The 56,885-nt window shown below is 55.3% G+C and carries 56 protein-coding genes and 1 tRNA gene (1 of these 57 running past the window's edge); 39 read left to right on the forward strand and 18 right to left on the reverse strand.

Translation table 11 applies throughout. The features are described 5' to 3' along the window. The 5 genes from WW58_RS08550 to WW58_RS08570 form a co-directional block, all read left to right on the forward strand. A partial coding sequence (locus WW58_RS08550; RefSeq protein ID WP_046436935.1) for a hypothetical protein occupies positions 1-583 on the forward strand: 583 nt, incomplete at its 5' end. Between the two features lie 35 nt (positions 584-618). Continuing rightward, the gene (locus WW58_RS08555) at positions 619-1,029 is read left to right on the forward strand and encodes a hypothetical protein (RefSeq protein WP_012420396.1); all 411 of its coding nucleotides are present in this window, start codon (positions 619-621) and stop codon (positions 1,027-1,029) included. A 12-nt stretch (positions 1,030-1,041) separates the two neighbouring features. Next, positions 1,042-1,506, forward strand: coding sequence for a hypothetical protein (locus tag WW58_RS08560; RefSeq protein WP_012420397.1), 465 nt, complete (start codon positions 1,042-1,044; stop codon positions 1,504-1,506). Between the two features lie 4 nt (positions 1,507-1,510). Continuing rightward, a complete protein-coding gene (locus WW58_RS08565; protein ID WP_012420398.1) occupies positions 1,511-1,789 on the forward strand; it encodes a hypothetical protein in 279 nt (92 codons plus the stop codon). A 61-nt stretch (positions 1,790-1,850) separates the two neighbouring features. After that, the gene (locus tag WW58_RS08570) at positions 1,851-2,432 is read left to right on the forward strand and encodes a putative peptidoglycan-binding domain-containing protein (RefSeq protein WP_233420545.1); all 582 of its coding nucleotides are present in this window, start codon (positions 1,851-1,853) and stop codon (positions 2,430-2,432) included. A gap of 66 nt (positions 2,433-2,498) precedes the next feature. Here the strand turns inward: WW58_RS08570 and WW58_RS13360 are convergent, their stop codons facing one another. The 5 genes from WW58_RS13360 to WW58_RS08595 all read right to left on the reverse strand — a co-directional run bounded on the left by WW58_RS13360 (position 2,499) and on the right by WW58_RS08595 (position 5,702). Further along, positions 2,499-2,942, reverse strand: coding sequence for a helix-turn-helix domain-containing protein (locus tag WW58_RS13360; RefSeq protein ID WP_012420400.1), 444 nt, complete (start codon positions 2,940-2,942; stop codon positions 2,499-2,501). Positions 2,943-2,971: 29 nt separating this feature from the next. Further along, a complete protein-coding gene (locus WW58_RS13365; protein ID WP_012420401.1) occupies positions 2,972-3,181 on the reverse strand; it encodes a type II toxin-antitoxin system HicA family toxin in 210 nt (69 codons plus the stop codon). A gap of 220 nt (positions 3,182-3,401) precedes the next feature. Then, complete coding sequence (locus WW58_RS08590) at positions 3,402-3,998, reverse strand: hypothetical protein (protein WP_012420402.1); 597 nt, start codon at positions 3,996-3,998, stop codon at positions 3,402-3,404. A 100-nt stretch (positions 3,999-4,098) separates the two neighbouring features. Continuing rightward, the gene (locus tag WW58_RS13370) at positions 4,099-4,659 is read right to left on the reverse strand and encodes a DUF4339 domain-containing protein (RefSeq protein WP_157738260.1); all 561 of its coding nucleotides are present in this window, start codon (positions 4,657-4,659) and stop codon (positions 4,099-4,101) included. Between the two features lie 284 nt (positions 4,660-4,943). Further along, positions 4,944-5,702, reverse strand: coding sequence for a hypothetical protein (locus tag WW58_RS08595; RefSeq protein WP_012420404.1), 759 nt, complete (start codon positions 5,700-5,702; stop codon positions 4,944-4,946). A gap of 115 nt (positions 5,703-5,817) precedes the next feature. Between WW58_RS08595 and WW58_RS13375 the strand changes: the two genes are divergently transcribed. Together WW58_RS13375 and WW58_RS08600 are read left to right on the forward strand one after the other, a co-directional pair. After that, positions 5,818-6,030 carry a hypothetical protein gene (locus WW58_RS13375; RefSeq protein WP_012420405.1) on the forward strand — a complete coding sequence of 71 codons (213 nt, stop codon included), beginning with the start codon at positions 5,818-5,820 and terminating at the stop codon, positions 6,028-6,030. A gap of 104 nt (positions 6,031-6,134) precedes the next feature. Continuing rightward, positions 6,135-6,977, forward strand: coding sequence for a phage antirepressor (locus WW58_RS08600; RefSeq protein WP_167525142.1), 843 nt, complete (start codon positions 6,135-6,137; stop codon positions 6,975-6,977). A gap of 159 nt (positions 6,978-7,136) precedes the next feature. Here WW58_RS08600 and WW58_RS08605 read toward each other — a convergent pair whose 3' ends face one another. Then, positions 7,137-7,484 (reverse strand): type II toxin -antitoxin system TacA 1-like antitoxin, encoded by a 348-nt coding sequence (locus tag WW58_RS08605; RefSeq protein ID WP_012420407.1) that lies wholly within the window; start codon positions 7,482-7,484, stop codon positions 7,137-7,139. Between the two features lie 101 nt (positions 7,485-7,585). Here WW58_RS08605 and WW58_RS08610 point away from each other — a divergent pair, with 101 nt between their 5' ends. The 9 genes from WW58_RS08610 to WW58_RS13385 all read left to right on the forward strand — a co-directional run bounded on the left by WW58_RS08610 (position 7,586) and on the right by WW58_RS13385 (position 12,600). Continuing rightward, positions 7,586-7,771: a hypothetical protein gene (locus tag WW58_RS08610; RefSeq protein WP_042448032.1), complete on the forward strand. Its 186-nt coding sequence runs from the start codon at positions 7,586-7,588 to the stop codon at positions 7,769-7,771. Positions 7,772-8,009: 238 nt separating this feature from the next. Further along, positions 8,010-8,276 (forward strand): hypothetical protein, encoded by a 267-nt coding sequence (locus WW58_RS08615; RefSeq protein WP_046436940.1) that lies wholly within the window; start codon positions 8,010-8,012, stop codon positions 8,274-8,276. Then, positions 8,276-8,629, forward strand: a complete 354-nt coding sequence (locus tag WW58_RS08620; protein WP_012420409.1) for a hypothetical protein — start codon at positions 8,276-8,278, stop codon at positions 8,627-8,629. The genes WW58_RS08615 and WW58_RS08620 overlap by 1 nt, the downstream gene beginning before the upstream one ends. A gap of 121 nt (positions 8,630-8,750) precedes the next feature. Beyond that, a complete protein-coding gene (locus WW58_RS08625; protein ID WP_155844533.1) occupies positions 8,751-8,912 on the forward strand; it encodes a hypothetical protein in 162 nt (53 codons plus the stop codon). Positions 8,913-9,001: 89 nt separating this feature from the next. Next, on the forward strand, positions 9,002-9,682 hold the full coding sequence (locus tag WW58_RS08630) for a hypothetical protein (protein ID WP_094137904.1): 681 nt from the start codon (positions 9,002-9,004) through the stop codon (positions 9,680-9,682). After that, positions 9,679-9,918, forward strand: coding sequence for a hypothetical protein (locus WW58_RS08635; RefSeq protein ID WP_143246126.1), 240 nt, complete (start codon positions 9,679-9,681; stop codon positions 9,916-9,918). Before WW58_RS08630 ends, WW58_RS08635 begins: the two co-directional genes overlap by 4 nt. A 294-nt stretch (positions 9,919-10,212) precedes the next feature. Then, positions 10,213-10,452, forward strand: a complete 240-nt coding sequence (locus WW58_RS08645) for a hypothetical protein (RefSeq protein ID WP_012420414.1) — start codon at positions 10,213-10,215, stop codon at positions 10,450-10,452. Positions 10,453-10,455: 3 nt separating this feature from the next. Next, positions 10,456-11,265 carry a hypothetical protein gene (locus WW58_RS13380; RefSeq protein ID WP_012420415.1) on the forward strand — a complete coding sequence of 270 codons (810 nt, stop codon included), beginning with the start codon at positions 10,456-10,458 and terminating at the stop codon, positions 11,263-11,265. 21 nt (positions 11,266-11,286) lie between these two features. Beyond that, complete coding sequence (locus WW58_RS13385; protein WP_012420416.1) at positions 11,287-12,600, forward strand: replicative DNA helicase; 1,314 nt, start codon at positions 11,287-11,289, stop codon at positions 12,598-12,600. 27 nt (positions 12,601-12,627) lie between these two features. On the opposite strand, the gene WW58_RS08660 is transcribed toward WW58_RS13385, so the two are convergent. The 6 genes from WW58_RS08660 to WW58_RS08685 all read right to left on the reverse strand — a co-directional run bounded on the left by WW58_RS08660 (position 12,628) and on the right by WW58_RS08685 (position 19,256). Further along, positions 12,628-13,878: a tyrosine-type recombinase/integrase gene (locus WW58_RS08660; protein ID WP_012420417.1), complete on the reverse strand. Its 1,251-nt coding sequence runs from the start codon at positions 13,876-13,878 to the stop codon at positions 12,628-12,630. 152 nt (positions 13,879-14,030) lie between these two features. Continuing rightward, positions 14,031-14,105, reverse strand: a tRNA-Arg gene (locus tag WW58_RS08665). A 151-nt stretch (positions 14,106-14,256) separates the two neighbouring features. Further along, positions 14,257-15,369 (reverse strand): ABC transporter permease, encoded by a 1,113-nt coding sequence (locus WW58_RS08670; protein WP_046436943.1) that lies wholly within the window; start codon positions 15,367-15,369, stop codon positions 14,257-14,259. A 4-nt stretch (positions 15,370-15,373) separates the two neighbouring features. Further along, positions 15,374-16,480, reverse strand: coding sequence for an ABC transporter permease (locus WW58_RS08675; protein WP_046436945.1), 1,107 nt, complete (start codon positions 16,478-16,480; stop codon positions 15,374-15,376). Beyond that, on the reverse strand, positions 16,477-18,237 hold the full coding sequence (locus WW58_RS08680; RefSeq protein WP_102734104.1) for an ATP-binding cassette domain-containing protein: 1,761 nt from the start codon (positions 18,235-18,237) through the stop codon (positions 16,477-16,479). Before WW58_RS08680 ends, WW58_RS08675 begins: the two co-directional genes overlap by 4 nt. Continuing rightward, entirely contained in the window at positions 18,234-19,256 is a 1,023-nt protein-coding gene (locus WW58_RS08685; RefSeq protein ID WP_046436948.1) for an efflux RND transporter periplasmic adaptor subunit, read from the reverse strand. Before WW58_RS08685 ends, WW58_RS08680 begins: the two co-directional genes overlap by 4 nt. 133 nt (positions 19,257-19,389) lie before the next feature. On the opposite strand from WW58_RS08685, the gene alaS reads away from it, so the two are divergent. Further along, a complete protein-coding gene (alaS, locus tag WW58_RS08690) occupies positions 19,390-22,218 on the forward strand; it encodes an alanine--tRNA ligase (protein WP_046436951.1) in 2,829 nt (942 codons plus the stop codon). A 32-nt stretch (positions 22,219-22,250) separates the two neighbouring features. Beyond that, positions 22,251-23,075, forward strand: a complete 825-nt coding sequence (pssA, locus tag WW58_RS08695) for a CDP-diacylglycerol--serine O-phosphatidyltransferase (RefSeq protein ID WP_022198296.1) — start codon at positions 22,251-22,253, stop codon at positions 23,073-23,075. Positions 23,076-23,345: 270 nt separating this feature from the next. Here pssA and WW58_RS08700 read toward each other — a convergent pair whose 3' ends face one another. Further along, a complete protein-coding gene (locus tag WW58_RS08700) occupies positions 23,346-23,861 on the reverse strand; it encodes a hypothetical protein (protein WP_012420424.1) in 516 nt (171 codons plus the stop codon). A 64-nt stretch (positions 23,862-23,925) separates the two neighbouring features. On the opposite strand from WW58_RS08700, the gene folP reads away from it, so the two are divergent. From folP to WW58_RS08730, 5 genes are all read left to right on the forward strand, one after another. Continuing rightward, positions 23,926-24,765 (forward strand): dihydropteroate synthase, encoded by an 840-nt coding sequence (gene folP, locus WW58_RS08705; RefSeq protein ID WP_046436953.1) that lies wholly within the window; start codon positions 23,926-23,928, stop codon positions 24,763-24,765. A 7-nt stretch (positions 24,766-24,772) separates the two neighbouring features. After that, positions 24,773-27,364: a YfhO family protein gene (locus WW58_RS08710; protein ID WP_046436955.1), complete on the forward strand. Its 2,592-nt coding sequence runs from the start codon at positions 24,773-24,775 to the stop codon at positions 27,362-27,364. A 176-nt stretch (positions 27,365-27,540) separates the two neighbouring features. Beyond that, on the forward strand, positions 27,541-29,298 hold the full coding sequence (gene ispG / locus WW58_RS08715) for a (E)-4-hydroxy-3-methylbut-2-enyl-diphosphate synthase (protein WP_046436957.1): 1,758 nt from the start codon (positions 27,541-27,543) through the stop codon (positions 29,296-29,298). Positions 29,299-29,325: 27 nt separating this feature from the next. Then, positions 29,326-29,976, forward strand: coding sequence for an SDR family NAD(P)-dependent oxidoreductase (locus WW58_RS08720; RefSeq protein ID WP_022198291.1), 651 nt, complete (start codon positions 29,326-29,328; stop codon positions 29,974-29,976). Between the two features lie 300 nt (positions 29,977-30,276). Then, entirely contained in the window at positions 30,277-31,464 is a 1,188-nt protein-coding gene (locus WW58_RS08730) for an acyltransferase (protein ID WP_046436962.1), read from the forward strand. Positions 31,465-31,519: 55 nt separating this feature from the next. Here the strand turns inward: WW58_RS08730 and WW58_RS08735 are convergent, their stop codons facing one another. Next, positions 31,520-32,803 carry an alpha/beta hydrolase family protein gene (locus tag WW58_RS08735; protein WP_046437201.1) on the reverse strand — a complete coding sequence of 428 codons (1,284 nt, stop codon included), beginning with the start codon at positions 32,801-32,803 and terminating at the stop codon, positions 31,520-31,522. Between the two features lie 82 nt (positions 32,804-32,885). Between WW58_RS08735 and WW58_RS08740 the strand changes: the two genes are divergently transcribed. From WW58_RS08740 to WW58_RS08760, 5 genes are all read left to right on the forward strand, one after another. Further along, entirely contained in the window at positions 32,886-34,100 is a 1,215-nt protein-coding gene (locus WW58_RS08740) for a beta-ketoacyl synthase N-terminal-like domain-containing protein (RefSeq protein ID WP_046436964.1), read from the forward strand. Positions 34,101-34,123: 23 nt separating this feature from the next. Continuing rightward, entirely contained in the window at positions 34,124-35,287 is a 1,164-nt protein-coding gene (locus tag WW58_RS08745) for an aminotransferase class I/II-fold pyridoxal phosphate-dependent enzyme (protein ID WP_046436966.1), read from the forward strand. A gap of 252 nt (positions 35,288-35,539) precedes the next feature. Then, a complete protein-coding gene (locus WW58_RS08750; RefSeq protein ID WP_046436968.1) occupies positions 35,540-35,995 on the forward strand; it encodes a hypothetical protein in 456 nt (151 codons plus the stop codon). Positions 35,996-36,068: 73 nt separating this feature from the next. Beyond that, a complete protein-coding gene (locus WW58_RS08755; RefSeq protein WP_179219218.1) occupies positions 36,069-36,401 on the forward strand; it encodes a DUF2752 domain-containing protein in 333 nt (110 codons plus the stop codon). A 511-nt stretch (positions 36,402-36,912) separates the two neighbouring features. After that, a complete protein-coding gene (locus tag WW58_RS08760; RefSeq protein ID WP_215833409.1) occupies positions 36,913-37,464 on the forward strand; it encodes a hypothetical protein in 552 nt (183 codons plus the stop codon). A 280-nt stretch (positions 37,465-37,744) separates the two neighbouring features. Here the strand turns inward: WW58_RS08760 and aspS are convergent, their stop codons facing one another. Then, positions 37,745-39,538, reverse strand: coding sequence for an aspartate--tRNA ligase (gene aspS / locus WW58_RS08765; RefSeq protein ID WP_046436974.1), 1,794 nt, complete (start codon positions 39,536-39,538; stop codon positions 37,745-37,747). Between the two features lie 36 nt (positions 39,539-39,574). Next, positions 39,575-40,849 carry a histidine--tRNA ligase gene (gene hisS, locus WW58_RS08770; RefSeq protein WP_046436975.1) on the reverse strand — a complete coding sequence of 425 codons (1,275 nt, stop codon included), beginning with the start codon at positions 40,847-40,849 and terminating at the stop codon, positions 39,575-39,577. A gap of 548 nt (positions 40,850-41,397) precedes the next feature. Here hisS and hypB point away from each other — a divergent pair. From hypB to hypE, 5 genes are read left to right on the forward strand one after another with little or no spacing between them, the layout of a single operon-like run. Next, positions 41,398-42,081: a hydrogenase nickel incorporation protein HypB gene (gene hypB, locus WW58_RS08780; RefSeq protein WP_215836746.1), complete on the forward strand. Its 684-nt coding sequence runs from the start codon at positions 41,398-41,400 to the stop codon at positions 42,079-42,081. Further along, a complete protein-coding gene (gene hypF / locus WW58_RS08785) occupies positions 42,062-44,389 on the forward strand; it encodes a carbamoyltransferase HypF (RefSeq protein WP_046436982.1) in 2,328 nt (775 codons plus the stop codon). Before hypB ends, hypF begins: the two co-directional genes overlap by 20 nt. Positions 44,390-44,392: 3 nt before the next feature. Continuing rightward, positions 44,393-44,635, forward strand: a complete 243-nt coding sequence (locus tag WW58_RS08790; protein WP_046436984.1) for a HypC/HybG/HupF family hydrogenase formation chaperone — start codon at positions 44,393-44,395, stop codon at positions 44,633-44,635. Positions 44,636-44,668: 33 nt separating this feature from the next. Continuing rightward, positions 44,669-45,736 (forward strand): hydrogenase formation protein HypD, encoded by a 1,068-nt coding sequence (hypD, locus tag WW58_RS08795; RefSeq protein ID WP_046436986.1) that lies wholly within the window; start codon positions 44,669-44,671, stop codon positions 45,734-45,736. Positions 45,737-45,740: 4 nt separating this feature from the next. Beyond that, positions 45,741-46,775 (forward strand): hydrogenase expression/formation protein HypE, encoded by a 1,035-nt coding sequence (gene hypE, locus WW58_RS08800; RefSeq protein ID WP_046436988.1) that lies wholly within the window; start codon positions 45,741-45,743, stop codon positions 46,773-46,775. 157 nt (positions 46,776-46,932) lie between these two features. Here the strand turns inward: hypE and WW58_RS08805 are convergent, their stop codons facing one another. Then, positions 46,933-48,054: a tetratricopeptide repeat protein gene (locus tag WW58_RS08805; RefSeq protein ID WP_046436990.1), complete on the reverse strand. Its 1,122-nt coding sequence runs from the start codon at positions 48,052-48,054 to the stop codon at positions 46,933-46,935. 508 nt (positions 48,055-48,562) lie between these two features. After that, positions 48,563-48,940: a hypothetical protein gene (locus tag WW58_RS08810; protein WP_288143435.1), complete on the reverse strand. Its 378-nt coding sequence runs from the start codon at positions 48,938-48,940 to the stop codon at positions 48,563-48,565. An 11-nt stretch (positions 48,941-48,951) separates the two neighbouring features. On the opposite strand from WW58_RS08810, the gene WW58_RS13390 reads away from it, so the two are divergent. From WW58_RS13390 to WW58_RS08845, 6 genes are all read left to right on the forward strand, one after another. Then, positions 48,952-50,919, forward strand: a complete 1,968-nt coding sequence (locus tag WW58_RS13390; protein ID WP_288143436.1) for a glycosyltransferase — start codon at positions 48,952-48,954, stop codon at positions 50,917-50,919. Between the two features lie 304 nt (positions 50,920-51,223). Further along, positions 51,224-53,152 (forward strand): molecular chaperone DnaK, encoded by a 1,929-nt coding sequence (dnaK, locus tag WW58_RS08825; protein ID WP_022198274.1) that lies wholly within the window; start codon positions 51,224-51,226, stop codon positions 53,150-53,152. A 95-nt stretch (positions 53,153-53,247) separates the two neighbouring features. Further along, complete coding sequence (groES, locus tag WW58_RS08830) at positions 53,248-53,538, forward strand: co-chaperone GroES (protein ID WP_012420445.1); 291 nt, start codon at positions 53,248-53,250, stop codon at positions 53,536-53,538. Positions 53,539-53,580: 42 nt separating this feature from the next. Further along, complete coding sequence (gene groL, locus WW58_RS08835; protein ID WP_035196530.1) at positions 53,581-55,236, forward strand: chaperonin GroEL; 1,656 nt, start codon at positions 53,581-53,583, stop codon at positions 55,234-55,236. A gap of 175 nt (positions 55,237-55,411) precedes the next feature. Then, complete coding sequence (locus WW58_RS08840; protein ID WP_102739842.1) at positions 55,412-55,864, forward strand: PepSY-like domain-containing protein; 453 nt, start codon at positions 55,412-55,414, stop codon at positions 55,862-55,864. A 171-nt stretch (positions 55,865-56,035) separates the two neighbouring features. After that, a protein-coding gene (locus tag WW58_RS08845) for an inorganic phosphate transporter (RefSeq protein WP_046436994.1) crosses the window boundary here: on the forward strand, positions 56,036-56,885 show its 5' end (the start). Its footprint extends 1,382 nt past the window's final position; the window shows 850 of its 2,232 coding nt (coding positions 1-850); its start codon is at positions 56,036-56,038; its stop codon lies beyond the right edge, outside the window.

Below are 56,885 nucleotides of genomic sequence, written 5' to 3' on the forward strand. Positions count from 1 at the left end.
AACGGTCGTGCGCATGGGAAGGGACAGGGACGCATTTACGCTGGTGCCGGATCAGGCGGCGGGCGGCTACAGGATTGGGGAGATTATCGATATTACGTTTGATCATGTCCGGGACGCGGCCGCAGGGGGGTATCACATTCGTGTCCGGGAGATTTATTATTCCAATGCCGAGCAGAAATGGAAGATGAAGACGACGCAGGCCCTCGCGCCGGAGACGTCTTCCAATTCCGGTTATCCCGTCTGCGTGTACGCGGTGGTTTACGAGCAATACCAGGACGGAGGATATGATACCGAAGACAGGGGAGCGTTGTGGCTGCTGCATGGCGGGAATTCCACCCGCGGCTGCGTCAAGATCGCCACGGTGAGGGGAGTCCATTGCTTTGAGAATATTTATCCCTTTTCCGGATATTATCTTGATATGGAGAATGCCAACAGCTGGGCGTTGGCCGGAGCGTTCCTTCCGGCGACGATGCACTTGCATTGCAATAATGTCAATCCGGCGTATTACGGGTTTTCCTCCATGGAGAGCAATATCATTGTCTCCGAGGCGGTGGAGGATTTTGTTGACCCGGAAGCCGAATAAGAAACGACGGAAGAAACGACTACCGAAGATTGAGCATGAATAATTCAGAGATACAGATACAGTTTCCCCGGCCCGGCGAGTGGGGAGAATTCACCCTGACGGCCATTTATCAGGACAAGGGCGGTTATAGACCTCCGGCGCGCTATACGCAGGACGAGATACCAGCGGAACAGACCCCGGCCATGCAGGCCGTCGTTGCCTCTCTGGTGGGCATGGGTGAGGACTGGCAGGCGGTGCAGGTGTGGGCACGGCTGGGAAAAGATGTCCTGACCCTTGCGGAGGATGGTGCCTATACAATGATTGATGCGGTATCTTTGACCGTTGAGGCCGTCCATGCGGAGACCAAAGGCCGCAGGATTTTTACAGTCTCGGACTACCCGGCTTTTATCCTGACCGACCCCGCCGCCGTGGAGTTTTTTCAAGCACTTCACTACCTCTACCAATAACAACATAATCATATGACTACTAATAATCAATGCAATCATGCCGAGGCTATCGCCAGAGAAATGCACATGTACTATGCAGCCCAGGCACACAATGAGTCCAACACTCCAATCCCTCACTGGGCAGACCTGACGGAAAACGATCAACAAGGATGGATTGCCGTAGCAAATACTGCCCTCCCGATCATCGGTAAGCATGCGCTGGAAGATGTTCGGGCCTATCTCGGCCTCAAGGCTTCCGGCGCGTCCACTTGGTGGAAAAAGGCCCTATATGCAGCCGGAGCGGTTATCGCTGGCGCCATCCTTGGCGGCTTGGGAATGTCCCTCTCCGGCTGCGGTCATTCCGTGGACGTAACGCCGGGCCGCGCCGAGGTATGCAAAGACGGCTCCTGCCTCGTCATTGAGCAGGGACATATCTCCTATTCCCAGGCCCAGCCGGAAACGGACGTTCCGCCCGTTGTTCAACCTCTGAAAAAGTGAAGCCATGACCGGATCTGTTGTCAACGCGGGCCTGCTGGGGGCTAATGCCCTGTCCGTGATTGCGTCCGTCACGTCAGGCAACCCCTTTTTGGAGTACATTCAAAACGGGGCCAGCGTGGCCGCGGTCATGGGAATTTTTCTGTGGCGGGAAATGAAACGGGCGGAACGTTATGAGCGGCTCTATGACGAGGAACGCAAAAAACGCATTGATGCGGAAAATAAATGTTCCGGCTGCGAGTTCACGCGCAAGGCGCATGAAGAATTCCTGGACAACAGGGACTAGTTTCAACTGTAAAGTTTTTCTTACAAGTTCTAACCAGTTCTAACAGAAATAATTGATAACTATGAATCCTACAGAAAGAAAGATGGCTGCGGCCATCCTCCGGTTTGAAGACAGCCGCGTCACCGGGCCTGATTCCCTGCGCGTTTCCCGCCTTCCCGCCGCCGACAAGGGCGGCAAGTGGGAGATTTGCGGCATTTGCAACGGTATTGAACCGGACGTGTTTAACAGGTTGAAGGCCCTGCTGGATGCCGGAAGACGTGAAGACGCCTGGGAAGGTTGTCTTCAGTACGTCCTGGATAATACCGCCGCCGTGCGTTCCTGGCTGGGTTCTGACGCTTTTCCTGGCGTTGAATTCATCCTGCGGGACCATTTTTTCAATTCCGGGAGCAGGAATACCGGGAAGATCCTGCAACGTGCGCTGAATATTCACGGTGCCGGGCTCACGGTGGACGGGATTGTCGGCCCCAAGACCCGGCAGGAACTACAGGACCAGCTGGCCGCCACGGGTGAAGCGGTGTTCCTTATCGCTCTGCAGGAGAAGCGTCAGGCGTTTTACCGTTCGTGCAAGCAGTTCCCGACCTTCGGGCGTGGCTGGTTGAACCGCTGCGACGATGCGTTCAGCGTGGCCCAGGAGCTTGTTTAGGGTTATTTGTTTCTATCCACGCCCCCTATTTGAGGGGGCTTTTTTTGTTGCCTGGGCAAAATAACGTCAGGAATTGATCAATTCAGGATGCTTTTCAATAAGGTCAAGCAATTTTGCGGAAGGGCCGCAGGGGCGCCGCAAGCCGTGTTCCCATTTGACCAGCGTGGAAGGACTGACTCCCAGCACGGCGGCAAAATCTTTCTGACTCATTCCCTGGCTTTTCCTTAACCGCGCAATGCTTTTTTCATTGCCTGTTTCGCGGAAAGGTGACGGAGAAATAGCTATGGACCGGGGCTGGGGGAGTTCCATTCCCTTTTCCAGATAACGTTCAATATACATTTCCGCCACTTCCTGAAGGTTGCGGTTGACTTCTTCCAGGGTTTCCCCGTGGGTGCAGTCCTTTTCAAAATCAGGCAGGGAACCGATGTAGCAATTATCTTCATCGCTCCACCGGATGAAACGGCTGTATTTCCCGGCAAGCGCCTTCATGTCCTGTTCAGTCATTTTCATAGTTGTTTTTCTTGGGGTTGCAAGGGAGCTTACGCTCCCTTGCTTTTTGCCTCTTCTATCTTCTCCCTGACGTGCTTGACCAGATAGGGCTTGGCATCGTCTCCATCATGCCCGCAGATGGTCGCTACCGTACCGGAGGCCCGATGCTCATACTGACGGTGGGAACCTTTGCCGCGGCCCGTATTGTCAAAGCCCGCCTTGCGAAGATCGGCAACTAGTTGTCGTATCTTAGGAGGCATGCCTACAATATAGTTGCACAATGTGAAAATAGCAAGGATTGTTTTCACATTGTGTCATTTTTTGCTGAGGCAGAACTATTGTCTTTCTTAGGATACCCAAGAAAAATATTCTTATTTCTCTTGTCTTGGCTTGTCTTTAGACAATTCCTTGGGACAAAGGGAAGATGGGAGTTTCATTTTATCCATGGAAATAGGACGGAGATATACTGGTTTTCTGTCACTATGTGTGATTAATTCCTTGTTCGACTTTCTCGTTTGTCTGTTGTTGATTGGCTGTTCTGGCATGGCTGTTTGATATGGCTTCAAAGGAAAGATATACAGTACTTGCTAATGCGAACAAGAATAAAAGAAATGCTGCGTTGTTGCAATATTTTACTATTTTATCCATTTTATTTGCTTCTTCATCACTTTTGGCAGCTTGTTTTTCATCTCCATTTTGTTGATGAGCTATTTTGTTAGCGTACTCACGATGAAGCGTTGCGCCAGCAAGGAATGAAATCATTACACAAGAAACAACTGCTGCCCACAAAATCAGTGATATACGAAAATGTATGGTAGAAAGTATTATATTTTCTCCTTTTAGCAGATATATTAGACCAATGGCGGAGGATGAAATTGTTATAGTTGTTTTGTCCCAATTGGCTTGCGCTCGTGATGAAACTTCCAACGCACGAAGCCTTTCTTGTTGTTGTATTTTATAGTTTTCTATAGTAAGAGTATTTTCAAAATCACAGCGAATTTTTTCAGTTTCATCTATTTGTTGCTTTGGGGCTTGTTCGGGGTTATTTCCCGTTGTAAAGGATAGATGGAAATTCATAATAAATATTTGCTAGTTCAATGAATAAATATAAAATTAAGAACTTTTTCTATTTGCTTTCTCTTACTATATTTTCACATTCATTTTTATTTAATAAAGATTATTTTTTGCGTTTTTTGATGAATAAACGGATAATAGGCATCGCAAAAAGTATCGAAAAAATTAGAAATACGATGCCCAAATGTCCAAACCCCGAAAGTCTTGATGTGCTGAAGAAGCATAGTCCGCTAACTACCAGACAAAAAATACCTCCTATGTAACGACAAATAGTGCGGTCTCCTACTACATGAGCCCAATAAGCAATAAATAGGTATCCCAGAATGGCAGGGAAAAGAGACAAGATAACAGTAGATGGTTCTCCGTATTTCCTAAAACAAGGTGTGGCTATAAGAGGAAGTGAGATAATCATAAAGATAGTGCCAACTCCTGTCCATATAGTCGCTGAGATTGAAGTATCAACATTCTTTTTTCTCTGATACAGTTGAGGCGCTACTTCTACCGGAGTGGAAAAAAGAGCGCCATAAGTGACCCATGCGGGAGCCCCTTCCGGGCAAACAGGAGTCTGGTTATCAATTGTTTCTTGGGATTTTAACGCCTTCAGATATTCAACAGGATAAGGCCCTGACACTTCTCCATTCAGAGATATAAAATAATTCGGCATAGTTGGCATTTTATTATCTTTTGATCAAGATACAACAAAAAAGCCTCATGACCTGGAGGCCAAGGAGGGATCAGATGGAGACAGTTCTTGGACACAGGGTTCAAGGAGGTCAAGCCTTCTTCCACCTGTTCAGGTTTTCCCGTCTCTTTGAAGCCACTTCTTGATGTAACTCTTCGAGTGTATTCGTTAAAAATATCATACCAAAAAAGAGAAAACAAGAGAGAAGGCTTCTGGAAATGGATCAAAAAGTCCAGCAGTTGTTAAGCTTGGTTGACAGGGGAATTTTAGAATGGGATTTCGTCATCCATATTGTCCCATGGGAAGAGAGAGCCTTCTTCTTTTTTTAAAAAATTATCTAAGTCTTTATTAATACGTTCTTCTGCCCATTTTCTCAACACGCTTGCAACCCATTCGCTGAAATTTGAAAAACCATCTATTTTGGCAGCTACCCTCGCATACAGAAGTGGGAAATTATCACTTACTACAACTCCCCAATATTCATCTGTTGGAATGTCAGATAAGGCAACCATTGAGGCTTCAGCTTGCTCCATTGTAAGAATGTTAAATTTGATATTTTTCTTTTTACATTTTTCCTTCTCTTGAAGCAGTAGTTCACGAGTTTTGCTTGTAAGTATATTAGTAATTATTGATATGTGACTTCTATTAATAGTAATCTCTGATTGTGGATTATAAAAAACATTCTCTATTTCAGCATTTAATGCATATGCCATCAATGAGGCATCAGCTTCATCAACCACCGCAATATAAAATTGTTTCTTGGGAATATTATACGCCTTTGGAGATGGATCGAAATCCGGATTTATAAAATGATAGCGATTGTCTTTATGATAATTTACCTGAAGTGCATCAATACTATCAACATTCTCTTCAATAATAGGATTCCCTCCGTAAAACCAATTTTTAACTGTTCCTTCTGACTTCCCCAACCAGCTAGCTAGCCACTTCATAGAAAGACCTCGGTCTCGAAGCCAAGCTCTGACATTCTGCTTATAGATGGCTTGAGGATCTTTTTCTTCATCCATAGATTTATATAGTGTGATTATATGTGATATGTCAAGCCATGTGCGAGTAATTTTTTCACATGCTAAAATATTTTGGTGGACTTTATGTGAGATTATATGATATCACATCACACATATGAGCAACATCAGCAATCTTACTGCTACGGAACTAGCACAGTCACTCCGAGTACATAAAAACACCGTTTCTATGTGGGCTCGCATGGGGATGCCCTGCATCTACATTGGCAGAGTCACGGAACCTCGCCGCGGAGCTCGCCCTCGTTACGATCTGGAAAAGGTGAAAGCCTGGCTGGAAGAACGGAGCAAGAAAAGAACTTCCGTGGCTTGAGTAAGCCTCTCGTCCGACATGCGGCCCATGTCGAAAACAACGAAGGCCACCTGCGCCAACAGGTGACCTTTAATAACGGGCGTGAGCCCAACTAACGTAAGTAAATGATTAATAATATCATCAACCACAAAACGCAAGGCGAAAATGCCTTGATGCCGCAGAACGGTGTTGTACCGTTCCAGAACGAAACCCTGAACTGCACGGTCCGCGCCGTGGTGAAGGACGGGGAACCCTGGTTTGTCGCAAAGGATGTTTGCGATGCGCTGGAAATTGGTAATGTATCCCAAGCCGTCAGCTACTTGGATGAAGATGAAAAGAGCAACATCATTACTAATGATATTGCTCAAAACGGAGGTCGCGCACCTCTCATCATCAATGAATCCGGACTTTACTCTCTAATTCTCCGCTCCCGCAAGCCGGAGGCGAAGAAGTTCAAGAAGTGGGTGACCGCTGAGGTCCTTCCCTCCATCCGGAAGCATGGTGTGTACGCCACCGGAGAGAAGCTGGAAGAAATGCTTGCCGACCCGGATACCATGATTCTGACGCTTCAGGCATTGAAAGCTGAACGGGAGAAGAGAAAAGCTCTTGAAGCAAAAGCTGCGGAAGATGCTCCCTATGCATATTTCGGACGATGCGTGGAAGTTTCCGAGGGCTGCATCCTGATTGGAGAATTTGCCAAGATTCTCGCTCAGAATGGAATGGAGACAGGACAAAACCGTTTGTTTGAGTATCTACGCAATGAAGGCATTATGGGGAGGCACGGCAATCGTCACAATGTTCCAGCCCAAGAGTATATTGAAGCTGGGTATTTCCGTCTCACTTACCGGGTTATTCAGCGTTCCGACGGTTCACAGCAGTCCAAACCGACACCGTATTTGACACCCCGCGGTCAAATATGGTTGATGAAGCGTTTGGGATTAACCATTGAGAATATACCTGCTGCCTAAGATTTTACATCTGGTGCGTGTATTCGAATTTGGCTCAACCAGCAAAAATTTCCCCGTTTCCTTTTGGAAACGGGGACTTGACCTGAGTTCTGCTGCCTCAATCTAAATCCAAGTTATGAAGACAACAACCCTACATCACCACAGAATCCTCAATGAGGATTATTCTCCCGCGTCTTCCAGCGCAGCACTACGGATGAACTCCTCAATAGTTTGCCCGCTGATTTGTGCGGCCTTGGAAATGAGTTTTAAATCATCTTCCGAAAGAGGAACCGCTACCGCTGCAACACCATTCAATATAGGGACAGAGGATGCTGTCTTGGCCGCTTCTTCTCCTTGCCTATTTATTTCTTTCCGGATTAGCTCAAGCTTGGCCGGAGGAATTATGCCTTTAGATCGAAACCAATCATCCACGGACGCCTTTTTAACAAAGCATTTCTGAGCCAACCATTCACGGCTTTTTTTATTTTTCTTTAGCCAAGATTTGATGAGTTCCTTTTCATTCTCCATGAGGAGAGTATGAGGAAAAATCCTCATTATGCAAGTAAAATATTTGATGTCTTTCCGCAAAAATAGATTGACTAGTGATGAAAAATCCTCAATATGGAAATATGAACGCGACAGAAAAACACGAAGAACGGATTTCCCTTCCCGCATCGGTCCTCCTCTTAGAGGAGGGAATCGCCCGGGGATTGGGAATAACGATAGGAGAACGCATGAGAGCCTTGGCAATAGCGAAAGCTCAAAGAGTGCTCACCTCGAAGAAGAACGTTGAACCCAAAAAGCCCGCAGCCTAATGGAAGAAGCCCTGATTGACGAATTTATCCGGCTCGGCTGGCACGAACTTTAATCTGCACTGTGACAATGAATTCACATGAAATGTTCCACCGGACAATCAGTCACGGCCCATATGCCGGGATGGTGGAAACAATTACAAATAAAAATTGTAAATTCGCGGTCCGGTGCTGTTGGTGCAGTTACCCCTCCGAAAGGGGTAACACTTACTACTCCGTTGTTACGGACAGTCATGGAGCATTGCATAGCCTTGATTTCCTGTGCGCTTCCTGTGCCCGTGAACACATCAATGGTATTCCGGACAGGGCAGGGAAGAGCCCCTATCAGTCCCTTGATCCCCGGAAGGAACTTCGCCTCCTGCAAGCCCGCAAGAATAGAGACAGGGCACGCCGGCACCAGGCCGTGACGCATCTGCTCTTTTGGCTGGTAATCGCTTTTGCCTGTGTGGCTGTGGCGGCCTTCATCGTCTGCGCCTCTTACACAATAACAAAAATCGTCTTAGGATAATGGACGCCAATGATCAACGTTTGATAGAAGGGTTGTTTGCCCGCATTGACCGCCTGGTTGCGATCATGGAAGGGAAATACTGCCCTGAAACAAGCGGTGAAACCTGGCTGCGTGCGGAAGAGCTTCTCAAACTGCCCCAGTTCCGGCATCGCAAGGGCCGCGTATGGCTCTATGAACTGGCGAAGACGTCACCGGATATCATGAAAAAGGACTGTCTGCCGCATCAAAAGCGGGGCGCCACCCTCTGGTGCGTGGAACGTATTTCCAAGGCCATGAAAGAGAATACCGCAAAAATCCTTTCTTTTGACGGTTTATCAAAACCGTCCCGCCCTCACGGCATGAGGAAACAATAACCATTAGAAAATACATAATACAATGATTACAAGCAATATTGATACTGCATCTAAACCTGTTCAGGCAAAGCCTTTTGATACAGGCGACAGGGTAATGTTAAATTCCCAGTTAATTATCACCATGCCTAACCGTGGAAGGACTTATCGTTTTTCTCCGGAAGATGAATTTGTCGTGGTGCGGCGCAAGGACGAGAGCAATTTCTACGTCGCCTTTATCAAGGCTCCCTGGCTGGGCGTCTTTGAGTTGAATGACGAAGGCTTCTCCTTGTGCGACGAAGACTAACGATTTCTTCACGCCTCTGTCCGGGGCGCGTCGATTGAACCTGATTAAATAATAATAGTTAATTGATAATAAATAAGATTATGATCGCTATGAATACGACTACAGCACTACTGGTAAACGCAGAACCCCTCTCCCGCGGCAACGGGAAAGGGGCGGATGTTGTGAATAATGGCAAGACGGCTAATCCTATCATTGCTCACAAGCCAGTAAGTACGACAGACGGGAAGCCCTGTCAACCGGCAAAGGCTGCCAGAACGGCCAAGAAGCCCGCCGCCCCCAGGAAGAAGCGGTACGATGAAGAGGATTTGATAGCCTTCGGAGAGAATGCTTTCATGCTCCGGGGCGCTGCAGAAGCCATTTTGGACATGTTCCATGCCTTGTTCTATGCCGATGACAACCAGGAAGAGGTTGTCAATGGCGTGAAGGGAGCCTTCGATGAGGCCGCCATTCTTCTGCAAAATGCAGCGAATGCGTTTGAAGAGAAGATTCCTTTCAAGGTTTTGGACAAGAGGCGGAAGACTTTTTTTGCCCTGACGGAAATAGATGAAAAAGACAGCGATGTTCTTGCCGCGATTACTGCTATCAATTCCGGTTTTATCCAGTGGGATGAAGGAAGTGTTTACGTGAAGGCGACACGTTGCGAAATGGCAACTCTTCTGCTTAACCGCGCATTGGAAAGCGCCAAGAAGTCCTTCTACCTTGCCGAAGACTCAACATCAAACCCCGCCCTTGCCGCAACGCTTGCTTCCATGAAAGGAGGGCACAGGTGATGAAGGTTGTTACCCTGAAGATTCCCATCTCACAATCTATTTATGATACCGCCAAATTTGCGGTGGAAGAAGGGGTGGCGAGAAGCGAAGAAGAGTTCCTGGCCCGCATTGCGCTCAAAGGAATTTTCTCTGATCTTTTTGAAGACGTGCAACCGCACTTGGACGACTATTTGGACGAGATGGTTAACAACGTCTATCCCGAGGAACTTGCCGGGGAAGAAAGGAGGACTGTATGACTTCTGAAGAGGGAACAGACGTTCTTCTGAAGGTTTACGAAAGTCTTTTCTTACAAGAAAGCAATCTGGTTAAGCTTCTGGAAAATCATTCGGGAGGCCTTATTGAACGAGACCGGATAATGTCCATCATGCGGAGACTGAAACGTTTACGTGCTGATACTTACGGTTTGGTTACGCAAAGGTGGCTTAATGCAAAACTTCATGGAAAGGAGGGGGGCGATGAAGCACCTTTATATTGACCAATCAGGCCGCGGCGTCCGTGCTGGAGTTGAAAATGAGGCAGTTTGCTTTCCTATGGAAACACCAGAACAGGAAGAACGCCGCTGCATTCAGGAGCTTTGCCGCATTAAGGGGGAATTGGGGCGTACAGGCCGCTACGGCGTGTATTTTGACCTTACAGGCCCGGAAATAGAGTTTTGGGTAGAAGAGTTCGGCAAGCCGGGCTTTCTGATCTGCATCAAACACCAGGACGCCGGCACGGTGCTGGATTACGTCCGCAAGAGGTGTGATGAACTACGTTTGATTGAACCATAGAACATGCCTAATAGAATCATCAGGGAAGGGTTTCTGACATCCGACAAGGTCGATAAGCTGAGTTGGGTGGAAGAGTGCTTCTATCATCGTCTTTTACTTGCTGTAGATGACTATGGACGGTATCACGCCGACCCTCCTCTACTGATCGGAAAGATAATGCCTCGCAAAATAGGCAATGTCAGTAACCAGGACATAGAAAAGTGGCTCACCGCTTGTGTGACCGCGGGTCTTGTAAGGGTGTACGGTGTCGAAGGGAAGCGTTATCTGGAGGTCTTGCAGTTCGACCAAAGGACCAGGGCGAAGAAGAGTAAGTTTCCTGCCCCTGATGAAGAAAAAACTGACGCTTGTCAGTCAAATGACGGACATGTGTCAGACATATGTCAGTCACGTGACCGTCATCCGCTCGCCTATACGGAGACGGAGTCGAATACGAATACGTATACGAAATCGGAAACGGAGACGGAGACGGAGACGGAGACGAAGGAAGCTGCGCCTGACGGCTCGCTTGCGGCTCCTTCTCGTTCTTCACTTCCTCTTCCTTCCTCACCGGAAGAGGTGGAAGCCTACCTGAAAAACGAGGTAGCCAGATGCCGCTTGAAGCTGCTCCCCAGGGACGTTTCGGAATGCGCCCTGCAATACTGGGCGGACCGGGGCGGCTCCGGCTGGGTGGACAAGTTCTCCTGCCCCATTGCCGATTGGAAAGCCAATGCCCTGGGCTACGCCCTGCGCTGGGCAAGAAATCTTGATGCCAAAGGGCAACTACCCGGAGAGGAAAGCGACCCCTTCGATCCAAAATTTAGAAAAAATATTTAACCCTCAAAAAGAGAAACCATCATGCATTTTACAGAAACACAACTCAACGCCGAAAAGACCGTTCTTGGCAACTGCATTGACGGCGCCGACAAGGTAGCCGCCCTGATCGAGCAAGGTTTCACGAAGGCTCATTTTGTCCTTCTGGCCCATCAGAAGGTCTGGAGCGCCTTTGAGACTCTGGCCAAGACTCCAGAAAAGGTCAATATCACCGACCTGATCCAGCACCTGGAAGCCGCCGGCGAGCTTGAATCCGTAGGAGGTCACGCCGGGCTTGTCGAGCTTTCAACCAGCTTTGCCTACCATTTCCAGTTCGAGCCCTCCGTGAAGATTCTGGTGGAAGCCAAGAAGAAGCGGGATGTGGAATCCCTGTTCATTTCCGGGCTGGAAAATCTTCAAAACCCAACCCTGAGCAAAGACGAAGTGCTGGCGGAAGCCGAAAAGGTGATGTCCTCCTTACGGGAAAGTTACGGAGTGGCCCAAGTGGCGCGTATGGCTGATGGCACACAGAAGGTGGTGGAAGGGTTGGAGTTTCGCATCAAGAATCCAGGACAGACCAAGGGGCTTCCTACCGGCTACCCCTCCCTGGACAGGATGCTGGACGGCTTACAGAACACGGCTATGGTGGTCATCGGAGCCCGGCCGGCCGTGGGGAAGACTTCCTTCATGACCAACATTCTGTACAATCTGGCCGCCGAAGGGGTGCCAGTAGGCATGTTCTCCCTGGAAATGTCCAAGGAGCAGTTGCTTGAACGCACGCTTTTTGGCATGTCCAAAATCAATGCGGCCAATCTGCGCCGAGGCATCAAGCTGACCAAGTGGCAGCAGGATGCTTTCACCAACGCGGTTCGCAAGGTAAGGAGCCTGCCTTTCTTCGTGGACGACCGGGGCGCCTTGAGGATTGACCAGATCCAGGCGACCGCCCGGCGCATGGTGGCGGACCACGGCGTGAGGTGCATCGGCGTGGATTACCTGCAGCTTGCCAATCCTACCGGACGCCAGGCGTCCCGGGAACGGGAGGTGTCGGAGATTTCCGCCGGCCTCAAAGCCCTGGCCAAGGAACTGAATATTCCGGTGATCGTGTTGGCCCAGTTGAACCGGGAAGCGGAGAAACGCGCCGGGAAGGAAGCCGGGGTTCCCCGTGTGTCCGATTTGAGGGATTCAGGGTCTATCGAACAGGACGCTGATCAGATATTGTTGCTCTACAGGCCTTACGTCATGGACAAAAACGCAGATCCGGCAGAGGCGAAAATCATCGTCGGCAAGAACCGCTTCGGGGAGATTGGTTACATTGACCTGAAATGGGACGCTGCCGCCACGACTTACAGGGAGGTTTAAAACATGATATCACTATTTAAGGTAGTGCTACAATTTGGGAAGCTTTTCAAGGGCTTGTGTAAACTCCTTGGCTCCAAAGTCGATGTATCCTTCATGGACTTCCCGGGAATCGTGCCCCACAATGGCTTGCACAAGAGCAGGGGGAACACCGGCGTCATGTAACATGGTTGTTGCCGTATAGCGGAGGCTGTGGAAGGACAATTCATTGACGTGGCGCCGCGTCTCTGTGCCGTTTCCTTCCTGCTTTTTGTATTTTTTGCCTGCAGCCAGAGGGTCTTTGGCAATAAGGCCACACTGGTACAGGATGTGGCTAAAGATATTTGACAGGCGTCCGGATCCCTTGCTTTCAAAAATATTCGCGCATTCAGGATGCAGGAAGTCCCCAGGAGCTTCTTTCTTCCGTTGCTGCAGGTGTTTTTTCAGCGCCGGAAAAATCGGAATCATCAGAGGCTTTCCCTTTTTCTGCGTGGTCATCCGGATAACGCCTCGTTTCTCGTCAACCTGGGACCACCGGAGCGTTGCCACGTCTCCCAATCTTTGACCGCCCGTATAGAGGCACGTTTTCACCATGGAGCGCCATTCCGGATTGCATGCGGCCATTACCTTTTCAAGCTCTTCCAATTCGAATTTCCGCCGTTTGACGGCTTTCCCCTTGTGAGGCTTGGTAATCGCCGTAAAGGGGTTGGTTTCAATAATTTTATAATCAACTGCCGCCTGGAACGCCGCGGAAACCAGCGTAAGAGCAATATTGGCGGTAGATGGTGAGACACGGGAAAGAAGATGGTTTTTGAAATCGTCCAGCATCAGAGGAGTAATGCGATCCAGAGGCAGGTTGATACGTTCTCCCATTGAGGCGCGAAATTTGTCAAAGGCTTGTTTGTAGTTCGCTATGGATGCGGGTTTAAGCCCATTGCGCGTAATGCGCCGCATGTGGTCATCAAGCCATAATTTGACAGAGGGCATTTCCATAGATTCTCCGGTCAATTCCGTGGACAATGCGGAAATGGCCCGGCGTAATTGATAGGCCGGCAGGTTTGCCCGCGCCGTTGATTCAAGGGCGTCCGCCAGGCGTTGTGCCTTGGTCATAGCCTGTTCCCTGGTCAGGACGTTCAGCTGCTTCCCCATGGACTCTGCGGCTTCTTTTACTTCCCTTGTTACCGTGGCGGGGGTATGCTTGATTTTGGTTGACAGCCGGACCAGTTTCCAGCCTGTAGCGGTTCTCACGCGGTATTGTGCGTACCAGTAAGGGCTGTTCGGCTTTTTATAGATGGAGGCCATGATTTAGTGGTATCAATAGTGTGCTCTTTTTGCAAGTTGTATCACCATGTTTCAAGATGTTTTTGTGTTTTCTGAAATTTCGTAAGAGCTTTGTTTAGAGTGGAATAAAATCAAAAAGGCCGTCTCCGGAGAGACAGCCTTTTTCTTGAAACTGGTAGGCCCGGTAGGAATCGAACCTACATCGTCGGTACCGGAAACCGATGTCCTATCCATTGAACGACGAGCCCATGTTCCCGAGGAACGAGAGAAATAGAATAGAAAAAACGGGCCGGATGCAAGTATTTTTATGCCGGTGACGGGATTGGCATGATGAAAATATGAAACGGGGAAATTCAGGGCAGGGAGGTTTCCGGGTATTCCGGAGAGAAGGAAGGGGTGTCAGGAAATTTTGTGATGGAAAGAAAAGACGGCAGCCAGGACGGCCACCACGGTAACGGCCATGATGGCCGCGAAAAGGGGCCAGAGATCCAGGAAGCCGGCTCCTTCCAGAAAGATGCGCTGGATGAGTTCCAGCCCGTATCTCATGGGGTTGAGCAGCGTGAGGCTCTGAAAGATTTCCGGCATGCTGGAGATGGGCGTGGCGAAGCCGGAGAGCATGACCATGGGCACCAGCAGCAGGAAGGTTCCCACAATGGCCTGCTGGAGGGATTGAGCAAAGGAGGAGATGCACAGCCCGATGGCCGCCGCCGTGACGATGAAGAGCAGAAGGGCGGCGGAGAGCAGCCAGATGGAGCCTTGGAAGGGGATGCGGAACCAGAACATGGCTACCAGCACTACGAAGACGGCCTGTATGATTCCGGTGATGACGGAGGCTGTCCCTTTACCGAGCAGGATTTCTCCGGGGGTGTACGGGGCGACGAGAAGCTGGTCGAAGGTGCCTTCCTCCCGTTCGCGGGCGATGGAGAGAGCTCCGGAGAGGATGGAGTTGATGAGCACGAGCACAGCAATGAGGCCGGGAACGATGAACCAGCGGGTGATGAGGTTGGGGTTGAACCATGCGCGGGATTCTATTTTCACCGGGGAGGATCCGCCGTTTTGGGAGAGCAGATCCGCCCCGTAGGCGGAGGCGATTTGCTGGCCATAGCTGAGGGCGATGGCCGCCGTGTTCGTGTTGCGCCCGTCCGCAATGAGCTGGAGGGAGGCGGGCCTCCCCGTCTGAATGTTGCGGGAGAAGTCCGGGGGGATGGTGAGCCCCACGACGATTTCCCGGTTGTCGATCATGCGGTCAATATCCTTTTCCGTGGCCGCCGTGGCCTGCCTCTGGAAGATGCCCGTGCCTTCCAGGTCCGCGATGTACTGAGAGGCCGCTTCTCCGCCGTCCTTGTCCAGCACGGCGTACGGCACGCGGGTGACGTTCATGGTGGCGGCATAGCCGAAGATGGCTATCTGGATGATGGGCGGGATGATGAGGGCCAGCCGGCTTTTTTTGTCCCTGAGCACGGCCAGCAGTTCTTTTCTGACGAGGGAGGCTATTCTGACGAGAAAGTCCATGGCGTTATTCGAGGGATTTGGGGGCTTTCAGCCGGGCGATGCCCATGAGCGCCACGGCAAAGACGCCCAGCGTGATGCAGCAGGGGATGATGACGGAGGGGATATCCCCGGCCAGGAAGAGGGTCTGGAGCAGGGTGACGTAATAGCGGGCCGGGATGATGCAGGTGATGGCCCGGACGGCGGGGGGCATGTTGAGGATGTCATACAGGAAGCCGGAGAGCATGAGCGCCGGCATGAAGGTGCCCATGATGGCGAACTGGCAGGCCAGGAACTGGTTTTTGGCGGCGGTGGAGATGACCAGCCCCAGCCCAAGAGCCACAATCAGGAACAAGGCGGAGACCGCCAGCAGCAGCGTGAGGGAGCCGCGGATGGGGATGCCGAAGACGAAGGCGGCGAAAATCATGGAGATGGCCAGGCTGACCATGCCCAGCAGGAAGTTGGTGGCGGCCTTGGCCGCCAGGATTTCTCCGCTGCCCACGGGCGTGACGAAGAGGCTTTCCAGCGTGCCGCGTTCATATTCCCGCGCCATGACCAGGGAGGTGAGGAGCGCCCCGATCATGGTCATGATGGTGACGATGACGCCGGGAACCAGGTAGTAGTGGCTGTCGTTGGCTTCATTGAAGCGGGTGCGCGTCTGCACGTCCAGCACGGGGGCTGTCCGCCCGCCCAGGGAAGACGCCCAGGAGCCGACGACGGCCTGAAGGTAGTTGCGGATGAGGGTGGCCTGGTTGGCGTTGACTCCGTTGACGACAATCTGGACTTTCGTGGTTCCATTGTGGAGCGTGTCCGGCGCGTTGCTTTGCAGGGCGATGAAGGCGTCCGCTTCATGGGTGCGCAGTTTTTCTTCAGCCTCCCGGGTAGAGAAGACGCGCGTGGTCTGGAAATATCTGGAAAGGGTAAGCCTTGTTTCCAGGTCCGTGGACTGGCTGGAGGCGGGGACGGCCAGGTACGCGATGCGCACGTTTTTGATGTCCATGCTCATGCCGTAGCCGAAGAGGAGCAGGAGCACGGCCGGAAGGATGACCGCAATGCCCACATTGCCGGGGTCCCGGACCACCTGGTGGAGTTCCTTGACGATGAGGGCTCCTATTCTTTTGAGGGAGGCGGTCATGTTTCTCCTCCTTTTTTCATGTGTTCTTCCGTGATGGCCAGGAAGGCGTCTTCCAGAGAAGCGGGGGCTCCGTCTTCACGCGGGAGAGCGTGTTTGCGGATATCGTCCGGGGAACCTTCCGCCAGCGTGGTTCCATCCATCATGATGAGCATGTTATCGCAAAATTCCGCTTCTCCCAGGAAGTGCGTCGTGATGATGATGGTGACGCCTTTTTCCGCCAGGGCGTTGATGCGCAGCCAGAAGTCGCGCCGGGCCAGGGGGTCCGCTCCGGAAGTGGGTTCGTCCAGAAAAAGGATGTCCGGGGAGTGGAGCAGGGCGCACGCCATGCTGAGGCGTTGCTTGTAGCCGCCGGGCAGGTGCGCGGCGGGGGCGTTCATGTACGGAGTCAGGTGGAATTCTTCTTCCATGGAGCGGATGGCTTCCTGCCGCTCCTTTCCGGACATGCCGTAGGCTCCGGCGAAGAATTCCAGGTTTTGACGCGTGGTCAGCATGCCGTACATGGAAAATTTCTGGGCCACGTATCCAACTTTCCTGCGCGCTCTGGCGGCGGCGGTCCGCAGATCCGCCCCGGCCACATTGAGCGTGCCGCCGCTGGCGGGCAGCAGCCCGCAGAGCATGCGGAAAGTGGTGCTTTTCCCCGCTCCGTTGGGGCCCAGAAGGCCGAAGACCTGCCCTTTGCGGACGGAGAAGCTGACGTGGTTGACGGCAATGAAACTGCCGAATTTCCTGACGAGGTCCGTTACCCGGATGACGGTGCCGCCGTTTTCCGTCCGCTCCGGTTCCGGCGTTCCGGCAGGGGCGGGGATGTCCTGCGGGGCGAGGTCCACTTGGTCGGCAAGCAGGGTCATGAAGCCGTCAGAGAAGTCCGGCTGCGCGGGGGCGGGGTGGTATTCCTCCAGCTTTTTCCGTGCGGGGTGGCCGTGGGGAACGATGATGCGGACGGTGTTCCCCTGCGGGGTGGCGTTGATGATGCCGGGCACGGCGGCCAGCCTGCTCTGGAATTGGCGCGCATGCAGCCCCTCCGGCGTGCGCACCGTCACGCACATGCCTTCCGCCCGGGCGATGACGTCGGCGGGAGGGGCGTCCATAAGCAGGCGCCCTTCATACATGATGAGGGTTCTGTTGCAGTAGGCCGATTCGTCCATGTAGGAGGTGCTGACCAGCACCCCCACGCCTTCCTCTCCGGAGAATTGTTTCAGGATGCTCCACAGTTCCCGCCGGGAGAGCGGGTCCACGCCCACGGTGGGTTCATCCAGCAGGATGAGGGGCGGGGAGGAGACCAGGGAACAGCACAGGCCCAGCTTCTGCTTCATGCCGCCGGAGAGCTTTCCCGCAAGCCGCGTGGTGAAGCGTTCCAGGCTGGTCATGGCGAGCAGGCTGCGGAAGCGCTTTTCCCTGTCCTGGCCGTAAACGCCGTGCATGCGGGCGTAAAGCTCCATATTTTCCCGGACGGTAAGGTCTTCATAAAGCCCGAATTTCTGCGGCATGTAGCCTATGGAGGCCTGGATGGACCGGCTTTTTTTCACGGAGTCCAGATTCAGGACGGAGATAGACCCGCCATGCGGTTTCATCAATCCCGTGATGAGGCGGATCAGAGTGGTTTTTCCCGCTCCGTCCGGCCCCAGCAGCCCTACGATTTCCCCGGCGGACAGGCGGAAGGAGACGTCGTCCACCGCCGCAAATGGGACGCCGGCGGAGTCCGGAAATATTTTCCGGACGTTCCGGCAGTCAATCAGGGGCTGGGATTCCGTGGTCATGGCCTGGGCTGTTCCGGGGTCTGTGTTCCGGCGTTCTGGTCCAGGGGGATGGTGACGGTGGCGGGGGCTCCCAGGCGCAGCCGGTTGTCCGGATCGTCCACAATGATGCGCACTTCATAGACCAGTGCCGTTCTGAGATCTGGCGTTTCCACGTTTTTAGGGGTGAATTCCGCTACGGAGGAGATAAACCCCACCGTCCCTTTGAAGCCGGTGTCCGGGAAGCTGTCATTGCGCACGGTGGCGGAAAAGCCGGGCTTTACTTTGCCGAGCTGGGATTCCGTGAGGTAGGCCCGCACCCATTTGGTATGGTTCAGGGAGATGTTGTAAACGGGTTTCTGCGGGGAGGCCATGTCCCCCTTTTCCAGAATGCGGTTGCGCACCACGCCGTTGCCGGGGGCATAGAGCACGGCGTCTTTCAGGTTCTGCTCCCTGATGGTCAGGCTGGCTTTGGCCTGGTTGTACTGGGCCAGCGCCTGGGCTACGTCTTCCTCACGGGAACCGGCCAGCAGCAGTTCCAGCTGTTTTCTGGCTACGTCCAGATTGGCGGCGGCCACTTGCCGGGAGGCGACGGCGTCGTCCGCCTCCTGGCGGGAGATGGATTTTGTTGCAGCCAGCGCCTCCAGCCTTTTGCTGCGCATTCCGGCGTTGTTCAGCGTAGCTTCCGCGGCCTGAACGTTTGCCCTCGCCTGGGCTATTTCTTCCGCGCGCGGGCCGTTTTTAACGCGCAGGTAGTTTTGGCGGGCGGCTTCCGCTATCTGCCGGGCTTCGTCCGCGGCCTGCCGGAGCCGCACCGTTTCCAGCGTGGCGAGCTTCTGGCCGGGAACAACCGTGTCCCCTTCGTCCACCAGCACGGAGTCAATACGTTCGGAGATGAGGAAAGCCAGATCCACCTGGCGCAGGTCCACATTGCCGTAAAGAACGGCTTTGTCCTCGGGCCCGGACGGAGTTTTCCGGTAGATGAGCCAGACGGCCGTTCCTGCCGCCGCAAGGAGAACCAGGAGGATAACCAGCTTTTTCATAGTTTTATTTATACGTGTGTATAATTTATTGCAAGTAAAAATGGAGCCCGCATGACGGAGAAGGAATTAGCGATTTACTAACGGAGGGAGAACAGGCATAATCCGGCGTCTTTTACTTTTCCCATTATCTGTTATGATGACCGCCACCGAGATACGCCAAAGCTTTCTGGACTTTTTCCGCGAAAAACAGCACACGGTCGTGCCTTCCGCTTCTTTGATGCCCCAGAGCCCCGGTTTGTTGTTTACAAATGCCGGCATGAATCAGTTTGTCCCGTATTTCCTGGGCGTATGGACTCCCCCGTGGACGCCCGCCCGCGCTACGGATACCCAGAAGTGCATCCGCGCAGGCGGCAAGCACAATGACCTGGAGGATGTGGGGTATGACTCCTACCACCACACGTTTTTTGAAATGCTGGGGAACTGGTCCTTCGGGGATTATTTCAAGAAGGAAGCTATCCGCTGGGCCTGGGAGCTGGTCGTGGAGCGGTGGGGATTTCCGGCGGAACGCCTGTACGCCACCGTGTACGCGCCGGACAAGAGCAAGGGCGACCCCGGAGAGTTTGACCGGGAAGCCTGGGATTTCTGGGCTGAGCTGTTCCGTTCCCGAGGGCTGGACCCGGACGTGCATATCGTGCACGGGAATGTGAAGGATAATTTCTGGATGATGGGGGAAACCGGCCCCTGCGGCCCCTGTTCCGAGCTGCACGTGGACCTGACCCCGGAGGGGAATACGAAGGGAAGCCTGGTAAACAAGGATTCCGACCAGTGCATAGAGATATGGAACCTGGTGTTTATCCAATACAATGCGGAGAGCGACGGCTCCATGCGCAATCTTCCGGCATGTCATGTGGATACCGGGATGGGGTTTGAGCGCGCGTGCTCCATCATGCAGTGCACGAACGGATTCAAGGATTTTTCCCGCAAACCGTCCAATTACGCCACGGATGTATTCCGCCCCCTGTTTGACCGCCTGGAAGTTTTGAGCGGACGGAAGTACGCGGACGTGTATCCGGCGCCCGGTTCCAAAAGGGTGGATGCGGAGGACGGGACCCTTCAGGAGGCGATTGCCTTCCGCGTGATTGCCGATCATCTGCGCACGCTCAGTTTTTCCATTGCGGACGGCATTCTGCCGGGCAACAATGGCCGTAATTACGTGCTGCGCCGCATTCTGCGCCGTGCCGTGCGCTATGGGCGCCGCCTGGGCTTTACCCAGCCGTTTTTGGCGGAACTGGTGGATACGCTGGTGGAGTCCTTCGGACAGGTGTTCCCGGAACTGGCCGCCCGCGCCGCTACCGTGAAGGAGGTTTTGAACCGTGAAGAGGCCAGTTTTAATGAGACGCTGGACCGCGGCCTGGAATTGTTTGACGCGGAAACGGCTTCCGCCGGAAAGGTGAGCGGCGAGTTCGCCTTCAAGCTGTATGATACGTACGGGTTCCCCATTGACCTGACCGCCCTGCTGGCGGAGGAACGCGGCCTGGATATTGATATGGAGCGGTTCAACAGGCTGATGGAGGAACAGCGGGAACGCGCCCGGGCCGCCCGCAAGAGCGAGGTGGTGCGCGCCCTGGATTTGAAGACGGACGCCGTGACGGAATTTACGGGATACGATGTGGACGAATGCGCCGCTACGGTGCTGGAAGTGAGCCGCCAGGGGGATTCCCTGTTCATCATCACGGACAAGACTCCGTTTTACGCGGAAATGGGCGGGCAGGTATCCGATGCCGGTTTGATTGAAATCGGCGGGGAAAGCTACCATGTGATGGCCGTCCAGCAGATAGGGAATGCCCGAGCCCATGTGGTGGAGGCCCGTCCCGGGCTGGAGGTGAGGCCCGGCGACCGCGTGCATTTGAGCATTGACGCGGAACGCCGCCGCCGCATTGAGGCGCATCACACCGCCACGCATCTTCTTCACTGCGCCCTGCATCAGGTGGTCAGCCCGGATGCGGCCCAGCAGGGGTCCTTTGTTTCGGAAGACCGGCTGCGCTTTGACTTTAACAGCAGCGCCGTTTCTCCGGATCAGCTCCGCCTGATTGAAGAGAAAGTGAACGGCTGGATTGAGGAGTCTCTTCCCGTGCACTGCACGGAACGCGCCTATGCGGACGTGAAGGGCAATGCCGCGATTGCCCAGTTCTTCGGTGACAAGTACGGGGATGTGGTGCGCGTGGTCCAGGTGGGCGGATGCAGGGATGGGCTGGACGGGGTTTCCATGGAATTCTGCGGCGGAACTCATATTGCCAATACGAAGAATATCGGCCTGTTCAAGATTAAGAGCGAGGGTGCCATCGCTTCCGGCGTGCGCCGCATTGAGGCGATGACTGGGGACGCTGCTCTGGAAATGATACGGCAGCATGTTGTTGCCAAGAGCCTGGAAATCGCCAAGGCGGTGGAGAAGATCAAGGAAGTCAATTACGAGTTGGCGGACATGGGGCTGGAACAGGTGCCTGTCCCCACGATTGAAGGCAAGCCGGGGCTGACGGCCCTGGGGGCTTCCGATATCCGGACGGTAAATGATTCCCTGGCGCGTTTCGACGCCTCCGTGGAGCATTTCAAACAGACGGCTCTGGATGCGGAGAAGAAGCTTAAAAAAGCCCGCGCCGGGCAGTCCGCCGCCAAGGCAGACGCCCTGCTGAATGAGTGGCTTTCCGATGCCCCCTCTTCCCTGATCCAGGTGGCGGAGGGCGCCGGGGAATTGCTTCAGGAGCTGCTGAACGGGTTGAAAAAGCGCCAGTATGCGGGCGCCGCCTTCCTGTTGTGCGTGGACAGTTCTTCCTTGCTCCTGGGCGCTTATTGTGGCAAAGATGCCATTGCGGACGGATTGTCCGCCGGAGATATGATCCGCGAGGTTGCCGCTCTTGCCGGAGGCAAGGGAGGCGGTCGTGCGGACCAGGCCCGCGGTTCCGCTCCGCAGGATGCCGATCCTCAGGCCCTGGCTGCCGCCGCCCGCAATATTATTAACGGATAAACCCCTTACCTGGGCCCTATCGGACACCAATCATGGACAAGAAGATTTTCCCGGACGAACCTGAGATTCCCATTTTGCCTAATTTGTTTACGGCAGGGAACCTGGTGTGCGGTTTTTTCGCCATTCTGACGATTTTTGAGGGAATCAACCAGGCGGACAGCGACGCTGTGGCTGCTTTTTCCTATTATCAGAATGCCACTTTTTTAATCTTCGCGGCATGTTTGTTTGACTTGTTTGACGGTCGTATTGCCCGCATGCGCGGGCAGGACGGCCCGTTCGGGCGGGAATTCGATTCTCTGGCGGATATTGTCTCCTTCGGCATTGCCCCGGCGCTGCTGGTAGCCAAGGCCGTCCTGTTCCAGCTGTCCCCTCCGGAGGTGGGTTGGGGCATCGGCATCCTGTATCTGCTGTGCGCCGCGCTGCGCCTGGCGCGGTTTAATTGCATGGCGGCCGCTCCCCGGAAGGAAGGCCAGAGCAGCGATTTTGTGGGTCTGCCCGTTCCGATGGCGGCGGGAGCCGTGGTCTCCACCATGTACCTGGTGATGTATCTGGCGGGCAGGGCTCCGGACGGGGCCATGGACCTGGGCGTCTTCAAATACGTGATTGCGCTGGCAATGGCGGGAGTCTCCATTCTGATGATGAGCCGGGTGGTCTATCCCAGCTTCAAGCATATCAACATGCGCACGCGGGGGACGATGTACGCGATTGTGTTCATCGTGCTGGCGGTCATCTGCATTTTCAAATTCCCGTGGGTGATGCCCGCAGTCATTTTTTCCATTTATCTGCTTTACGGGCTGGTGCGGCCCTGGGTGGCCCGCCGCTGGCGGAACAGGCTGGAAGCCCGCGATGGAGAATAGGAAGACTTTTAGAAAACTGTTCCTGCCTCTTCTTTGAACAGACCATGCTGCGCCGGATTGATGCCGGGCGGCGGTGTTTCCGCGGCCCGGTTCCGGGAATGTCCCTGGGTCCGGCTTTTTTAAGGGCGGGAACGCAGCCCTCCCTTTCAGGACCGTCCGCAATTTTCCTGCGCGGAGCGTGCGCCGGAACGGCCGGGGGATAAAGATTCGGCGTCCCGAGGAAAGACGGAGAAGGAGGGAAGGGGAGGAATCGTCCCGAAGGACCGGAGCTTATTTGTTTTTCTTTTTAAAATCGTCCGCGAAGGGGTCTTTTTCCGGGGCGGTGGGCACGGCGTGCGTTTCAATGTCCTTGGTACTCTTGACCAGCGTGATGCATACGGGCTTGCTGCGGTTGCCCATGGCGTCATAAGTGTAAAGGAAGCGGCGCACGAGTTCCTTGGTGCGGGAATCGAACATTTGCTCTTCTCTCAGGTTGGCGTTGCCGTCGTAGCCGTAACGCACGAAAAAGAGTTCGTTTTTCTGCCCGTCAAAGATCAGGCAGGAGCGCAGCTCTCCAAAAGGCCCTCTTTTGTACAGGGTTACGGAAACGAGGACATTGCGGATGTTGTAAGTGGTTTTTTTCATCCCTTTTCCGTCCCCTGTTTTTTCAAAGTAGCTGCGGGAACCGTCTTCATGTTTGACCATGCGGGAAGAAGCGGTCTGGACATTGAAATCGTCCTGGCCGGCGGCCAGGGCTCCGGACGTCATGAGCAGGGGGATGAAGAGAAGCAGGGGCGTTGTTTTCATGGTGAAAAAAGAGTTTCTGACTTATTAAAGTGATGTATAGTGGCTTTGACAAGAACGTAATTAGATGAACTGGCTTGTAAGGAGAGACGTATTGGATGTGGCGCGCGGAGGCGTGCTGATGGGAATTGTGAACGTTACTCCGGATTCCTTTTCCGACGGAGGGCGTTTTTATGCGACGGAACGCGCTGTCTCCCATGCAAAAGAGCTTGAACGGCAGGGAGCCCTTATTCTGGACATAGGGGGGGAGTCCACCAGGCCGGGGGCCGCGGAGGTTGCCGCGGAGGAGGAGTTGGACAGGGTGCTGCCCGTGGTGCGGGAACTCCGTTCATGCACGGATGCCGTGATTTCCGTGGACACGCGCCATGCCGCCGTAGCGGCGGCTGTGCTGGAAGCGGGTGCGGACGTCATTAATGATATTTCCGGATTGCGGGAGGAGGGGATGGCGGAATTGTGTGCTGCGGCGCGCTGCGGCGTGGTGGCGATGCATATGCAGGGACGGCCTGAAACCATGCAGGACGCTCCTTCTTATGGGGATGTGGTGCGGGAAGTGCGCGGTTATTTTGAGGAACGTTATGATTTTCTGCTGGGGCGGGGACTGGAACCGGAGCAGATATGCTGGGATCCCGGCATCGGCTTTGGCAAAACGGCGGAACACAATCTGGCCCTGCTGTCCAACATGGACAAGCTTCAGGTGGCAGGACGCCCGGTGCTGCTGGGCCTTTCCCGCAAGCGCATGCTGGGCGCCGTCCTGGGGGATGCGGAGCAGGGCCGCGCGCCGCTGAGCACCGCCGTGATGACGGTGTGGGGGCATTTGCACGGCGCGCAGATTCACCGTGTCCATGACGTGGCGGAATGCGCCCGCGCCCTCCGGCTGATCCGGGCCGCTGAACCGTTTGTCCGCTGATTGAGCCATGGAATCCGCTTCTTCCCGTCCGGTATTGACGTCCCTGGCGTCCATTGCATTTTCCCTGGCGGTGGTGTTCCTTTTTCTGGCGGTACGGGGGATCTGGCCTTTCGGAGGCCGCTTCCTGGAGTATATGGATAACGGGCAGCTGGTTTATCCTACCTTGAAGTATTATGCCTCCGCCCTGATGTCCGGAGCGTTTGACGGAGCTTTTTTTTATGATGTCAATGGCGGCGCGGGAATCCGGGTGAGCCCTACGCTGCCGCATCAGCTGCTGATCCCCTCCACCTGGATTGCCGTGGCGATGGGGGATTCCTTCCTGTTGAAGGACATGGTCTGGGTGATGCTGGCGGATGTGGCTTGCATCTGCGTGACGGCTTCCTGGTTCCTGAGACGCGTGTTTCCCTCCCTGCCCGTATGCTGGACCGTGCTGCTGACGGCGGGTTATGCCGTGGGGGGCTTTTTCCAGACCAAGTACGGGTTCATGCAGTTCCTGGACCATGCCGCCATGTTCCCCCTGTTTGCCCTGGGCCTTTACCGGCTGGTGAACGGGGGAAGGGGCTGGCTGTATGCCGCCGGCCTCTTCCTGCTGGCTACCTCCCTGTACAGCGCGTTCATGGCCGTCGTCACCGGCTGGCTGTTCGCGTGGGCCTTTACGCTGCCCCTGAAGGGGACGCGGGAACGCCGCGTGCGCCTGGCCCGCGTGTTCTGGTACACGGCGGCGGTGACGCTGGCCACTTGTTATTACTGGCTGCCGATGGCGGAAATGAGCCGGGATTCCATGCGCTCCCTGTTTATGACGCCGCCCACGTTTTTTGAGTTGTCATGGCCGTTTGACCCTCCCAAATTCCTGGAACGCCTTTACGCCTGCCTGCCGGGGATGTCATTTGCCGCTCTGGCGGCGGTTTATTTGGCTTGCGGGAAGCAGGCGTCCCCGGCGCCGGACAGAGGGAGGCGTTTGTTTATCCTTCTTCTGACGGCGTCCGTTTTGCCCGCGTTTGTCGAGCCCATCCACCGCGCCGCCCATTTATGGAGCTACGTGGATTTTCCCGTCCGGTTCGGTTTTATTCCCAATCTGGCGGTAATGTCGTTCTGCGCCTGGATTTTGTCCGGCGGCAGGCTTCCGGGGCCGGCAGGACGGCCATGGGGGTGGGGATGGAGCCTGGGGCTTCCCATAGCGGCTTTTTTCTTTTCCCTGTTTGTCCTGAAGATGACGGCTGCGGATCTTGCGGTGCGTCTTCTGCCTTTGCTGTTTTTTGCATGCGCATGGCTGTGCTGGAGGCATGTGGAGGGCAAAAGGCTGGCGTGGTCCATCGCTTCCGTGATGATGCTGGGGCTGCCCATAGGGGCTGCCGCGTTCTGGAAGCAGGGGGAGGAGGAGAAAGCCTCCGTCCAGGCGCTCAATGCGGAATGGCTGGCGCGCGGCATGAAGGGGTATTCAGGCTTGCTGCGCGTGAAGGACAGGGATCGCCTGATGGTGGAAAACGCGGATTGCCTGGGGCCTGTCCCGGGCATTGGCAATTTCCGGCATACGACGAGCATCGGGCATTTCCGTTTTCTGAAAAACCTGGGGTACCGGGATGAATTCACGCGCACGTACGGCCAGGGAGGCACTCTGTTTTCCGATTTGCTGCTGGGCCATGGTTTTGTGCTGGCGTCCCGGTCCATGGAGGGAATGGAGTGCGTGCTTTCCCGGGAAGGCCTGTATTTATACAGGCTTCCGGGTGCCCGCTGGGGGCTGGTAGTTCCCCAGGGCGCGCTGGGGTTGCGTCTGGATGGGAACGCTGATGTGTTCAGCAATCTTAATGCCCTGCACGCCGCGCTCTGCCCATCGGCGGAAGGCCCCCTTTATGAGGCCGTAACAGTGAGGACGGAGATGAGCGGCCCCTTTTACCGCGCGGACATTCCGGAATATCCCGGCGCGGTGTACGGGTTCCCGCAGACGGATACGGCGGAACTCCGTGTCAATGGATGTGCGGTGCCCGTCATGGCGGAGGCGCAGAAGACATCCGGAGGAACGAGCCGCACCTATAACGGGGTTTTGGAATTGAAGCGTGCGGCCGTTGCCGGGGAAACCGTGGTGGAGGGGAGGATGCTGCGGACCGTGGAGACGCCCCTTCTGGCGGCTGCGGCGCGTACGCCGGAGCAGGATGTTCCGGTTCTGGGGAAAGAGCAGGATAAGTACGGAATGGAGGCGAAAGGAAGCGGTGGCCATGTGGAGGTGGCGCTGAATGCCGGGGAAGGGGAGGCTCTCATGGTGCCGGTCGTGTATGACCGGGGATGGAGAGTCCGGCGGAACGGGATGGAGGCGCCTGTGGAAAAGGTGGGGGAATTGATGGCGGTGCGCCTTCTGAAAGGGCAAAACCGGGTGGTGTTTGATTATTATCCGCCTTTATTGAAAGGTTCCCTGCTGTTTTCCTCCGGCGCGGCCGCCGTCTTCCTGCTGTATGCATGGTGGGCGCGGCGGCATCCGGAATCCTCGCTCAGGAGGATTGTTCTGGCCTGCGGATACAGGCTGTTTCAGTGCTGCGCCGCCGTGGTGCTGGCGGCTGTTTATATGGGGTCAATCGTGTTGTTTATCGTGCAGTCCGTGCTGTGAAGGAATCCCCGGAAGGCAGGGAAATAGGCCAGGGACTGAGTGCGGGGGGATGCTGGCGTGGAACAATATCCGCGGGGCGTAGCCGTTTCCTTTTTGCCGGTGGCCGGATTGGCGGGAAAAGGCTTTCCGTTTTGAAGGATGGTTGACAGGGGAATCTGGCGCGGTAGAGTGGTTTCATGCAGTCTTCCTATTGTCCGAGTCCTTATCGATATACGCGCCGCGTAACCCGTGAAGTCATGGTGGGGAATGTGGGGGTGGGCGGTTCCAATCCCATCCGGATCCAGTCCATGCTGACGTCCGATACGCGGGATACGGATGCCTGCGTGAAGGAGGCTTTGGAGCTGGCGGAGGCAGGGTGCGAGATTATCCGCCTGACCGCCCAGACCAAGGCGTATGCCGCCAATTTGGAGAATATTGCCCGGGAATTGTGCGCTGCCGGCTGCCATGTGCCTCTGGTGGCCGATATCCACTTCAAGCCGGATGCCGCGATGGAGGCTGCCAAATGGGTGGAGAAGATTCGTATTAATCCGGGCAATTTCGTTGATAAGAAGAAGTTTGAAGTGCGGGAGTATTCCGACGCCGAATACCGCGAGGAGCTGGACCGCCTGAGGGAAGAATTTACGCCCCTGGTTCTGTTTTGCCGAGAGCATGGCCGCGCGATGCGCATCGGTTCCAACCATGGCTCCCTGTCCGACCGCATTCTGAACCGCTTTGGCGATACGCCGGAGGGGATGGTGGAGAGCGCGATTGAGTTTGCCCAGATTGCCCGCGACCTGGATTACCATTCCCTGGTGTTTTCCATGAAGGCTTCCAACGTCAAGGTGATGGTGGCCGCTTACCGATTGCTGGTGGAGCGCATGAACGCCCTGGGGCCGGATTGGAATTATCCCATTCATCTGGGGGTGACGGAAGCCGGGGGCGGAGAGGACGGCCGCATCAAGAGCGCCGTGGGCATCGGCTCCCTGCTGACGGACGGCATTGGTGATACCCTGCGCGTTTCCCTGACGGAGGACGCTGTGAGGGAGGTGCCCGTGGCTTACCGCCTGTCCAATCCTTTCCAGCCGTCGGAGCGTTCCGATGACCCGGTTTCCTTCCCTGAACCGGAGTTGAGCTATGATCCCCTGAAGTTTTCCAAAAGGCAGGGTGGGCTGGCGATGTGTTATGGCGTGCGCCTGGGCTGGGAACAGCCTGTGCGCGTGGCGGTTCCTGATGCCGGGTTTTACGCCCTGCAGACGGAACGGGAGGCGATGGGGGACATGATGCCTGAATTATCCCTGGGGCAGCTGGATGCCATTGAGGTGGATCCCCGGTGCGATGCCGATCTGGAGCCGTTGAAGGAGCTGGCGGAACCGTCTATTGTCACTGTGAAGAACGGGCTGGCTATGGAGCCTGTATATGCGTTCCGCCTTCTGGCTGCCCGTATTGAGGACAGGCACCTGATCCTGCTGAAGGATACGCTGGTGCCCGGTTCCGTTTCCGGGGAAGACGTGCCGCTGACGGCTGCCCGCAATATCGGCTCCCTGCTGTGCGACGGGATTGGAGACGCCGTGCTGATTCAGGGCGAGTCGGACCCCCGTTTGGCTTCTTTCCTGGGATTCAATATTTTGCAGGCTACGGGAACGAGGCTGACGCGGGCGGATTACGTTTCCTGCCCGTCCTGCGGGCGTACCCTGTACAATATCCAGGAGGCGACGGCCCGCATCCGGAAAGCCACGGAACATCTGAAAGGGGTGAAGATTGCCGTGATGGGATGTATTGTGAATGGCCCCGGCGAGATGGCGGATGCGGATTTCGGTTATGTGGGCGGCGCGCCGAACAAGATCAACCTGTATGTGAAGCACACGCCTGTGAAGTTCAATATTCCCCAGGAGGAGGCTGTGGAACGGCTGGTGGATCTGATCAAGGAGTATGGGCGGTGGGTGGACCCCAAGTGAGGTTTTAACGTTGAGGGAACTTTTTTGATGCGGAGAGTGTTCATCAGCGGCGGTCACGGCGGTTTGGCGCGGGCCATCGTGGAATGTTTTTCCGCTGCGGGATGGGAGACGGATGCCCCCAGCCATGCCGCACTGGATGTGGGAGACCGTTCCGCCGTACGCCGCTGGTTTGATTGCCATGCCGCGTATGATTTGGCGGTTTGCGCCGCCGGAATTACTAGGGACAGGCCGTTCCTGAAGCAGACGGAGGAGGAGTGGGACGAGGTAATGAATGTGAATGTGACGGGAGCCGCCTGGTGCGGCCGATGCGCCGCCGCCGCCATGGTGCGGGAGAAGAGGGAGGGTCAGGTGGTGATGATCGGTTCTTATGCGGCGCTCCGTCCGGCTCCGTCCCAGGCGGCTTATGCCGCTTCCAAAGCTGCTCTGGCGGGCCTGGTGAAAAGCCTGGCGCGGGAATGGGGAAAGGATGGGATTCGCGTGAATCTGGTGTTGCCGGGGTTCATGCTGACGGAGATGACGGCCGTGCTGCGGGATAGCGTGAAAGAGGCGGCTTTGTCCCGGCATGTTTTGAACCGGTTGAATACGCCGGAACAGGCTGCGGCGTTTATCCTGTTTTTACAGGATGTTCTTACGGCGGCTTCCGGCCAGGTGTTCGATCTGGACAGCAGGATTGTTTAATAATGGACAGCGGATTTATTATCCGCGTTCAAGCCTTAATATTGAAGAAGAATAATTTAAGAAAAAATTTGATACACCAGGGACATCCGGTTCCCGTTGAAAACATGGAATTCCAAACACGGAAAGAGGAATCTATCCATGTTTACACACTTTCCAAAAGACCGGAAAAACCTTGTTTTTCAAGATTTCCTGTTTTCAAAATCATAGCAGGCTATCTTTTTTATTAAAAAAATGATTTTCTTGGAAATATATCATCAGCAGGGGAGAACGCGGATAATAAATCCGTAGAAATGTTTCTCCATGAGTTTGCCGCTGGCTGATGATGAAGAGAAAGGAAAGCGTTTTTCCTGTGGTTGTCCGGAATATATTTCTCCGTCCCGGAATTATGGAATAGATGCCTTGCGCATTGTCGCCATGATGATGGTTTTAATTCTTCATCTTTTGGCCTCCATTGATGTTTTGTCTTTGGAGAACCATGGGTCCGCTTCCTATAATGTCGGGTGGCTGCTGGAGATTGCCGCTTATTGCGGTGTGAATTGTTATGCGTTAATTACAGGATATGTGTGCTGCGACGGAACGTTCAGGTATGAACGTGTGGTTTCCTTATGGTTTCAGGTTGTTTTTTATACATGGGGCAGTTTGCTGCTGGCTCTGTTGTTTTTCCCCCAGGAGGTTCAGTTGAGCAATATTCTGCATTCCCTTTTTCCCGTTTTATCCGGCCAGTATTGGTATGTAACGGCGTATGTGGGGCTGTTTTTCTTCATTCCGTTTCTTAACGCCCTGGGGAACAGGCTGACCAAATTACAGTTCCAGTATCTTCTGGTTACCGTTTTCGTGCTGTTTTCCGTTATTCCCACCCTGCTTCACACGGATGTGTTCCCGGTGGAAGAAGGGTATAGCATCTGGTGGCTGGGCATCCTTTACATGCTGGGGATGTATGTTAAAAAGCATGGCTTGCTGACGGAAATGAAAACGCGTCCGTTATGGATGTTTTATGCCGGATTCGTATGTTTTGCCTGGGTTTTCAAGATGGTTCTTAACGTGGTGTCTCCATACCTGATTGGGCAGATCAAGGGCGGTGGAATGTTTATTCGCTATAATTCTCCTTTTATTGTAGGGACGGCGGTTGCCCTGTTGCTGATTTTTTCCCGGATGCATTTTTCATCCCGAAGGGCTGTCTCCTGTATTTCATGGCTGGCGGCAGCGTCGTTCAGCGTTTATGTGCTGCATTGTAATGCTTTGATAGGAAAATGGTTTTTGTGGGATGTCTTTGAGTGGGCAGCGTCTTCTTCCTCAGCCCTGATGGTTGTGAACGTGTTGGCAATAGCCGCCGTGGTTTATGCCGGATGCGCCTTGGTGGACTCCGTGCGGCGTTATTTATTTAAGCTCATGAACGTGGAAAGGGGCGCCCGGGCGGTGACGGGCTTTTGCGGAAAGCTGGGGCATGCATTCCGGAAGATGTGCCGCCGGATAGATTCGCATCCCTAAGGATGAGGGAATGTCCTGTTCCGGCGGTTCCGGGCGGTTTTTGTCTGGAGCTAGGCTAGTTTTTATTATCGCTTTTATCCAGGAGGGTTTTAAGCCAGGGAATGACCAGGTCTTTTTTGAAGAAATGGTTGCGCGGGTCCACATTGGCGAAACGGAAAAAGGCGTCCCTGTCCAGACCTGCGGGCAATTGGCTGCCGTGCCAGCGTTGGGCAGGGTCCGCAAACCGGGGCTGGTGATGGTACTGGAAATGATCCGGCGCCCCGGCCATACGGTAGGCTGCGGAGATGAGCTGGAAGTCCCTGTCCAGGCCGCCTTCCGTGCAAATGACAGGGCGCGGAGCGAGAGCCGCCACGATGTCCGGGAAGTCGAATTGTTTCCAGAAGCCCGGAATGAGGTGGCGGATGGAGTTGGGAGCGGAACGCACGCCCCTGCCGTTGGGCATGGTCATGGTTTTGGCGCGTTCCAGCGTGCGGCACAGAAAGTCGTTATACACGAAGGCAAAGATATCCGGGTTCAGGCTGCCCAGAACCATCATGGGTTCCGTTCCCAGGGAGAAGCCGCTGAGGATAATATGGTTTTTTTGCGCCCAGGGGCGTGTTTTCACCCAATCCAGAATACATTGGTCCGCGTAGGAGGTGTAGCCCAGCCAGCTCCAGTCCATTTCCAGCAGGAAGCGGGCCAGGTTTTCATAATCGTGTGAAGAACGGCCTGCGGCGCGTTCCGCGTCTCCTTCTTCACCCGTTCCGGCATTGTCTACCACAATGGCCGCCCATCCCTGCCTGACATAATGGAAAGCCATGGCGTTGTTGCCCGGCTGCTGTACGGAAGGCTGGTCCAGATCCGGTGATGTTTCCCCCGCCAGCTCTTCCTTGGTCTGGTCTGACCCGGGAATGCAGAATAGCACGGGAACCGGATTTTTGTCTGAAGCGTTGTTCGGCAGGAGCACCAGGAACGGTACGGCGGCTCCCGGGAAGGGATAGGCTTCCCATTTTTCCACCCGGTAGTGTTCTCTTGGCACGGTTTTTACCAGAACGGGGGCGGGGATATCCGCCTGGGGGGGGAATTTCATCAGTTGTTGCATGGCTTTCCGGACTTTTTCCCGCCAGGCGGGGAAATCCTTCGGAGCCATATCCGGGGAAAATTCGCATGCCGGACGCAGTTTTTCCAGCATGGTCTGGACGATGCCCCGGGAGGAAACATGCCGCTGGTCGCTCCGGGATGAATGAAGCACCGCCCAGTCTGCCGCCCGGAATTTTTCACTGGGCGGGGTAAGGGAGAAGGAGGGAAGAGAAAGGGATGCCAATAGAAGAGAGAAAAAAACGGCGGGCTGAATAGTCATGAAGCCAGATTGCCATAAAAGAAGCTTCCATTGCAAGGTTGCAGCGGTGGTCTTTTCAGGTTGTTCCTGACGCATCGGAAGCTTGAGTTTTTCCGGGCAGGGCGGTAGTCTGGCCGCCGTCATGATGGCGGGGGGTAAGAGTCTTGGAAGCCCGGAACCGCGGGTATGCGGCCTGGGCCTGGCTTCCGGCTTCGGCATGGGGGCGGCAGTCCATCTTGCCGGGGTAAGGGAAGGGCGCAGAGTGTTGAAGCCGTTGAGCGAATTGTGGGGCGAAGGTAATCCCTGGGGCGATGTATTGAGCGGATGGATTCCAGACAGGGAATTGTTATGCAGCCGCAGGAACGGCCCTGCTTCCCAGCTGGCGCTGCTGTTGGCGCGCCAGGCCGTGGAGGACGCCGGATGGGGAAGGAAGGAATTGAGGGATGCCGCCCTGATTGTGGGCAGTTCCCGCGGGAATGCTTCCGGATGGCTGAGCCCGTGGCCGGGACGGCGGCCCATGAAAATTTTGGCCGTTCCCAATTCCCTGCATAGCGAACTTGCTTCCTGCGTCAGCATCGAATTGGGAATTTGCGGGCCTTATCACGTGCTGGCGAGCGGCTGTGCCGCCGGCCTGGATGCCGTAGGCATGGCCGCCATGCTGATGCGGCAGGGAGTTGTTAAGAGAGCGCTGGCTATCGGTCTGGATTTGCCTTTGTGCCGGGAGCTGCTGGGGACGTACTGGGCCTCCGGCATGCTTTCCCGCAATGGTTTGAATGATCCCTACGGCCCTCTGGCCGACGGCATGTGCATTTCCGAGGGAGGGGCGGCCATAGCCCTGGAATTGTCTTCTGCTCCAGGTATTTATGTGAAGGATTATCTGGTGAATTCCGATGCCTATAGCCCGCTGGGCATGCCGGAGGACGGAAAGAGCATAGCCGCCCTGCTGGAGGCTGCTTTGAAAAGTCGGGATGGAGCGGTTCCTCTGACCGTTTGTCCCCATGCCAGCGGCACGGCGGGGAATAGCGTGTCCGAACGGGCTGCTTTGAAAAGGGTTTTTAAAGACGGACTGCCGGATTTGAGGATGATGAAGCCGTGGACGGGGCATGCCATTGGAGGCAGCGGAATTTTGGAACTGGCCCTGATGCTGGTCTTTGCCAGGGAGGGGGTATTGCCTCCCAATCCTCCCTGGGCCACCTTCCCGGAAGGCGGCGCCTGTTCTGCGGAGGAGCTGCCGTTGGCCGGGGGGCGGATGCTGGTCAAATCCGCCGCTTCCATGGGCGGCCATAATGTGGTGCTGAGTCTGGCTGTGGACGGTTGAATATTGTTGAATAGTGAACGCTTATGAAGAATCCTGAACAGTTTTTGTCAGAGTTGAAGTCTGCGGGGCTGCTGCGCGTCCTGCGGGATGTGGAATGCCTGCCCGGAGGAATGGCCCGTCTGGCGGATGGCCGGAAAGTGGTCAATCTGGCAAGCAACGATTATCTGGGGCTGGCCCACCATCCGTCCCTGGCGGAGGCTTTTTCCCGTGCGGTGCGGGATGAAGGGGCCGGAGCCATGGCATCCCGCCTGGTGACGGGGACGCGGCGGGAACATTCCTGTCTGGAAGAGGCCCTGGCCGCTTTGAAGGGGACTGAAGCGGCGGTCAGTTTTTCCTCCGGTTATGCTACCTCCCTGGGAGTGATTGCTTCTATTGCGGACCGGGAGGATACGGTGCTGATGGATAAGTTGTCCCATGCCAGCCTGATTGACGGGGCGCGTTTGTCCGGGGCGCGTTTGTCTACGTTTCTGCATAACGATATGGAGTCATTAAGAAAAAAACTGCAGCATTTGCGGAACGCGAATCCTTCCGGCGGGATTCTGGTAGTGACCGAATCCGTTTTCAGCATGGATGGAGACCGTGCCCCCCTTCGGGAAATTGTGCGTCTGAAGGATGAATTCGGCGCGTTGCTGCTGGTGGATGAAGCTCACGGATTCGGCGTGCTGGGAGAACACGGGGCCGGACTGGCGGAAGAACTGGGCGTTTCCTCCCGGATAGATTTTCAAATGGGGACTTTGAGCAAGGCTGCCGGGGTAAGTGGTGGATATGTGGCCTGTTCCCGCGCCTGGGCGGATGTCATGGTTAATTCCGCCCGGTCCCTGATTTATTCCACGGCTCCTCCTCCCGCTTTGGCCGCTGCCGCCCTGGCCGCGGTGGAAGTGATCCGCAGCGGGGAGGGAAAGGAATTGCGCCGCCGTGTTTCCGTGCTGGCAAATAGTTTGTCCGCCGCACTGGGGATGCCGGGAAGGCCTGTTTCTTCCATCTTCCCTGTTGTGGTGGGAGAGAACGATGCTGCCCTGGCTGCGGCGGATGCCCTGCTGGAACAGGGCTTTCTGGCTCCTGCCATCCGTTATCCTACGGTCCCCCGCGGAACGGCCCGGTTGCGCATTACGGTAACGGCTGCGCATGAATCCGGACAGGTCACGCGGCTGGGAACGGCGTTGAAGGAGCTGCTGCATGGGAAATAACGCAGGAGTTGTTTTTGGTTCTCCGCATTAGAGCCGGTTCCTGTTTTTATGCGGGGTCTGCCGGAAATGGGGTTATCCTCATTGATGCTGCCATAAAAGGGGAAGAAGGATATCTGATGCCTGGCGGAACGGAATGACATCCGGATGTCCTGAATGGCAGAGCTTGCATCTTGACAGGAAAGTTTTCTTCCAGTAAGGGGAAAGAATGAAGGTTCCCAAAGGAATTTTCACTGAACCCTATAAAATAACGTTATGATGAATACTTCTGATTCTTCTTCTCCTTCGTCCTGCTGCAGCGGTTCTCCTTCCTGCACGGCCGCTCTTGTTCTCGGCATTATCGCCCTGGTATTGGCATTGATCGGTTTTTTCCCGTGCCTGGGCTGGATTACTCTGATTCCTGCGGGGCTGCTTGCCATTATTGCTCTGATCATGAGCATTGTGGCTGTCAGTAAAGGTTCACCCAAAGGGGCTCTTGTTGTTGCCATTATCGCGTTGGTCCTGTCCGCCGTTGCGGGAATTGTCCAGGCATGGATGGCCAGCGCTACCGTGACTTACATGGAACAGCACCAGGATTATGTGGAAAAGAAGGCTCTGGAAATTCAAAAGGAGCTTCGGCAGATGGAGCTGGAAAACAGGGAGCCATTGAGGCAGTCCGGGGAGGCGGATGGAATGTCCCCCACGGATGGAACAGGCTCCCAGGATTTGTAGTTCCTGAACCTTTTTAGGAAGATCGGCGATGAATGGCGGGCGCTCTTCATGGCGTTCATGCCGTGATAGCTGGGTGGTCAGGAAAGTATGGCTGCCTGTATGGGCTGTTCTGTCCTGCCTGTTGCTGGCGCCCTCCCTCATGGCGCTGGCAATTAGCCCTGACAGGATGAATTCTCTGGCGGCTTCTGTTGCCGTGCCGCATCGTGAATGCCCGTTGTGCGGCATGACGCGAGGGTATGCGGAAATGGCCCGCGGGGATATACGAGCTGCCTGGGAATGGAACCGCGGCGCTCCGGTCTTGTTTATGGCAGGACTGCTCAATGGAGGGGCTGCCGCGGTTTATTTGGTATGGTGCTGGCGGAGAAGGGCGGGAAGCCGGGAAAAGGAAAACAGTTCTCTCGCGTAGCATGCCGCAAGGGGAGGAACCGGCTCCCCTTGTCCCTGGTAAATGACACAGCGGAAGTTTTGAAGCGGGGCCTGGGAAGTTTTTCTGCCTCCTGTTTATTCCCTGTAACGGGGCTGGCGCTTGGTGGTGGGGGGACGGAATGATGTTGAGTTTTTATTGAATGAATTCCATGCCAAATTCCTCGTAGTGCCGAAGATGAAGTTCCACTGCCCAGGTTGAGCGTTTTGCCGGAGGGAGCTGCGTTGTTCCTGAAAAGGAGAGGGGAATGCGGCGCCGGTGTTTCATGCCTTAGGATTATTTTTTGTCAGAAAGGGGAATAGCTTTTCTGGGAACGGCCGGTATTGCCGTTCATGGAAGGAGTATCCTGGGTGTGAAATATTTTGATTTTTCTTTATTTAGGTATTTTGTTGATGATGTTGTTTTATATTAAGTTGTGTAATTTTCTAACATTTTTATTCTAGGCCCGTTTGATTTTATATATATAGTTTTTGGATATTGTATGAATATTTGCATGTCCATCTATAGATCAATCGAATTGCGGAAGAATACATCCGGAAGTTATAAGGTCCGGCTGACTATCGACCGGGGAAGCAAGTTCTGCGGCGCCAGAAAATCTCTTGGTCTCGGCACCCATCGGGAGGATTGCGCCTTAAGACGTGCCTATCTGATGCGATGCCTGCTGTTTCATATGGGATGGTTTCCCGGCGGAAAGATTGCCGTCAGGAATTCAGCCGAATGCGGTATCAAGGATGTGGTTTGGGACAGCATGGAGTGTTCGGAGGACTCCGGAATGTTCAAGCTTGCCGGAAGGGGCTGCCGCATGGCTGCGGATGAAACCATGGCTATCTGGTTTCAGACGAATGGAGATGGGAGGGTTCAATGCCTTCGTTTGCTCATTTCCGGGTGGAGGAAAGATGACCGGGCAGGTGATTTGAGGGTGCTGATTCAGGGAATGCGGCATTGCGCCTCGGAACAGCGCCAGCATCCCTGCCGGATTTTGAATATTGAAATCGGCGCCGGCTCTTTCGCGGCGCCCCGGGATGAATGTGTGCTGAAAGGGTAGGAAAACGGATTGTTTCAGATACCGGTTTATTCTGGTTTTATTCGGAGGCCGCCACATTCCGGTTGGGAAATTGGGCCGAATGTCCGGCATGCCCGGCCCGGAGTTTATTTGGCCGTTATGGACGACGGGAAGGTTGCCGTATCCCGGGCGAGTTGAAGGCGCGGGAAGAAGGCCGGGAGGAATGGTGTGCTGCCTGCCGGGAAAGGGAGCCCTGTTTTTTCTGCATGAAAAAATCCCGGATGGAATGATTGCCATCCGGGGTTTTGTTTGAAGATTCCGGCTATTTTTTAGCGGGCAGTTTCACCTGAATGTGAATGTCGCGCAGTTGCCGGTTTTCCGCGGCGGCGGGGGAGTCGCTCATCAGATCCGCTCCCCGGTTGTTTTTCGGGAATGCGATGACTTCGCGAATGGATTCCGCGTTGCAAATCATCATGACCAGGCGGTCCAGTCCCAGCGCAAGGCCGCCGTGGGGCGGAGCGCCGAAGCTGAAAGCGTCCAGAATGTGGCCGAATTGTTCGCGGGCCTGTTCTTCCGTGATGCCGAGAGCCTTGAACATGGCGGACTGCAGGTCGCGTTCATGGATGCGGATGGACCCGCCTCCCAGCTCCGTGCCGTTGAGCACCACGTCGTAGGCCTGCGCGCGAAGGTCTGCGGAGAGTTCCCCGCTGAGCAGTTTTTGTTCGTCTTCCTTGACGGGGCGGGTAAAGGGGTGGTGGATGGCGACCCAGCGCTGCTCTTCCTCATCCCAGCCTACCAGCGGGAATTCAATAACCCACAGAAAGTCGCGTTCCTTGTTGTCCTTGAGCAGTTCCATGAATTCGGCGCATTGCAGGCGCACGCGGCCCAGGATATCGCAGGAGGGTTCCCATGGGCCGGCGGCAAAGAGAACGAGGTCTCCTGTTTCGATATCCAGGGCTTCCGTGAGTTTTTGCTTTTCTTCGTCAGAAAGGAATTTGGAGATGGGGCTTCTCCAGTCTTCCTCGCGCACCTTGATATAGGCCAGGCCTTTGGCTCCGGCTTCCACGGCAGTTTTCGTCAGGGCGTCAATCTGGCCAACGGAGGCGGAACCGAATCCCTTGGCGTTGATGGCCTTGACCACGCCGCCGTTGCTTACGGCTGAGGCGAATACCTTGAAACCGCTGTTTTCAAAGATGGAGGAGACGTCCGTCAGCTTCATGCCGAAGCGGCGTTCCGGCTTGTCGGAACCGTACTGATCCATCGCTTCCTTCCAGGTCATGCGGGGGAAGGGGGTGGGAATGTCCACGCCCAGGGATTCCTTGTACACGCGTTTGAGCAGGCCTTCCACCAGGTTGTAGATGTCTTCCGGAGTGATGAAAGAAGCTTCAATGTCCACCTGGGTGAATTCCGGCTGGCGGTCCGCGCGCAGGTCTTCGTCACGGAAGCAGCGGGCAATTTGGAAATAGCGTTCCATGCCGGCCACCATGAGCAGCTGCTTGTATTGCTGCGGGGCCTGGGGCAGCGCGTAGAATTTGCCGGGCGCCAGGCGGGAGGGCACCAAGAAGTCCCGTGCACCTTCCGGCGTGGATTTGGAGAGGATGGGCGTCTCAATTTCCAGAAAGCCGTGCTCGTCCAGGTAGTCGCGCGTGGTTTTGGTGACGCGGTGGCGGATCTGCATGTTGCGGGCCATGGCCGGGCGGCGCAGGTCCAGAAAGCGGTATTTGAGGCGCAGGTCTTCGTTGGAGAGGGCCCGATCCAGCTGGAAGGGGAGCACGTCAGCCTTGTTGATGACGTTCAGGGTGTCTGCGGAGACCTCGATTTCCCCGGTGGGAAGGTCCGCGTTGGTCGTGTCCACCGTATCCGTTTTCAGGCGGGCGGCCACGGTGCCGGAAATCTGGATCATGTCTTCGGAGCGGAGCTGCTGGGAGGCTTTCGCCACATCCTGATTGACTTCCGGGTGAAAGACTACCTGCGTGATGCCGGAGCGGTCGCGCAAGTCGATAAATATAACGCCGCCATGGTCCCGGACGGAATCTACCCAGCCGATGAGGGTGGTCGGCTTGCCGATGTTCGCAGCGCGCAATTCGCTGCAGGTATGAGTGCGGTATGAGTTCATCTTTATTGAAAATGGAAGAAGGGGGAAAGAAAGGCGTCAATTGCTTCCGGTGAGTGAAGCCACGGCGTCAAACAGGTCGTCCATGGCGACGGAGGATGAGGTGCGGGCTCCCAGGTCGCGAAGTTCCATGACCGGAAATTCATCTCCCACGATCAAGGCCGCGCGGGCGCCGGATTTGACGGCCTTCTGGAGCTGTCCGTTGACTTTGGTGAGCGTGAGGGGAAGGTCTACACTGTATCCCTGGTCCCGGAGGGCGGAAGCGATGGCAAGAACTTCCGCGCGGCGGCTCTCAGACGCCTGAACCATGAAGATGTCGCAGCCTGCGGAGGCCAGCGCCGCATCTTTCAGCGCTTTGGCATGGGGCGTCTGTTCAATAAGGTGGGTGATGACGGCATCCCCCATGGCAAAGCCGGTTGCCGGCATGTCCACTGCGTTATTGGAAAGGGCGCCTACCAGCGTGTCGTAACGTCCTCCGCCGGCTACGGCGCGCAGGCTGCGCTGTGTGTCAAAGATTTCAAAAACCAGACCGGTGTAGTAGGCCAGCCCTCGCACTACGGATAAGTCCAGCTTGACATAGCCGTCCAGCCCGCGGGCTGTCAGGTCTTTCATCAGGATGTCATAGCGTTCGGACGCTCCGTCGGGCGGGTTTTCAATGAAGGCCACCAGATCGCCGCGGCTGATATGGAAGGCGTCCAGCTTGCGCTGGCATTCTTCCGGGCGGTCACGTTCAAATTTGTCCACAATGCCGAGGAAAGCGGGAATATCCTGTTCCTGCACGCCGTGTTCCGAAGCAAACCTGATCCAGGCTTCCCGGTCAGAGACGCGCACGATGAAGTCGTTTTGCGTAAAGCCCAGTTCCCTCATGCAGTCGATGGCCAGGGCTATCAGTTCGGAATCCGCCCACGCAGAGGCTTCTCCCAGAATGTCCGCATTGAATTGATAAAATTCGCGCAGACGCCCTTTCTGGGGTTTTTCATAACGGAAGCATGAACCGATTTCAAACCACTTGAGCGGTTTGGTGTATTCGCGCTGGTAGGCGGCTGCGATGCGTCCCAGGGATGCGGTGAGTTCCGGGCGGATGGTGATGTCCCGGTCCCCCTGGTCCGTGAAGCGGAAGAGCTGGGTGGGCAGCTCGCCTCCGCTCTTTTTAAGATAAAGCTCCGTGGCTTCCACAGTCGGGCCCTCCCATTCCAGGAATCCGTAACGATGCGCCACCTTCTTCCATGCGTTGAAAAGATAGTTGCGCACGGCGCAGTCCGCCGGTGCAAAATCGCGGAATCCGGGAAGTGGTTGAAAGCGAGCGTCTGGCATAACCTGGAAAAAAGGATGTTGTCTGAGGACGAAACAGTTTACAGAATTCCTATGCCTTGGCAAGTCCACATGCTTATGATGAAGGAATTTCGGTGGAAACCATATGAATGACTCTATGCAGGAGGATGGGGACGGTTATTCCGGTTTTACATGAAATGAGGAAGGGCGGGAAAGGATTGATTATTGGGGACTTTATTGTTTTTTTATTATCCGAATTTTTTGCGCGGGCTGTGGGGCGTGCGGGTTTAAGTGGCTGGGGATTTGTAAACGGATGTCAAACAACAATATTGAACAGCAAGGGGAAATGATAAGAGGATGTTCCCAAAAGTTTTTCTGCGTATGGAGCATTGCATCTTTCCCTTTATATATAGAAAAATGTTTTCCTCCCGCGCTAAAAAGAAAACCGGGGCAGTTTTGTTTGATTTCATAGGAGTATGACGTGAAACGGATGAGTTTTTTTTCTCTTTGGGAATCTAATATCAGTATTGATTATGTGTAAAGAATGTGGATGCGGGGGGGAGCTCTCCCATGAAAGTCACGGCCACGGCATGGACGTCCATGTTCCGGTGTTGGATGCCAATGACCGGCTGGCAGAGCGCAACAGAGGTTTTTTTGCTGCAAAAAACCTTTTGGTTATCAATGTTTTTTCTTCTCCGGGGTCAGGAAAGACTTCCCTGTTGCAGAAGACGGCGGAGATGCTCCGCGGCCGTGTGCGCATGGGGGTTATCGTAGGGGATTTGGCGACGGATAATGATGCGGAACGCCTGATCCGAGCGGATATCCCCGTAGTGCAGATTACAACGGGCACCATGTGCCATCTGGACGCCCGCATGATTGCGGAGGCTATGAAGAAAATGCCTCTGGATGATCTCGACGTTTTGATTATTGAAAATGTGGGCAATCTGGTTTGCCCGGCTTCCTATGACCTGGGGGAAGGCGTGCGCGTGGTGCTGCTTTCCGTGACGGAGGGTGAGGACAAGCCGTTGAAATATCCTCCCATGTTCCATTCTGCGGATGTCGCCCTGGTGACCAAGTCCGATCTGGCGGATGCCGTGGATTTTAACCGTGACGCCGCCCTGGCCGCCCTGAACAAGGTGGCTCATCATGCGCACGTGATGGAGGTGTCTTCCAAGACCGGCGAAGGAATGGAGGCCTGGTGCGAGGAGATTGTGGAACGTGCGCGCCGCGCCCGGGAAGGCACGATTCAGCATCATGGCCATCACCACCATTGAACAGGCCGCCGCGGCATTGAAATTTGAGATAGCCGGCATGGTTCAGGGGGTCGGCTTCCGTCCCTATGTGTACCGTTTGGCGGTACGGCACGGATTGAAGGGGTTTGTGCGCAATACGGAGTCCGGTGTGGAGATTCATGTGGAAGGGGAGTCCGGCGCTCCGGAGCGTTTCTGGACCGCGCTGATGGACGGCCTGCCGGAGCATGCCCGGGTTTATGGAGTGGAGCGTACCGTATGCGAGCCTGCCGGTTTTGAGGAATTCCGCATTGAGGAAAGCGATTCCACCCCCGGAGGCGTTCCGGTGATGCTGCCGGATCTGGCTCCGTGCCCGGAGTGCCTGGAAGAAATGCGCGACCCGTTTTCCCGCCGGTATCATTATCCGTTTACCAACTGTACGCACTGCGGTCCCCGCTATTCCATTATTGAGACAATGCCGTATGACCGCGCGGGCACTAGCATGAAGGGGTTCCGAATGTGTCCGGAGTGCCGGAGGGAGTACCAGGATGTGGAGGACAGGCGTTTTCACGCACAGCCTATCGGCTGCCCGTCCTGCGGCCCTTCCGTGAAGGTGCTGTTTTCAGATGGTTCCGAACTGGGGTTCGGCCATGGGTTTGATACCCCCGCGGCACAGGTGGCATGGGTGCTGGCGGACGGTTTGATTGTGGCCCTGCTGGGCGTGGGAGGGTTTCAATTGCTGGCGGATGCTTCTTCGGAAGCTGCCGTCAGGCGTCTCCGGCGGTTGAAGGAGCGTGACGCCAAGCCTTTTGCCGTGATGGTGCCGGATGTGGCTGCGGCGGAGAGGCTGTGCCGCTTGTCGGAGGAGGAAAAGCGCCTGCTGGCTTCTCCGGCCGCCCCCATTGTGCTGGCCCGGGGAAGGAAGGATGTGGATCTGGCTCCTTCCGTGTGCATGTTCAGCCGTTTTGTGGGGATAATGCTTCCGTCTTCCCCTCTTCATGCGCTGCTGATGGATGTGTGGGGAAAGCCTCTGGTGGTGACCAGCGGGAACCTGAGCGGCGAGCCCCTGTGCGTCTCCGTGGAGGAGGGGCTGGAGAAACTGGGCCATGTGGCGGATGTGTTTTTTGTGCATGACCGTCCGGTAGTGCGGCCCGTGGACGATTCCGTGGCCCGCGTTACGGACGGCAGGGTCATGATGGTTCGCCGCGCTCGCGGATATGCCCCGCGGCCTGTGTGGCGCACATCTGCGGCGGCTCCCGACGTGCTCGCCCTGGGGGCCGGACTGAAGAATACCATCTGCTGGCTGAAAAGGGGCGTGGCTGTCATGAGCCAGCATCTCGGTGACCTGAGCAGTGCGGCTTCCCTGAACGCTTTTGATCGGACGGTGGAGGCGCTGGGCAGAACCCTGGATGCCGTTCCGCAGGTAATTGCCGTGGACGCCCATCCGGACGGCCCCACTTTTGCCCTTGGCCGGCGTCTGGCGCGGAAGTGGAATGCGACGGTTGTCCCTGTGCAGCATCATCAGGCTCATGTGCTGGCCTGCGCCGTGGAAAATGAAACGCCGTTTCCCGCTTTGGGCATAGCTTGGGACGGGACGGGGTTCGGTACGGACGGAACGGTATGGGGAGGGGAATTTTTTGTGTTGGAGGAAGAGGGTGAGCCGCGCAGGGTGGCCCGCATCAGGCCGTTTCTTCTGCCCGGTGGGGACGAAGCGGTTCGGGAGCCTTCCCGGTGCGCCTGTTCCCTGGCCCGTCAGATGGGGCCGTGGCGTACGGAGGGTCTTGATAAGCGTCTGGAGAGGGGGCTGCCTGTGCGGAAACGCGAAGTTCTGGAGGCGATGATGGCCCGGAATATCCATTGTCCGTCCTCCTCGTCCATGGGGCGGTTGTTTGATGCCGTGGCTTTCTGGTGCGGTTTTGAAGGTGCGGCGGGGTGTGAGGGCCATGCCGCCATGATGTTGGAATCATGGGCCGCGGAAGCTTCCGGGGAAAAAATGCCGGGGGACGCGTATGAATGGGTCATGCATGAAGAAGAGGGATTGCTGGAACTGGATTGGCGGCCGTTGATGAAGTCTGTGGATGAAGATTTGTTGGAAGGCGTTTCCCGCGGCTGCATCGCCCGCAAGTTTCATGAGAGCCTGGTGAATCTGGTCTTTGACGTGGCGGAGCGTTTCTGCCTGGATAGGCTGGTGCTGGGCGGCGGATGTTTTCAGAATGCCTTTTTGCTTGAAGGACTGGCGGGGATGGCCCAGTCTAGAAGGTGCCAGTTGGCTCTGCCCCAGCGGGTGCCGTGCAATGACGGGGGAATTTCCCTGGGGCAGGTTGCGGCGGTCGTACGCCAATGGAAAGGATAGAATATGTGTTTGGCCGTTCCCGGAAAGATTGTGAGCGTCAATGAGACGGACCCTTTGTTCAGATTGGGGGTGGTGGATTTTGGCGGCGTGAGCCGTGAAGTGAACCTGGCCTGTGTGCCGGAAGCCGTGCCGGGGGATTACGTCATCGTTCACGTGGGCATGGCCCTGAGCGTGCTGGACGAGGAGACCGCTCTTCAAACCCGCAGGGAAATGAGAGAAATTGTGGAAAATACGGATCCGCTGTAGGGAGGGGCGTTTTCCGAATTCAAATAATGATTTATGCAGGAGGAAGCCCGGCAGCTGATTGAAGAATTGCGCCACGCTGTGACGCGTCCGTGGGCGGTAATGGAGGTATGCGGAGGCCAGACGCATGCGATTGCTTCTCTGGGGCTGGAGGAGTTGCTGCCTCCCGGCCTGCGCCTGATTCATGGTCCCGGCTGTCCGGTCTGCGTTACGGCGGTGGAGTTGATTGACCAGGCCGTGGAATTAAGCCTGAGGCCCGGCGTGGTTTTGTGCAGCTACGGGGATATGATGCGGGTGCCGGGCTCCCGCGGGGATTTGTTTTCCGCCAAGGCCGGGGGAGGGAACGTGCTTTTGATGTATTCTCCGCTGGAAGCGGTCGCTTATGCCGGAAGCCATCCGGATACGGAAGTGGTGTTTTTCGCCGTAGGTTTTGAGACGACGGCCCCGGCTACGGCTCTTGCCCTGCAGCAGGCCCGTGCACTGGGATATGCCAATTTTTCCGTTCTCTGCGCCCATGTGCTGGTCCCCCCGGCTCTGGAATGGCTGATGGACCAGGATGAGGGAAGGCCGGACGCTTTTTTGGCTCCCGGCCATGTCTGCGCCGTCACAGGGGAAATGGATTACGTGCGTTTGGCCGCCCGTTACCGGACGCCCATGGTGGTGACGGGGTTTGAGGCTCCGGACCTGCTCCGCGGCATTTTGATGTGCGTCCGCCAGCTGGAAGCCGGGGAATATGCAGTGCGGAATGCGTACGGACGTTATGTGAAACCCGGTGGGAACACGGCGGCACAGGAAAGAATGAATGAAGTTTTTGAGCCGGAAGACCGCCGTTGGCGCGGTCTGGGGATGATTCCCGGCGGCGGCATGAGGCTGCGCCGTGAGTGGAATGACATGGATGCCGTTCTGCGTTTTGAATGCGGAAAGGGGAGGCCGGGAGCAGATGAAGCTTCCGGATGCCTGGCCGGGCAGGTGCTGAGGGGGCTGATTCGTCCTGGAGAATGCCCTTTTTTCGGATCGTCCTGCACGCCGCTGGCCCCGCTGGGGGCTCCCATGGTGTCCGGGGAAGGGGCTTGCGCCGCTTATTATCATTATAAAAGAAGTTGATGTCATGTTTGAGTGTCCTGTTCCGGAGCCTGTTTCCGACCGTATCCAGATGGCTCATGGCGGCGGAGGCCGCTTGATGAATGAGCTGATCCGTTCCGTGTTTCTGAGCGCCTTCGGGTGCCCTTCCGGAGGCGTGCAGAATGACGCCGCCGTATTGGAGATTCCTCCGGGGAGGCTGGCGATGACGACGGACAGCTTTGTGGTGCAGCCTTTGGAGTTTCCCGGCGGCTCCATCGGTTCACTGGCGGTGCACGGAACGGTGAATGATCTCGCCATGAGCGGCGCGGAGCCGTTGTATTTGACGGCGGGCTTTATTCTGGAAGAAGGGCTTCCGCTGGAAGTCCTGGCCCGCGTGGCACAAGATATGGCTGCCGCGGCCCGTGCGGCGGGCGTCCGTATTGTGACGGGGGATACAAAAGTGGTGGAGCGCGGAAAGGGGGACGGCATTTACATTAATACTGCCGGGGTTGGCATCGTGCGCCATGGGTTGGAGATCAGCCCTTCTTCCGTTCGTCCGGGGGATTCCGTGCTGCTCAGCGGGGATTTGGGGAGGCACGGCATGACGATTATGAGCCTGCGCGCCGGGCTGTCTTTCGGAGACGGCCTGGAAAGTGATTCCGCTCCGTTGCATGAATCCGTGGCCGCCGTCATTCGTGCCGGCATTCCCGTGCATTGCCTGCGTGACGTGACCCGCGGCGGATTGACCGCCACTCTTTCGGAGATTGCGGAATCTGCCGGCCTGACAGTGAAGCTGAATGAAATGTCCATTCCCGTGCGTGAGGATGTCAGGGCGGCGTGCGGGCTGTTGGGGCTGGACCCTCTTCAGGTGGCCTGTGAGGGACGTTATCTGGCTGTTCTTCCACGGGAGCATGAGGAAGAGGCCCTGAACCTGATGCGCGGCTGCAGCGTATCTGCCGGAGCCTGCGTCATAGGCCGTGTGGAGGAATTGGGGACGGCGCCCCTGCTGATGACGGGACGTCTTGGAGTGGAGCGGGTGTTGACGATGCCTTCAGGAATGCAGCTTCCCCGCATCTGCTGATTCCTGGTGCTGCATGATTGGCGTTTTACGGCAGGGAAGCGGTGGAACCCGCTTCCCTGCCGGTCCGGTGTTTCATAGGGGTGCCGGAGCGGCTCTGTGCGCTTCCGGGGGAAAGCGCAGCCGGCTTGATATGGGGAACTGGTTGTTGGGAGATGGTTCAGGAGGGAGTGTCTTTACCTGTCCCGGCATCGGGCAATGCTTTTAATGCCGCTTTGGCCTGTGCATGGTCCTGGGAGGCTGCCTTTTCCAGCCATTCCCGGGCAGTTTCCAGGTTTTTTTCCACGCCGAATCCGTACAGGCAGATGATTCCCATGTTGTATTGCTCGGAGGCGTAGCCGGCTCTGGCGGCGCGAAGATTCCTGTTTTGCCATTCCCTGGCTTCCGCTTCCGTGAAGTCCTGGCTCTTGCAGAATTGGTCCCACGTTTTTCCGAATTTCATGGCAGCCCTCGCAAATCCCGACAGGGCGGATTTTCTGGTGTATTCATCCGCCAGGCGCATGTTTTTTTCCACTCCGTCGGGTCCCAGCCTGTACAGGTGGGCCAGTCCCCAGTATCCGTTGGGGCTGCCCAGATCCGCCGCTTTTTGGAAGAGCTGCAGCGCGTCCGGGTATTTTTTATGGGACATGGCGAATACCGCATTGGCCAGGAAGCGTTCCGCTTTGATGAATTCGTAAAATTCGGGAATCGCCGCCCATTCGGATTTAAGTTTGTTCCTGTCTTTCCTGGATTTGGGAGGCATGCCGGAAGGCGGGGATATTCGGAAAACGGGAATGTAGCCGGAAGCGCCCATATTGGCCAGCCCGGCCATCAGAAAGCAGCCCGGCTGGAGGCGCCACATGTGCATGTACAAAACGCGCTCTGCTGGCAGAGATTCCTTCTCAATCCAGTCCGGCAGGTTCATGGGGGGGCCGTAAAGTCCCGTCAGGCCGTTCAGCATGCGCTTGTACAGGGATTTCAGGCGCGTATCGTATTCCTCTTTACCCGCTTTGGTGGTGGAGTAAAAGGAAACGGCTTTCAGACCTCCATCCTTTCCGTACTCGAAATGCAGGGAGAAGAAAAGGCCTCCAATAGGTTTTTTCGTCTTGTAGGCTCCGTTCAGCCCTGTACGGCTCAGGTAGGCGTCTGTTTCCGGCCCTTCCAGGGATTTGCAGGTTTTCAGGGAATTCAGAAGCTGGGATTCCTGCAAACCTGTTTCCAGGGGGCCGTAAAGAGGCGAGGCGGCGCCGCAGGAAGCTGTATAAAGCACAGCCATGTAGCGATAGCAATTGGTCAATTTCATGGAATAGATAGGGAGGGATGGAAGTGGTGCTTCAATAGCGGATTAGGAATCCGAATGAAGTGTTCAAAGATGTTTTTATGAAAAGCAAGTATATTACAATCAATAGTTTATATTTTGTTCCAACAAATTTATTTTGTTGAGGGTTGTGTCCGGGAAAATGATGGATGATTTTGGAGAAATGCATTTGGTATGAAAAACTGATATTGACGTCGGATTCCTAATCCGCAGTGTTTAAAATAGGTTGAAAAATGTTGGTTAACCTTTTTGTTATCAGCATATTAAAAATATGCATCCTGTTTTCCTGAAGTGAAAAAGGCGGAAAGGCGCGTCTGTTGTCCCGCCTCATTCTTCCGTTTTTTTACATGGAAATTGTTATTATTTTTATTAAAAGTCTTTCTGAATATTCATTCATTTCCGTTTTGTGTATCCCATATGCATGCATTGTGGCGGATTTCAAATCCGCATGTCAGCGAAAAAAGGAACTGGTGCTTCCTTATTGATTTTATTATCAATGGATAAAATCAATATTGGGGATTGTTTCTTTCAGGATGCGTTGTGATTTTTTTTTTTCTCTATACGATGAAAGTCCTTTTTTCTCAAAAAATTTGATTGACTGCGGATTTGAAATGCGCAGATGAACGCGCATGGATTGAGAGCGTTTGATATTCAATGGGCTGTTTCTTTTTTTGCAGTAATACGCAGTTTTGGAAGATGTCCTGATAAAAAAAGAGGGCTCATGATACGTACCCGTACGGGAAAAACGGGAAGGCCGTGGCGGCATTGCTCCGGAGCGGCTGTTGATTCTGCCGGGGCTGCGAGCATAACCGGATGTTTGTGACGGTTTCGTTTCCGGCCGCATCTTGTTTGAGGAAGCCATTCCGCTCATGGTACCGGTACATGAGAATTGATGTGGTAACGGATACGTATGAACCTGATATAAATGGAGTGGCCCTGACGCTGGGGCGTCTGGTCGGCGGCCTCCGGATGCGCGGGCATCTGGTGCATGTGATGAGGGCTTCTGAACGGAACGGCTCTTTCGACCCTGGGGAGACGGCTATGCCGTCCCTTCCCCTCCCCATGTACCATGAGGTGAAGATAGGGCTGCCTTCTGCAGACAGGTTCCGCGCCAGATGGATGAAAAAAAGGCCGGATGTGGTATACGTGGCTACGGAAAGCCCCATGGGAGCGTCTGCCGTGAAGGCCGCCCGTACGCTGGAGGTTCCCGTGGTGATGGGATTCCATACCAATTTCCACCAGTATATGAAGGATTACCATTTCTCCAGACTGGAAACGGCCGCCGTGAATTACCTGCGCAAACTCCACAACAGGGCAGGGATGACAGTGGTTCCCACGGAGGAAATGCGCCGTACGCTGGAGGGGATGGGGTTTGAACGCCTTTCCGTCATGGGGCGCGGAGTGGATGCCGTCCTGTTTGATCCCGCCAGGAGGGATGCTTCCCTGCGCCAGTCATGGGGCGTCTGGCGGGATGAAGTGGTATTTGGCGTCGTGGGGCGTCTGGCGCGGGAAAAGAACCTGGTGACGGCCCTGGGGCTGTACACGCGCTTGCAGAGGGAGTTTCCGGATTGCGGCATGAAAATGGTGGTGGTAGGGGACGGCCCCATGATGAACAGCCTGCGCAGTGAGTTTCCTGATGCCGTTTTTTGCGGAATGCGCCGTGGGGAAGACTTGGCGCGCCATTATGCCGCCATGGACGTTTTGCTGTTCGCCAGTGAGACGGAAACTTTCGGGAACGTTTTGCTGGAAGGCATGGCCAGCGGTTTGGCTACGGCCAGCTACCGGTATGCCGCTTCCGCGGATGTGGTGCTGGACGGCATCAACGGCCTTCAGGCGGAGAAAGGGGATGAAGAGGGGTTTTATTCCGCCATGCGCCGTCTGCTGGAAGACGGGGAGATGATCCGGAGGCTTGGGAAACAGGCCCGCAGGACGGTGAATTCCAGAACTTGGGATTCCATCCATGACAGGTTTGAAGAACTGCTGGCTTCCGTGGCCCGGGAGGAAAACGGGACCGGCTGCGCCCGCCCCCCGCGGGATGCCGTGCTGGAATGCCGCACGGTTTTTTTGTCGGACCTTCATCTGGGAACGAAAGACTGCAAGGCGGACGAATGCCGGAAGTTTCTGAAACATGTCCGGGCTGGAAAAATTGTGCTGGTGGGGGATATTGTGGATGCTTGGGCTTTGTCCCGCGGCAGCCGCTGGCGGCGGAGGCATACGCGCTTTGTCCGCACCTTGTTGAAAAAGATGGAACAGGAGGATGTGGAAGTCCTGTACCTGCGCGGAAACCACGATGATATTCTGGAAAAATTCCTGCCTTTTCATCTGGGCGGTTTGAAAATTGCCAGGGAGTACGTGCACCAGGCTGCGGATGGAAGACGCTACCTGTGCGTGCATGGGGACGGTTTTGACGCCATTTCCACCAATCACCGGTGGCTGGCGATGCTCGGCTCTCTGGGTTATGACGTTTTGCTGATGGTCAACCGGTTTTACAACAAATACCGCGCCTGGCGGGGCAGGGAATATTATTCCGTTTCCCGCGCCATCAAGGGCCGCGTGAAATCCGCCGTCAATTTTATCGGAAAATATGAGGAACAGCTTCAACGCCTGGCGGTAAAGAGGCAGTGTGACGGCATCATCGCCGGGCATGTGCATCATCCGGCGGATACCATGGTGGGAAAGGTGAGATATCTGAATTGCGGGGACTGGGTGGAAACCATGAGCGCAGTGCTGGAATACGGCGACGGCCGTATGGAAACGGTGCTTTACAAGGATTTTATGAAGCGCCTGGCATATGGCAAATGCGGAACCATGGAGGACGCGGAAACTTCTCCCGGCACGGGGGATTCATGACGGAACGGCCTTTATCCGGTTTCCCCCGGAAGTGGGACAAAATGACTTTGTGTGACATTTTGTCTCTTTTCTGGTGTGACATTATGTCCCGTTTTCCTTTGTCGGGAAAATAGAGGAATGAAAGGAAAAACAGCGTAATATGATTATAATATGACATTTGCGTTTATTTTTCAGTATGCCTTGCCAGATTGGCATGCCATTTGCAACAAAAGAGGCAAGAATATGAGTTTGCCTGCATGATGCTTCAGGTCATGAGGAAATCAAATCTCAACGAAATCCATTCAAAACAATCTAAAATAACGATATGGCTAAAATATTAGGAATCGACCTTGGCACGACCAACTCGTGCATGGCTGTGATGGAAGGCGGTCAGGGTACCGTACTTGAAAACAGCGAAGGTGCGCGCACCACTCCCTCCATTGTTGCTTTCACCAAAAGCGGTGAACGCCTCGTGGGGCAGGCCGCCAAACGTCAGGCGGTAACCAACCCGAAAAACACCGTGTTTTCCTCCAAGCGCCTCATCGGCCGTAAGTACAGTGAACTGACGGAAGAAGATAAAAAGGTGCCGTACGAAATTGTGGAAGCTCCCAACGGAGATGCCTACATCCGCGTGGATGTGGGCGGTGAAAAGAAGACCTTTTCCCCCCAGGAAATCGCTTCCATGGTGCTGGCCAAGCTGAAAGCCGATGCGGAATCCAAACTTGGCGAAACGATTACGGAGGCCGTGATTACCGTCCCCGCCTATTTCAATGACGCCCAGCGCAACGCGACCAAGGCCGCCGGTGAAATCGCAGGCCTTAAAGTGCGCCGCATTATCAATGAACCGACGGCGGCGGCCCTGGCCTACGGCTTGGACAAAAAGTCCAATGAAAACATTGCCGTATATGACCTCGGCGGCGGCACCTTTGATATTTCCGTGCTGGAAATCGGCGACGGAGTGTTTGAGGTGAAGGCTTCCGACGGTGACACCCACTTGGGCGGCGATGACTGGGACAACGCAATCATCAACTGGATTATAGGCGAGTTCAAGAAAGACTCCGGCATGGATCTTTCCAACCAGCCTGACGCCATTCAGCGCATCAAGGAAGAAGCGGAAAAGGCCAAGATCGCCCTTTCCTCCACCCAGAGCTATGACATCAGCCTGCCGTTCATCACGGCGGACGCTTCCGGCCCCAAGCATATCCAGCTGACGCTGAGCCGTCCCAAGCTGGAACAGCTCACGGAAGACCTGCTGGACCGCACCCGCAAGCCTGTGCTGGACTGCATTGCCGCGTCCGGGTTGAAAACCGGAGACATTGACGAGCTGGTGCTGGTGGGCGGCATGACCCGTATGCCCGCCGTGCAGGAAATGGCCCATACGCTGGCCGGCAAGGAACCCCACAAGGGCGTGAATCCGGATGAAGTGGTGGCCCTGGGCGCCGCTATTCAGGGCGGCGTGCTTCAGGGGGACGTGAATGACGTGCTTCTGCTGGACGTGACTCCTCTGACCTTGTCCATTGAAACGATGGGCGGCATCGCCACTCCGATGATCGAACGCAACACGACCATCCCGGTGCGCAAGAGCCAGGTGTTCTCCACCGCCGCTGACAACCAGCCCGCCGTGGATATCCGCATTTGCCAGGGCGAACGCAAGATGTTTGAGGATAACAAGCTCCTCGGCAACTTCAAGCTGGACGGCATTTCCCCCGCTCCGCGCGGCGTGCCGCAGATTGAAGTGACCTTTGACATTGACGCCAACGGCATTCTGCATGTATCCGCCAAAGACAAGGGCACCGGCAAGGAGCAGAAAATTTCCATTCAGGGCTCCAGCGGCCTTTCCAAGGATGAAATTGAACGCGCCAAGCGCGATGCGGAAGCCCACGCGGAAGAAGACAAGAAACGCGCTGAGGAAATTGACACCATCAACCAGGCTGACTCCCTCTGCTTCTCCGTGGAGCGCCAGCTTAAGGATATGGGGGACAAGCTGCCCGCAGACCTCAAGCGTGAAATAGAAGACAAGGTAACGCGTCTCAAGGAAGCCGTCTCCAAGAAGGACATCACGGCGATCAAGGCTGGCAAAGAAGACCTGGAATCCCGTCTGGAAGCCCTGTACAAGGCGGCGGAAGCCGCCCAGCAGTCCGCCGGGGCCGCCGGCCCCATGCCGGGCGCCCCTGCCGAAGAAGAACCTTCCGACGGTCCCCGCAAGGCGAAAGGCCGCGTGGTGGACGCTGAAATCGTGGACGACGATAAATAAGCAACCCTCTTCCCGCCGGAGTGGGAAGCAATTCCTCCTCCGGCGGAACATTACATCCCGTATTACTCATCTACAACAACATCAAAAAACATACTATGGCAAACATCAAACCCCTAGGACAACGTGTGCTGGTCAAGCGCATTGAAGCTGAAACCAAGACGGCCGGCGGCCTGTTCCTGCCGGACACCGCCAAGGAAAAACCCCAGGAAGCCGAAGTGATCTCCGTAGGCACCGGCGGACGCGATGAAAAAGGCGCCCTGATTGAATTTACCGTGAAGCCCGGAGACCGCGTGCTTATTTCCAAGTACGGCGGCACGGAAATCAAACTGGACGGGGAAGACTACCTTATCCTGTCTGAAAACGATATTCTGGCCATCATCGGCTAAATGGCACTACACACACATTCAACATTATTTTAAATATTTAACATTATGGCTAAACAAATCCAATTTGACGAAACCGCCCGCCAGGCTCTGCTCCGCGGCGTGGAACAGATTGCCAAGGCTGTCAAGAGCACGCTGGGCCCTGCCGGCCGCAACGTAGTGATTGACAAAAAATTCGGTTCCCCCCTCATCACCAAGGACGGCGTAACCGTGGCCAAGGAAATTGAACTGGAAGACCCGTTTGAAAACATGGGCGCCCAGCTTGTCCGGGAAGTATCTTCCAAAACCAATGACGTGGCCGGCGACGGCACCACTACCGCTACCGTGCTGGCTGAAAGCATTTACCGCGAAGGCCTGCGCAATGTTACTGCCGGGGCCAACCCCATCTCCCTCCAGAGGGGCATCATGAAGGCTGCGGATTCCGTTGTGGAAGAACTCAAGAAGATCAGCAAGCCTGTCGACTCCAGCAAGGAAGTGGCCCAGGTCGCTACCGTCTCCGCCAACTGGGACGCTGAAATCGGCAACATCATCGCGGAAGCCATGGACAAGGTGGGCAAGGACGGCACCATCACCGTGGAAGAAGCCAAGGGCATTGAAACTACGCTGGACGTGGTGGAAGGCATGCAGTTTGACAAGGGATACCTGTCCCCCTACTTCGTGACTAACGCGGAAACGATGGAAGCGGTGCTGGAAAACCCCTACATCCTCATCCACGAAAAGAAAATCAACAACCTGAAGGACTTCCTTCCGCTGCTTGAAAAAGTGGCCAAGAGCGGCCGTCCCTTCCTGGTAATCGCGGAAGACATTGAAGGCGAAGCCCTCGCCACCCTGGTAGTCAACCGTCTGCGCGGCGTGCTGAACATCTGCGCGGTCAAGGCTCCCGGCTTCGGCGACCGCCGCAAGGCCATGATGGAAGACATCGCCATCCTTACCGGCGGCAAGTGCATCACGGAAGACCTGGGCATCAAGCTGGAAAACGTGGGCATTGAAGACCTCGGCCAGGCCAAGCGCGTGGTTGTTTCCAAGGATGAAACCGTTATCGTGGAAGGTTCCGGCAAATCTTCCGATATTGAAGCCCGCATTTCCCAGATTCGCCGCCAGATCAAGGACACCACGTCCGATTACGACCGCGAAAAACTCCAGGAACGCCTGGCCAAGCTGGCCGGCGGCGTGGCCGTCATCCACGTGGGTGCCGCTACGGAAACGGAAATGAAGGAAAAGAAGGCCCGTGTGGACGACGCCCTGCACGCTACCCGCGCTGCGGTGGAAGAAGGCATCGTTCCCGGCGGCGGCGTGGCGCTGATTCGCGCCCAGAAAGCCATTGACACCCTCAAACTGGAAGGTGATGAAGCAACCGGCGCCCAGATCGTTTATCGCGCTGTGGAAGCCCCGCTCCGCCAGCTGGCCTGCAATGCCGGCCGCGAAGGGGCCCTCATCGTCGCCAACGTGAAAGGCATGAAGAATACTGCCGAAGGTTACAATGTGGCCACGGACAAGTATGAAGACCTGCTTTCCGCCGGCGTGGTGGATCCGACCAAGGTGACCCGTTCCGCTCTGCAGAATGCGGCCTCCATCGCCGGCCTGCTGCTTACCACGGAATGCGTCATTGCCGACAAGCCCGAGAAGAAGAGCTGCAGCTGCGGCTCCGGAGCTTCCGACATGGGCGGCATGGGAGGAATGGGCGGCATGGGCATGATGTAAGCCCCGTCCGTTTCTTCGAGACCAAGGCAATCGGCTTCAAGGCTCCCCGGTTTTTCCGGGGAGCCTTTTTTAATATGCTTCATCAAGAGCCGGTTTCGGGAAAAAAAGCTGCACAGGATGTTCAGAATTTAGAAAAATATTGAATGATTATAGAACATATTTGTCTAATCATAACATGAAAAAGCTGCATAAGAACATATTGTTTGCGGCGGCAGTACTGGTCATGCCTTCTGCCCTGGCCGATATCCCGGAGTCTTCCGTTCCGGTTGCCGCCGTTTCCAGTGTCAAGGGTGCTTATCCGAACGCCGGTCCCATTGAATGGGACTCTGAAATGCATGGCATGGAAAGGATCTACGAAGCCGAATTTAGAATTAACGGATTCCAGTTTGACGTGAAGATTGCTCCTGATGGGAAAATTGTGAGGATTAAGGAAGAAATAGCTGCTTCCTCTCTTCCGGAAGCCGTCCGTGCGTCCGTTTTGAAGCGTTATCCGGGATGCCGGATTAAGGAAGCGGAAAAAATTACTGAAGGAGAACTTGTCCGTTACAAGGTGGAAGTTGCGGACAGCCGTGACGATTATGATGTGCTGATTGCCCCTGACGGAAATATCCTTCATGTGGACCGTTAGGATTTTTGTTTTTTACATTTAATGAAAGCGGGAGGAGGGCGGATGAATCCGCTCTCCTCTTTTTTTGAGGACCGGAAGCAGGGGCGTATGGGAAAATGTGACGGAATGTTCACGTTTTAAAACGGGCGTGCGGGAGCGGCCTCCTGTAATAGAGGGCCGTTTATTACGCATATGGACCCAATCTATTACTTTATCATAGGACTGATACTGGTGTTATCCTGCTTCGACCTCGTTGTCGGAGTTTCCAATGACGCCGCCAACTTTTTGAACTCCGCCGTCGGTTCCAAGGCCGCTCCGCGCAGGACGATTGTGCTGGTGGCCGCTTTGGGTATCATCATCGGCTCGCTGTTCTCCAGCGGCATGATGGAAATCGCCAGAAGCGGCGTATTCATGCCGGCCCGGTTTTCCTTCCATGACATCATGTTGATCTTTCTGGCGGTCATGTTGACGGATGTTATCCTGCTGGACGTTTTCAACACGTTCGGCCTTCCCACTTCCACCACGGTTTCCATTGTTTTTGAACTGCTGGGCGGCGCCGTGGCTGCAGCTCTCTTTAAAATTTGGTCCGGGGAACCGGGCGTCGCTCAGGAATTGTCCAGCTACATCAATTCCTCCAAAGCTCTGGCGATCATCTCCGGCATTTTTTCCTCCGTTTTTATCGCTTTCATTTGCGGGATAACGGTTATGTGGATTTCCCGCCTCATCTTCTCCTTCAACTATCAAAAATCCTTCAAATACCTGGGCGCCGTCTGGTGCGGCGTGGCCCTGACGGCTATCACCTACTTTGCCATTTTCAAGGGGCTGAAGGGAAGCACGCTGGTCACCAAGGATATGATCCGCCATCTGGACGACCATATCTGGCTGTACGTTTGCTGCAGCCTGGCATTCTGGACCGTTCTGATGGCCGTGCTCCAGAATCTTTGCAAAGTCAATATCCTGAAAGTATCCGTTCTCGCGGGCACCATGGCCCTGGCCCTTTCCTTTGCCGGGAATGACCTGGTCAACTTCATCGGCGTTTTTA

Origin of the sequence: Akkermansia sp. UNK.MGS-1 (assembly GCF_000980515.1) — a bacterium.
Classification (GTDB): Bacteria; Verrucomicrobiota; Verrucomicrobiia; order Verrucomicrobiales; family Akkermansiaceae; genus Akkermansia; species Akkermansia muciniphila.

Bases quoted from the DNA above. Each gene is read 5' to 3' on its own strand.
- WW58_RS08555 (WP_012420396.1), top strand. From the start codon at position 619: ATGAATAATTCAGAGATACAGATACAGTTTCCCCGGCCCGGCGAGTGG.
- WW58_RS08560 (WP_012420397.1), top strand. From the start codon at position 1,042: ATGACTACTAATAATCAATGCAATCATGCCGAGGCTATCGCCAGAGAA.
- WW58_RS08565 (WP_012420398.1), top strand. From the start codon at position 1,511: ATGACCGGATCTGTTGTCAACGCGGGCCTGCTGGGGGCTAATGCCCTG.
- WW58_RS08570 (WP_233420545.1), top strand. From the start codon at position 1,851: ATGAATCCTACAGAAAGAAAGATGGCTGCGGCCATCCTCCGGTTTGAA.
- WW58_RS13360 (WP_012420400.1), bottom strand. From the start codon at position 2,942: ATGAAAATGACTGAACAGGACATGAAGGCGCTTGCCGGGAAATACAGC.
- WW58_RS13365 (WP_012420401.1), bottom strand. From the start codon at position 3,181: ATGCCTCCTAAGATACGACAACTAGTTGCCGATCTTCGCAAGGCGGGC.
- WW58_RS08590 (WP_012420402.1), bottom strand. From the start codon at position 3,998: ATGAATTTCCATCTATCCTTTACAACGGGAAATAACCCCGAACAAGCC.
- WW58_RS13370 (WP_157738260.1), bottom strand. From the start codon at position 4,659: ATGCCGAATTATTTTATATCTCTGAATGGAGAAGTGTCAGGGCCTTAT.
- WW58_RS08595 (WP_012420404.1), bottom strand. From the start codon at position 5,702: ATGGATGAAGAAAAAGATCCTCAAGCCATCTATAAGCAGAATGTCAGA.
- WW58_RS13375 (WP_012420405.1), top strand. From the start codon at position 5,818: ATGAGCAACATCAGCAATCTTACTGCTACGGAACTAGCACAGTCACTC.
- WW58_RS08600 (WP_167525142.1), top strand. From the start codon at position 6,135: ATGATTAATAATATCATCAACCACAAAACGCAAGGCGAAAATGCCTTG.
- WW58_RS08605 (WP_012420407.1), bottom strand. From the start codon at position 7,484: ATGGAGAATGAAAAGGAACTCATCAAATCTTGGCTAAAGAAAAATAAA.
- WW58_RS08610 (WP_042448032.1), top strand. From the start codon at position 7,586: ATGAACGCGACAGAAAAACACGAAGAACGGATTTCCCTTCCCGCATCG.
- WW58_RS08620 (WP_012420409.1), top strand. From the start codon at position 8,276: ATGGACGCCAATGATCAACGTTTGATAGAAGGGTTGTTTGCCCGCATT.
- WW58_RS08625 (WP_155844533.1), top strand. From the start codon at position 8,751: ATGCCTAACCGTGGAAGGACTTATCGTTTTTCTCCGGAAGATGAATTT.
- WW58_RS08630 (WP_094137904.1), top strand. From the start codon at position 9,002: ATGAATACGACTACAGCACTACTGGTAAACGCAGAACCCCTCTCCCGC.
- WW58_RS08645 (WP_012420414.1), top strand. From the start codon at position 10,213: ATGGAAACACCAGAACAGGAAGAACGCCGCTGCATTCAGGAGCTTTGC.
- WW58_RS13380 (WP_012420415.1), top strand. From the start codon at position 10,456: ATGCCTAATAGAATCATCAGGGAAGGGTTTCTGACATCCGACAAGGTC.
- WW58_RS13385 (WP_012420416.1), top strand. From the start codon at position 11,287: ATGCATTTTACAGAAACACAACTCAACGCCGAAAAGACCGTTCTTGGC.
- WW58_RS08660 (WP_012420417.1), bottom strand. From the start codon at position 13,878: ATGGCCTCCATCTATAAAAAGCCGAACAGCCCTTACTGGTACGCACAA.
- WW58_RS08670 (WP_046436943.1), bottom strand. From the start codon at position 15,369: ATGGACTTTCTCGTCAGAATAGCCTCCCTCGTCAGAAAAGAACTGCTG.
- WW58_RS08675 (WP_046436945.1), bottom strand. From the start codon at position 16,480: ATGACCGCCTCCCTCAAAAGAATAGGAGCCCTCATCGTCAAGGAACTC.
- WW58_RS08680 (WP_102734104.1), bottom strand. From the start codon at position 18,237: ATGACCACGGAATCCCAGCCCCTGATTGACTGCCGGAACGTCCGGAAA.
- WW58_RS08685 (WP_046436948.1), bottom strand. From the start codon at position 19,256: ATGAAAAAGCTGGTTATCCTCCTGGTTCTCCTTGCGGCGGCAGGAACG.
- alaS (WP_046436951.1), top strand. From the start codon at position 19,390: ATGATGACCGCCACCGAGATACGCCAAAGCTTTCTGGACTTTTTCCGC.
- pssA (WP_022198296.1), top strand. From the start codon at position 22,251: ATGGACAAGAAGATTTTCCCGGACGAACCTGAGATTCCCATTTTGCCT.
- WW58_RS08700 (WP_012420424.1), bottom strand. From the start codon at position 23,861: ATGAAAACAACGCCCCTGCTTCTCTTCATCCCCCTGCTCATGACGTCC.
- folP (WP_046436953.1), top strand. From the start codon at position 23,926: ATGAACTGGCTTGTAAGGAGAGACGTATTGGATGTGGCGCGCGGAGGC.
- WW58_RS08710 (WP_046436955.1), top strand. From the start codon at position 24,773: ATGGAATCCGCTTCTTCCCGTCCGGTATTGACGTCCCTGGCGTCCATT.
- ispG (WP_046436957.1), top strand. From the start codon at position 27,541: ATGCAGTCTTCCTATTGTCCGAGTCCTTATCGATATACGCGCCGCGTA.
- WW58_RS08720 (WP_022198291.1), top strand. From the start codon at position 29,326: ATGCGGAGAGTGTTCATCAGCGGCGGTCACGGCGGTTTGGCGCGGGCC.
- WW58_RS08730 (WP_046436962.1), top strand. From the start codon at position 30,277: ATGAGTTTGCCGCTGGCTGATGATGAAGAGAAAGGAAAGCGTTTTTCC.
- WW58_RS08735 (WP_046437201.1), bottom strand. From the start codon at position 32,803: ATGACTATTCAGCCCGCCGTTTTTTTCTCTCTTCTATTGGCATCCCTT.
- WW58_RS08745 (WP_046436966.1), top strand. From the start codon at position 34,124: ATGAAGAATCCTGAACAGTTTTTGTCAGAGTTGAAGTCTGCGGGGCTG.
- WW58_RS08750 (WP_046436968.1), top strand. From the start codon at position 35,540: ATGATGAATACTTCTGATTCTTCTTCTCCTTCGTCCTGCTGCAGCGGT.
- WW58_RS08760 (WP_215833409.1), top strand. From the start codon at position 36,913: ATGTCCATCTATAGATCAATCGAATTGCGGAAGAATACATCCGGAAGT.
- aspS (WP_046436974.1), bottom strand. From the start codon at position 39,538: ATGAACTCATACCGCACTCATACCTGCAGCGAATTGCGCGCTGCGAAC.
- hisS (WP_046436975.1), bottom strand. From the start codon at position 40,849: ATGCCAGACGCTCGCTTTCAACCACTTCCCGGATTCCGCGATTTTGCA.
- hypB (WP_215836746.1), top strand. From the start codon at position 41,398: ATGGACGTCCATGTTCCGGTGTTGGATGCCAATGACCGGCTGGCAGAG.
- hypF (WP_046436982.1), top strand. From the start codon at position 42,062: ATGGCCATCACCACCATTGAACAGGCCGCCGCGGCATTGAAATTTGAG.
- WW58_RS08790 (WP_046436984.1), top strand. From the start codon at position 44,393: ATGTGTTTGGCCGTTCCCGGAAAGATTGTGAGCGTCAATGAGACGGAC.
- hypD (WP_046436986.1), top strand. From the start codon at position 44,669: ATGCAGGAGGAAGCCCGGCAGCTGATTGAAGAATTGCGCCACGCTGTG.
- hypE (WP_046436988.1), top strand. From the start codon at position 45,741: ATGTTTGAGTGTCCTGTTCCGGAGCCTGTTTCCGACCGTATCCAGATG.
- WW58_RS08805 (WP_046436990.1), bottom strand. From the start codon at position 48,054: ATGAAATTGACCAATTGCTATCGCTACATGGCTGTGCTTTATACAGCT.
- WW58_RS08810 (WP_288143435.1), bottom strand. From the start codon at position 48,940: ATGAGCGGAATGGCTTCCTCAAACAAGATGCGGCCGGAAACGAAACCG.
- WW58_RS13390 (WP_288143436.1), top strand. From the start codon at position 48,952: ATGAGAATTGATGTGGTAACGGATACGTATGAACCTGATATAAATGGA.
- dnaK (WP_022198274.1), top strand. From the start codon at position 51,224: ATGGCTAAAATATTAGGAATCGACCTTGGCACGACCAACTCGTGCATG.
- groES (WP_012420445.1), top strand. From the start codon at position 53,248: ATGGCAAACATCAAACCCCTAGGACAACGTGTGCTGGTCAAGCGCATT.
- WW58_RS08840 (WP_102739842.1), top strand. From the start codon at position 55,412: ATGAAAAAGCTGCATAAGAACATATTGTTTGCGGCGGCAGTACTGGTC.